Source organism: Chitinophaga sp. 22308, assembly GCF_052045305.1.
GTDB classification, from domain to species: Bacteria; Bacteroidota; Bacteroidia; order Chitinophagales; family Chitinophagaceae; genus Chitinophaga; species Chitinophaga varians_A.
On record NZ_JBQEOP010000004.1, the window covers coordinates 403,701 to 461,371 of the forward strand.

The 57,671-nt window shown below is 50.5% G+C and carries 35 protein-coding genes (2 of these 35 cut by a window edge); 19 read left to right on the forward strand and 16 right to left on the reverse strand.

The window, feature by feature from the left end:
• The 3 genes from ACTJJS_RS17770 to ACTJJS_RS17780 all read right to left on the reverse strand — a co-directional run.
• Positions 1-391 carry the start of a RagB/SusD family nutrient uptake outer membrane protein gene (locus ACTJJS_RS17770; RefSeq protein WP_440664682.1) on the reverse strand. Its footprint begins 1,109 nt before the window's first position, so only the first 391 of its 1,500 coding nucleotides appear in the window; its start codon is at positions 389-391; the stop codon falls past the left edge of the window.
• A gap of 30 nt (positions 392-421) precedes the next feature.
• On the reverse strand, positions 422-3,382 hold the full coding sequence (locus ACTJJS_RS17775; protein WP_440664683.1) for a SusC/RagA family TonB-linked outer membrane protein: 2,961 nt from the start codon (positions 3,380-3,382) through the stop codon (positions 422-424).
• Between the two features lie 603 nt (positions 3,383-3,985).
• On the reverse strand, positions 3,986-4,870 hold the full coding sequence (locus tag ACTJJS_RS17780) for a LysR family transcriptional regulator (RefSeq protein WP_440664684.1): 885 nt from the start codon (positions 4,868-4,870) through the stop codon (positions 3,986-3,988).
• A 90-nt stretch (positions 4,871-4,960) separates the two neighbouring features.
• Here ACTJJS_RS17780 and ACTJJS_RS17785 point away from each other — a divergent pair, with 90 nt between their 5' ends.
• Positions 4,961-5,896 (forward strand): alpha/beta hydrolase, encoded by a 936-nt coding sequence (locus ACTJJS_RS17785; protein ID WP_440664685.1) that lies wholly within the window; start codon positions 4,961-4,963, stop codon positions 5,894-5,896.
• 11 nt (positions 5,897-5,907) lie between these two features.
• Positions 5,908-7,077, forward strand: a complete 1,170-nt coding sequence (locus ACTJJS_RS17790; RefSeq protein WP_440664686.1) for an MFS transporter — start codon at positions 5,908-5,910, stop codon at positions 7,075-7,077.
• 73 nt (positions 7,078-7,150) lie between these two features.
• On the opposite strand, the gene ACTJJS_RS17795 is transcribed toward ACTJJS_RS17790, so the two are convergent.
• Both ACTJJS_RS17795 and ACTJJS_RS17800 read right to left on the reverse strand, forming a co-directional pair.
• Complete coding sequence (locus ACTJJS_RS17795; protein WP_440664687.1) at positions 7,151-12,751, reverse strand: alpha-2-macroglobulin family protein; 5,601 nt, start codon at positions 12,749-12,751, stop codon at positions 7,151-7,153.
• A gap of 139 nt (positions 12,752-12,890) precedes the next feature.
• Positions 12,891-14,381, reverse strand: coding sequence for an ATP-binding cassette domain-containing protein (locus ACTJJS_RS17800; RefSeq protein ID WP_168870348.1), 1,491 nt, complete (start codon positions 14,379-14,381; stop codon positions 12,891-12,893).
• Between the two features lie 94 nt (positions 14,382-14,475).
• Between ACTJJS_RS17800 and ACTJJS_RS17805 the strand changes: the two genes are divergently transcribed.
• Complete coding sequence (locus ACTJJS_RS17805) at positions 14,476-14,919, forward strand: GNAT family N-acetyltransferase (RefSeq protein WP_440664688.1); 444 nt, start codon at positions 14,476-14,478, stop codon at positions 14,917-14,919.
• Positions 14,920-15,047: 128 nt separating this feature from the next.
• On the opposite strand, the gene ACTJJS_RS17810 is transcribed toward ACTJJS_RS17805, so the two are convergent.
• The 4 genes from ACTJJS_RS17810 to fabF all read right to left on the reverse strand — a co-directional run bounded on the left by ACTJJS_RS17810 (position 15,048) and on the right by fabF (position 20,636).
• The gene (locus tag ACTJJS_RS17810) at positions 15,048-15,857 is read right to left on the reverse strand and encodes a DUF6048 family protein (protein ID WP_440664689.1); all 810 of its coding nucleotides are present in this window, start codon (positions 15,855-15,857) and stop codon (positions 15,048-15,050) included.
• A complete protein-coding gene (locus tag ACTJJS_RS17815; RefSeq protein WP_168870345.1) occupies positions 15,820-16,332 on the reverse strand; it encodes a DUF6452 family protein in 513 nt (170 codons plus the stop codon). The genes ACTJJS_RS17810 and ACTJJS_RS17815 overlap by 38 nt, the downstream gene beginning before the upstream one ends.
• Positions 16,333-16,357: 25 nt before the next feature.
• Positions 16,358-19,237 carry an excinuclease ABC subunit UvrA gene (uvrA, locus tag ACTJJS_RS17820; protein ID WP_168870344.1) on the reverse strand — a complete coding sequence of 960 codons (2,880 nt, stop codon included), beginning with the start codon at positions 19,235-19,237 and terminating at the stop codon, positions 16,358-16,360.
• Between the two features lie 136 nt (positions 19,238-19,373).
• Positions 19,374-20,636, reverse strand: coding sequence for a beta-ketoacyl-ACP synthase II (gene fabF / locus ACTJJS_RS17825; protein WP_440664690.1), 1,263 nt, complete (start codon positions 20,634-20,636; stop codon positions 19,374-19,376).
• A 334-nt stretch (positions 20,637-20,970) separates the two neighbouring features.
• Between fabF and ACTJJS_RS17830 the strand changes: the two genes are divergently transcribed.
• From ACTJJS_RS17830 to ACTJJS_RS17845, 4 genes are all read left to right on the forward strand, one after another.
• The gene (locus tag ACTJJS_RS17830) at positions 20,971-21,531 is read left to right on the forward strand and encodes an RNA polymerase sigma factor (RefSeq protein WP_440664691.1); all 561 of its coding nucleotides are present in this window, start codon (positions 20,971-20,973) and stop codon (positions 21,529-21,531) included.
• Positions 21,532-21,595: 64 nt separating this feature from the next.
• On the forward strand, positions 21,596-22,729 hold the full coding sequence (locus tag ACTJJS_RS17835) for a FecR domain-containing protein (RefSeq protein ID WP_440664692.1): 1,134 nt from the start codon (positions 21,596-21,598) through the stop codon (positions 22,727-22,729).
• A 210-nt stretch (positions 22,730-22,939) separates the two neighbouring features.
• Positions 22,940-26,527 (forward strand): TonB-dependent receptor, encoded by a 3,588-nt coding sequence (locus ACTJJS_RS17840; protein WP_440664693.1) that lies wholly within the window; start codon positions 22,940-22,942, stop codon positions 26,525-26,527.
• 17 nt (positions 26,528-26,544) lie between these two features.
• Positions 26,545-28,314, forward strand: coding sequence for a RagB/SusD family nutrient uptake outer membrane protein (locus tag ACTJJS_RS17845; protein WP_440664694.1), 1,770 nt, complete (start codon positions 26,545-26,547; stop codon positions 28,312-28,314).
• A gap of 71 nt (positions 28,315-28,385) precedes the next feature.
• On the opposite strand, the gene ACTJJS_RS17850 is transcribed toward ACTJJS_RS17845, so the two are convergent.
• On the reverse strand, positions 28,386-29,459 hold the full coding sequence (locus tag ACTJJS_RS17850; protein WP_440664695.1) for a fatty acid desaturase family protein: 1,074 nt from the start codon (positions 29,457-29,459) through the stop codon (positions 28,386-28,388).
• 276 nt (positions 29,460-29,735) lie between these two features.
• On the opposite strand from ACTJJS_RS17850, the gene ACTJJS_RS17855 reads away from it, so the two are divergent.
• From ACTJJS_RS17855 to ACTJJS_RS17865, 3 genes are all read left to right on the forward strand, one after another.
• On the forward strand, positions 29,736-30,752 hold the full coding sequence (locus tag ACTJJS_RS17855) for a LacI family DNA-binding transcriptional regulator (protein WP_168870337.1): 1,017 nt from the start codon (positions 29,736-29,738) through the stop codon (positions 30,750-30,752).
• 308 nt (positions 30,753-31,060) lie between these two features.
• Positions 31,061-33,352, forward strand: coding sequence for a GH92 family glycosyl hydrolase (locus tag ACTJJS_RS17860; RefSeq protein WP_440664696.1), 2,292 nt, complete (start codon positions 31,061-31,063; stop codon positions 33,350-33,352).
• A gap of 96 nt (positions 33,353-33,448) precedes the next feature.
• Positions 33,449-35,737 carry a GH92 family glycosyl hydrolase gene (locus ACTJJS_RS17865; protein WP_440664697.1) on the forward strand — a complete coding sequence of 763 codons (2,289 nt, stop codon included), beginning with the start codon at positions 33,449-33,451 and terminating at the stop codon, positions 35,735-35,737.
• A 113-nt stretch (positions 35,738-35,850) separates the two neighbouring features.
• On the opposite strand, the gene ACTJJS_RS17870 is transcribed toward ACTJJS_RS17865, so the two are convergent.
• The 6 genes from ACTJJS_RS17870 to ACTJJS_RS17895 form a co-directional block, all read right to left on the reverse strand.
• Positions 35,851-39,258 (reverse strand): ThuA domain-containing protein, encoded by a 3,408-nt coding sequence (locus ACTJJS_RS17870; protein WP_440664698.1) that lies wholly within the window; start codon positions 39,256-39,258, stop codon positions 35,851-35,853.
• Between the two features lie 9 nt (positions 39,259-39,267).
• Positions 39,268-40,005 (reverse strand): ThuA domain-containing protein, encoded by a 738-nt coding sequence (locus tag ACTJJS_RS17875; RefSeq protein WP_343744364.1) that lies wholly within the window; start codon positions 40,003-40,005, stop codon positions 39,268-39,270.
• Positions 40,006-40,110: 105 nt separating this feature from the next.
• On the reverse strand, positions 40,111-40,833 hold the full coding sequence (locus ACTJJS_RS17880) for a 3-keto-disaccharide hydrolase (RefSeq protein WP_343744363.1): 723 nt from the start codon (positions 40,831-40,833) through the stop codon (positions 40,111-40,113).
• A 31-nt stretch (positions 40,834-40,864) separates the two neighbouring features.
• Complete coding sequence (locus ACTJJS_RS17885) at positions 40,865-41,278, reverse strand: c-type cytochrome (protein WP_168870331.1); 414 nt, start codon at positions 41,276-41,278, stop codon at positions 40,865-40,867.
• Between the two features lie 181 nt (positions 41,279-41,459).
• Positions 41,460-42,515 carry a sugar phosphate isomerase/epimerase family protein gene (locus ACTJJS_RS17890; RefSeq protein WP_168870330.1) on the reverse strand — a complete coding sequence of 352 codons (1,056 nt, stop codon included), beginning with the start codon at positions 42,513-42,515 and terminating at the stop codon, positions 41,460-41,462.
• Between the two features lie 27 nt (positions 42,516-42,542).
• Complete coding sequence (locus ACTJJS_RS17895) at positions 42,543-43,706, reverse strand: Gfo/Idh/MocA family protein (RefSeq protein ID WP_168870329.1); 1,164 nt, start codon at positions 43,704-43,706, stop codon at positions 42,543-42,545.
• 480 nt (positions 43,707-44,186) lie between these two features.
• Between ACTJJS_RS17895 and ACTJJS_RS17900 the strand changes: the two genes are divergently transcribed.
• The 9 genes from ACTJJS_RS17900 to deoC form a co-directional block, all read left to right on the forward strand.
• Entirely contained in the window at positions 44,187-44,786 is a 600-nt protein-coding gene (locus tag ACTJJS_RS17900; protein WP_168870328.1) for an RNA polymerase sigma-70 factor, read from the forward strand.
• Between the two features lie 93 nt (positions 44,787-44,879).
• Complete coding sequence (locus ACTJJS_RS17905; RefSeq protein ID WP_440664699.1) at positions 44,880-45,872, forward strand: FecR family protein; 993 nt, start codon at positions 44,880-44,882, stop codon at positions 45,870-45,872.
• 59 nt (positions 45,873-45,931) lie between these two features.
• Complete coding sequence (locus ACTJJS_RS17910) at positions 45,932-49,327, forward strand: SusC/RagA family TonB-linked outer membrane protein (protein ID WP_440664700.1); 3,396 nt, start codon at positions 45,932-45,934, stop codon at positions 49,325-49,327.
• 19 nt (positions 49,328-49,346) lie between these two features.
• The gene (locus ACTJJS_RS17915) at positions 49,347-50,780 is read left to right on the forward strand and encodes a RagB/SusD family nutrient uptake outer membrane protein (RefSeq protein ID WP_440664701.1); all 1,434 of its coding nucleotides are present in this window, start codon (positions 49,347-49,349) and stop codon (positions 50,778-50,780) included.
• A 14-nt stretch (positions 50,781-50,794) separates the two neighbouring features.
• Entirely contained in the window at positions 50,795-51,559 is a 765-nt protein-coding gene (locus tag ACTJJS_RS17920; RefSeq protein WP_440664702.1) for a DUF4843 domain-containing protein, read from the forward strand.
• Between the two features lie 11 nt (positions 51,560-51,570).
• Positions 51,571-53,082, forward strand: coding sequence for a PKD-like family lipoprotein (locus ACTJJS_RS17925; protein ID WP_440664703.1), 1,512 nt, complete (start codon positions 51,571-51,573; stop codon positions 53,080-53,082).
• Between the two features lie 340 nt (positions 53,083-53,422).
• Positions 53,423-56,743, forward strand: a complete 3,321-nt coding sequence (gene secA / locus ACTJJS_RS17930) for a preprotein translocase subunit SecA (protein WP_440664704.1) — start codon at positions 53,423-53,425, stop codon at positions 56,741-56,743.
• 149 nt (positions 56,744-56,892) lie between these two features.
• Entirely contained in the window at positions 56,893-57,267 is a 375-nt protein-coding gene (locus ACTJJS_RS17935) for a four helix bundle protein (RefSeq protein WP_440664705.1), read from the forward strand.
• A 31-nt stretch (positions 57,268-57,298) separates the two neighbouring features.
• Positions 57,299-57,671, forward strand: partial view of a deoxyribose-phosphate aldolase gene (gene deoC / locus ACTJJS_RS17940; protein WP_168870321.1) — the 5' portion only. It continues 305 nt past the right edge of the window; the window shows 373 of its 678 coding nt (coding positions 1-373); it begins with the start codon at positions 57,299-57,301; its stop codon lies off the right edge, out of view.

The window sequence follows — 57,671 nt, forward strand, 5'->3', positions numbered from 1 at the left end:
GCACGGGTACTTTATCGATGTTGGCAAGAAACACATTACAGCGGTGCAGGGCCGGATAAATGGTCCCCCACAGGTTTCCGGTTTCGTAGGTACCGGAGTGAATGGTCCAACGGTGAATTTCATTGTACACGTTGTTGGCCCAGGCGGAGAGGATCATGTTATCTGCTGCCAGGTCCGGAATCACCACATAGGCGCGGGCATAGTATTCAGCTTTATAGAACGTGCTGTATACACCGTTGTAAGCGATTTCGGCGCCAGCGATGCTGGTATATATCTCATCGGTAGATACGCTGGTGTTAGGAAGCTGGTCCAGCTTCTTATTGCAGGCAGACATCAGCATGGTTGCTCCCAGTGCCGCGGTCAGAAATATTTTTTTATTGATAGCTATCATTTTTTCTGTTTTAGGAAGTTCGGTAATGGATTAGAAGGTCAGGTCCAAACCAACGGTATAGGAACGGGAAACAGGATAGATGCCCAGCTCCAGGTTGTTGAAATATTCCGGATCATAACCGCTCCATTTGGTAAAGGTGAGCAGGTTGTTACCGCGGGCATATACCCGTGCACTACGGAATGCTTTAGTAGCACTCAGCAGGTTCTTAGGCAGATTGTAATAAACAGTCAGGTCCCTTAATCTCAGGAAAGACGCGTTTTCCAGGTATCTGTCGTCGAAAGCGGTGGATGAACCATATTTAGGGTATTTAGCGATATCACCTGGTTTTTTCCACATATTCTGATAGAGGTCGGCAGCGCGGTTGGTATTATACCAGGCGTCGTTGTTCCATACCAGCCAAGCACGGGTATTGTTTACGCTGTATTTATCGAGCATGTAGTTCCACTGCATGAAGATACCGATGCCTTTGTAGTTGAAGTCAAAGGTGGCGCCACCATAGTAAGGTGCGTACATGTTTTTACCATCGAGGATGGCTGCATCGCCAGCATCAAAGTTGGTGGTTTCTTTACCGTTTTTATCCAGCCAGATTTCTGTACCGTCGTCAGGATTAACCCTGGAGAAACGGTTGTATTTGAACTGTCCGCGAGGGTAGCCTACTTTTACGAGGATACCGGTACCTGTACCGAGCAGTTCGTCGCGGAAGCCATACAGCTCCGTAACCTTGTTTTTGTTGTAGGTGAAGTTACCGCTTACATTAAACGTGATGTCTTTAGTGCTGATAACGGTTGATTTGACAGAGAATTCAATACCGTTGTTCTGCATTTTGCCCATGTTGGCTTTGATGGAGCTATAACCGGTGAGGTAGGACACCGGTACGTCCAGCACCATGTCATAAGTCAGCTCACGGTAGTAATCGAGGGTAAAGGTCAGGCGGTTGTCCCACAGGCCGAGGTCTGCGCCCACGTTGAACTTACGTTTCTTTTCCCAACCCAGGTCCGGGTTGGCAGCCTGGGTAGGCACCATACCTGCCTTGCTTTCGTAACCTGCTTTGGTGGTCGTGGTGTTAGGGCTGCTGTTATTAACAGAGTTGATGCTATAGGAAGGATAAAAGCCAATATCATCGTTACCGGTCAGACCAACGCTGGCACGTACACGAAGATCGCTGATCAGCAGGTTGTCTTTCAGGAAGTCTTCATTTTTAGCGTTCCACAACAGGCCGACAGCCCAGAAGTTACCCCATTTGTTGTTGGCGCCGAATTTGGAAGAACCATCACGACGGATGGAGAGATCCGCATAATAACGGTCTTTGTAGCCATAGTTCACTGAGGCCAGTGTCGAGAACATTCTGTATTTGCTCAGGCTTCCGCTGGAAGTGCTGGGAACTGACATGGCACCGAACTCATACAACGTAGGAAATGCTGTGTTCCGTGCTGTAGTGGAGAAGTCGTAGTCGGTCAGTGCATTGTATTCGGTACCGGCTACCGCATTGATAGAGTGGTCGCCGAAGGTTTTGCGGTAGTTCAGGAGGTTGGTCCAGATAGCGTTAGACCAGCGGGAGAAACGTCTGGTGGCGTTGCCATTATCTGTGGCAGCCAGTTCAGGGGCGTTCCATGCTTTAGTAACATAATCGGAGAGGTTCATACCAAAGCGGCTGGTGAATTTCAGCTCTTTGGTAATGTTAGCTTCTGCATAGGCATTACCGATGAATTTCAGGTGGTCGTTGCTGTTGCCGGTCAGGCCCTGGCTGCGGGTCCACAGCTGGCTTCTGGCGCCGTTGTAAGCCTGGTATTGCAGGAATTTTCTCCAGCTGCCGTCAGGGTTTTTCAGGTCCTCGTAAGGCATCAGCATGTAGGCCAGCATACCCGGGTTCTGAAGGGAGTTACGGGTTTCGTTCGGGGTGGTTTCGTCCATATAACCGAGGTACATGGAAACACCGGTTTTAAGCCATTTGGTGGTCTGGTTGTCGATGGCCAGGCGGCTGGAGTAACGTTTGAAGGTATTATCAAAGTAGATACCGTCCATCTGGAAATACTCACCGGAGAAATAGATGGAAGTAGTTTCATTACCGCTTTTTACAGACAACACATGAGATTGTGTCTGGGAGGGCTTGAACACCACTTTTGACTGATTGAAGTCATTTTTCATCAGTTCAGGAATAGCCGGATCATCTGCTGCTCTTTTTCCAATGAAAACTTCATAGTCCAGGCGGTCTTTGGTGTTCATCATTTTGAACTTGGAGCGGTTGATGTCCGCATAGCCATAGAAGCCGCGATAGTCAACCTGCGGGCGGGAATTCCGGACGCCTTTTTTCATGGTCACCAGGATTACGCCGTTTGCGCCACGGGAACCGTAGATAGAAGTAGCAGAGGCATCTTTTAAGATATTGATGTTTTCAATATCGTCCGGAGCAATCAGGGCAAAGTCACTGCCGCTTACCGGTTGACCGTCTACGATGTAGAGCGGAGCAGTGCCGGAGTTGATGGAACCTACGCCTCTGAGCAAAATAACCGGAGCCACACCAGGACGTCCGCCATTCGCCATTACGTATGTACCTGCTGATTGTCCCTGCAGGTTGTGCAGCACGTTGCCCTGAGGCCTTGATTCCACTTGTTTGCCGTCTACCGTTGTGATAGCGCCGGTAATAGCGCCTCTTCTTTTGGAAGTATAACCAGTGCTGATTTCCACCTGGTTCAGTGTTTTGGAATCCGGTCCCATTTTTACGATTACATGGCTCTTTTCGCCAATGGCCATAGTAATCGTTTCGTATCCCACGAAGCTGAAAGCGAGCGTGGCGTCACCGTTCACATTGATTTTAAAATTACCGTCAACATCGGTAGCGGTGCCGGCTTTGGAGCCTTTAACGGTTACGGTTACACCGAGTAAAGGCGTACCGTCGCGTGTGTCAGTCACTTTTCCGGTCACCTGTCGTTGCTGCGCCATCATTGGCACAGCTACCAGGACCCAAAGAAAAAATAGTAGTGCTTTCTTCATAATCGGTCGATTTAGATGAAATGATAAATAGAGAAGTAGAGTATACATTTTAGACAAAGAACTTTCGCCCGGCAATCCAGTAGTGGTGCCAGTTCCTGTCGGTCACGACAATATTATAGCTTAACGAAGCCAGGTTAGACTAATAGTTGGTCATCCCATGTTCACGGTTAAATTTTAATCGTTGCACAATGATTCCGGTTGTTTTTAAACATTATATAAATGACTCAGTAAATAGTAGGAGCAAGAAAATCCCATTAACGATACAGCGGGATCTGGTGGACTGTATCATTGCAAAAACTTGGTATACCAAAGGCTGGTATCAAAGGACCCTTCTACTCATAAGCTGCTGCGTACTATTTCCGAGATTCTTTCTTAGAATATAGGCATCTGCGATTTAGAATTAGATTTTGTTTTGACTGTTGGTTGACTTTAAAAGTGACAGATTCAGAACGTGAAAATAATAAGTTATCATGATAAATGAAAGTGCAGAAATATTTTTCTTGATGAATGGTCAGTTTTTTTGTTGGGCAGCAGGTGGCTTGTTCTGCTGAGATGCAGCGTTGACGAGTGTTTGAGAGGAAACGATGAGAAGGCGATAATTTATCAAATAAATAAAAACTTGATAAGTTCTACCTGCCTGGCGGTGGTCTTCGTTTTATCATAAGCGAGATAAATAACATTGGTGGTGGCAGTTTCCCCCTTCCATATCATCTTTATTTTGCCTTCTTTCTGAAGCCCCCTTACCAGGTAATCGGCGGCAACCGTAAGCCCATCAATGGTTTCAAGCGCCTGCAGGATGGTGTTCATGTCGGGGATGACAAAGCGGGGATGGATAGCTGCCCGCTTCTTAAAATTGGTCAGCCAGAAGCGGCGAATAATGGCAAGGTCAGTACTGTAGGCCAACCAGGGCTGTTGCAGCAGCCATTCCTCTGCTTTTTCCAGTTCCTTCTTTTGGACCAGGGAATGGAATTTTTTGGTGTTCAGCGAAGTGCTTCCGGCTATGACAAAGGACTCTGTCAGTATAGGTTCAAAGACGATATCTTTCCTTTCTGTGCGTTGTGTGGCAATGACAAAATCAAGTTCACCGTTCCCCAGCTTAATCAGCAAGTCTTTAGTCAACCCAAATGACGTTATGATGTTTGCCGGAAAGGCTTTCAAACGCGGCAGCAAAACGGAATGAAATATTTCTTTCACGGTGCCCAGCCGGATGGTCGGAAGCTGCTGCTCATGGCACATTGCGGAGAAATTCGTTTCGAGCTGTTCCAGCTTTTCCAACGGCTCCACTAGTTGCGTATAAAACAATTTGCCGTGATCGGTGGGCACCAGCCTGGGCTTTCGTTCAAACAACTGCTTTCCCACATGCGCCTCCAGGGCCGATAGGTGCTGGCTCACGTTAGGTTGTGAGATAAACAGCACTTTGGACGCTGCTGTCAGCGACCCTGTCTGGTATACCGCTTTAAATGTTCTGTACCATTCCAGATTTACCATACAGTGAAGGTATAAATAATTTTATGAGGTTGATAAATCATGCTATTTTATTTTATGGCCTTCCGGAGGCCAATTTTGTAATAAAAAAAGATGAACGATCAACTAATGTTATCGCCCGAAGTGCTGGCAGCCCTGGAATTCATACAGGCTATTCCTGTTCCTGACGAAGAAGACGCCGTGCTGGCCGGCAGGAAGTTTTACGAAGGGTTTATTCCCATGGCGGGTGAACCGGAAGCATTGTTTCACATAGAAGACCGTGATGTGCCGTCAGCAGCGGGTGATATACGTATCCGCATTTACCGGCCGTCTGACGGGCCGTCATTGCCGGCGGTGCTATATTTTCACGGGGGATGGTTTAACGCAGGCAGCCTTGAAACCCACGACCGTCCGGTACGGGCGTTGGCAAAGCAATCCAACGCAGTGTTTATAGCGGTGGATTACCGGCTGGCGCCGGAGTTTCCCTTCCCGCATGGATTAAACGATTGCCGCCATGTATTGAAATGGGTAAACGAACATGCGGGCGAACTGAAGATTGACGGGGCCCGTATTGCTGTGGCGGGAGACAGCGCCGGTGGCGCGCTCGCAGCGGCAGCGGCCAGCCATGCGTTGAAAACGGCAGGTGTCCGTATCCGTTGTCAGGCATTGATTTACCCTGTTACAGATGCGTCGCTGAGCTCACCATCATGGAAGGAGTTTGCTGACGGGCCTAATCTCACTCTGGAGGGCGCCCGGTTGGCATGGGACCTGTATACGCCTTCTCCTGCAAACAGAAACCATCCTGATGCGTCTCCGGTAATGGCCGAAGAATTCACAACGGTGCCGCCTACACTGATTATTACTGCACAATATGATCCTTTGCGGGATGAAGCAGTATTATATGCGCAGAAGCTACAGGCAGCCGGTGTGGACATAAAGTTGACCGAATACACCGGTATGATACACGGCTTTTTCCAGATGGGTGGTATGATCAGCAGTGGAAAACAGGCCATTGCGGAAGTAGCCGGTTTCCTACGTCTTCATTTGTAATAGAAGGGGTGATGAAACAGATTGCATATATAGGATGCCTGGGAATGATAGGCGTTATCACCACAGAATTCGGCGTAATTGGCATCCTGCCGCAAATTGCGCGGTACTACGGCGTAGGTATTGAGACAGCCGGATTGTTGTTGAGCGGGTTTGCTATGGTCATTGCTCTGGCGGGGCCTTTCATGATGCTGCTCATGTCCCGGTTCAACCGTAAAACAGTGATGGCGGTCAGCCTGTTGCTGTTTCTGGTCTCCGGGATTGTTTCGGTATTGTCTCCCCCATTCTGGCTGCTGCTGGCAGCCAGAATGCTGCCGGCCTTTCTGCAGCCGGTTTATATCGCTACGGCGATAGCGGTGGCTACAGGTACAGCGAATAAAAAAGACCAGCATAAAATGATGGCCATCGTATTAGGCGGAATAGGTATTGCTACCATTACGACAGTGCCGTTCTCCACGTATATCGCAGATATATTCAACAGCTGGCAGGCATCGTTTGTGGTGCAAGGCATAATCAGCCTGACGGCATTATGTTGTATATGGTTTGCGTTGCCAGCGATGCCGGCGAAAGAAAAACAATCTGTCGGCCAACATCTTATTATTCTTCGGAAGCCTGCTTTTCTTATCAGTTCGGTCATGGTGTTTTTGATGAACGCGGCCATGTTTACCACGTACGCTTATTTCGCGGATTACCTGGAAAAGGTGACCGGCATGGGCCCTGGTCTTATCAGTGGCATGTTGTTGCTGTTTGGCGTGATGGGCGTGGCGGGCAACTTTGTGGCGGGAAGGTTATTGAGCAATAGCCTTACAGGGACAACAGCCACCTTCCTCGCGGGCCTGACGGCCATAGCTGCAGGTATATATTATGCAGGACCGTTTTCAGCAATGACGCTGCTACTGATAGCGGCATGGGGGTTTCTGCATACGCCCTGCTTTCTGACCGGGCAGGCGTATATGATTAGCTATGCTCCTGAAGCCCCGGAGTTTGCCAACAGCCTGTCTATCTCCTTTGGCAACCTGGGGATAGCTGTTGGCAGCTTGTCGGGCGGATGGATTATCCGCGAATATGGAGTGCAGCATACCCCCTGGGGAATGGGATTGTTTGGTGTGGCGGCTTTGAGCCTGGTGTTGCTTCAATGGTATAAGGGAGAAGAGCCTGCGGAGCAAATGATGCTTGAGAAATGACAGCTTGTTTTCTGAAAACAAAATGGCCATCTCTTTGGGGAGATGGCCATTCGTATGTCGAAATATATCGGTCCTATTTCACTACCTCTACCCATTTGCCTGGTGAAAAAGCGTGGATGGTATTGTCATACATCGCCTCGCAGGAAACCGCCGGGAGATAATACCGGCCCAGGTAAGAAGCATTGAGCAACACATTGTACGTGTGTGTTTTGGTTTCTTCCAGGTTGAAGTAAGTATATACCCTGTCATCACGTATATCCATATACGTAGCTGGCGACGAGTGGAAGGAGCTGTCGTTGTCCATGAGGCGGGTGTTAAGGATTTCCCATCCTGACGGGAATATTTGTGACAGGGCCATCTGTTCGTAGTAGCCGCGTTTGCCCGGATTTTTGATGGTCACGGTGGCCATGAAATCGCTGCCTTGTTTCAGTGTCGCAGGGTCCAGCGGTTTGCCGTCACGGGTACTATAGCGCACCTGAAGGTCCAGTATTTCAGGGTTGTTGCTGGCCACCGGTTCCTGTCCGGCTTCCGGCTGGCCGCGCAGAATGAGGCGTACATAGAGTACGTTTTGTCCGTTGTTCTGAAGGCTGATATTACCCTGTGAGCCGTTGAAGGTGACAGGTACCTGTGCTACGTATGATTGACCGTTTATAGTCCCTTTGGCGCCATTGAGCGTGTAACTGAGATTGATTTTGCTGCTGCCTTTGTTGCTGCCGCAGAATTTAGCGATCGAGATCAGTGCATATGCCGTGGTTTGTGTGCTGTACCACTGGTCGTTTTGGGACAGATTGAAAGCGATATGTTTCACCAGTTCATTGGCGCGGTTGCGCTGGCCCAGGATGGTGAGTGTTTCCAGGATCATCGCTTTGTCGCGCAGATCAGAGCCGAAGGTGCCGCCCAGCTGGTTGTATGGTTTTACTTCAATGCTCAGTTTTTGTACCAGTGAGTTGGCCACTTCTGGTTGACCGGCCAGTTTGTAGGCTGCTGCCAGTCTCCATTTGGCGGCCGTGGACAGGAACTGGAATTCCTTCAGCCTGTTCATGGCGCCTACTTCCGGTACTTTGGCGAGTGCCAGCAGGTATAGGCGGTACGCCTGTGTAAGATCGCCGCCATAGAAGTTCTGGGTGTTGGGCGCCCAGGTGGTGGCTTTGTTACGCTGGTATTTTTTCCATTGGTCCAGCAGGCCTGGCGGCAGTGTATAGCCTTTGGCTTGTGCTTCGAGCAGGAAGTGACCGGCATAGTTGGTGCCCCATTCATCGGACTGTGCCTGGCCCGGCCAGTAAGAGAGGCCGCCGTCGGAAGTCTGGAAGCCTTTGAGCCTGTTGACACCGGCTTTTACGTTGCGGTCTATTTCTGCCAGCTGGCTTTCTTTCAGGTCCATCAGCTGGTTCAGCACCAGTTGCGGGAACACGCCGGAAGTGGTTTGTTCGATACAGCCATGCGGGTAATCTATCAGGAATTGCAGGCGTTTGCCGAGGTTAAGCGACGGAATAGTAGATACTTCCAGCACGCCGGAGTTGGTGCCGGCCATGCCTACAGGACTAAACGGTGTGCTCCAGCTTTTGCCGGCTTCCAGCGTATAGTCTGCCACGTTAGTGATCACCGGGTTGGGGTTGCGCACGTTCATTTCAATGGCCTCTTCCGCCCTTTCTGCGCCACTGCTGGCGGTTACCTTGATTTTCGCGACACCGGTCTGCGGTTTCACTTTCACATCGAAGTACACCATCTGTTCGCCCGGTTGCGGGAAGGTCACGGTCTTGGTACTTTCCCCTACCACTTCCAGCAGCGGACTGGTGCTGATGGTCACATTGGCAGAACGTACCGTAGGCTCAAGACCGAAGACGGTAACCGGCACCTGTATGGTTTCTGACGGGCCTAATACACGTGGTGCGGTGGTCAGCAGCATCAGCGGCTTCTTCACGGCCACGGCTTTTTCGGCAAAGCCGTAGGCGCCGTCCTGTCCGGCTACCACCATCGCTTTGACGGAGCCGATGTACGGCGGCAGCTTGAATTTGTGAGTTTGTTTCTGGCCTCCTTTAAGATAGAAAGGCCCCATGTATTTCACGACCGGTTTAAAGCGGTTGGCTTTAGCGGCGCCGGCGTTTTTATTCAGGCCTTCGTCACCACCGATGCTGAGGATACGTTCCAGGTCGGAGCCATATGCGCCGACTACGTAGTCGAACAGGTCCCATGTTTTTACGCCGAGTGCTTCACGGGCATAGAAGGCGCTGTGCGGGTCCGGTGTTTTGAAACGTGTCAGGTCCAGCAGGCCCTCATCAACGATGGCGATGGTATATGTCATGGGTTTACCGTTGCTTTCGCTGACGGTAATATTGGCTTCTGATTCAGGCTTCAGTTTATCGGCCATGCTGATCACCGGTTTCAGGATAGTGCCCGGGTCTTCCACGGTGATGGGGATAGTGCCATACATGCGGATCGGCAGGTCGTTGACAGTTTGTGCATGCGGTTGCAGCAGGGTAACGTTGACGTATATATTGGGCGTCATGTTCTTTTCCGCCTTGAAACGGAAAGTTGTTTGTCCCTGCTGGGTGTTGATCCAGAAGGTTTTGAGCACCTTGCTGCCGGACTCGATACTGATCAGGCCTCTGCCGCCGGCACTGCTGGGTATGGTAAGGTTGATGTCCTCTCCTGCCTTGTAGTGCTGTTTGTCGGAGGTGAACACGAGCATGGCCGCTTCTGCGGGGTTTTCTTTCTGCATGCGCTGTGCCCATCCCGGCCAGTCGATATATACGGACTTACCGGAGGTATGGCCGCTCTGCAGGTCTTTAACCCGTACGAGGTAACGGCCCCAATCAGGCTGGTTGATACGCAGCGGCCATTGGCCTTTACCATTGGTAACGGTAACGGTTTCTTTGGTCAGCAGCTGATTGTAGCTGTCCTGTGTGAAGTTGGAGTATTCGTCTTCTCCTCCGTCCCACCACCATCTCCAGCGTACTTTGTATACTTCTACCTGTACTTCGCGGGAGCCGGCGATGAGGTTGCCTTTATCGTCTACATCTACGATTTCCACGTTATGTGTCTGGTCGGTGAGCAGCATGCCGGTGGTGCGGTCGCCCTCTGGCAGCCGCAGTCCCACGTAGGAGGTGAACGGATTGTATGGCATGGAGAAGTGGTCGATGCTGAAATCGCCACCTGGCTCAAATACTTTTACTTCGAAGTTGGCTTTTAACTGTCCCGGTGCCAGTTTACCGAGTTGGATATCGGCTTTCACGGGTGCCGTGCCGGTTTCGCTCAGCGGGCCTTCGAAGATGGTTTTGTTTTCAGTTTCAAAATGTGTTACCGGGTCATCAAATGTAAAGCCGGAGTAGTTTTTGAAGCTGGTGGATGCCTGTACCAGCGATACGTCCACTTTGGCTTTCAGGTGCTGGGCGGTGGCGCCGAACATCCACATGGCCGACAGGGTGCCGGTGGTACCGGATTTAGACAGGGCGGTGTTGGCGCCGAAGTCCATTTTTATTTTCAGCCTGTTGGGCTTCACGGTTTCTATGCGCACATTTTTCTGGAAGGTGGCGCCACCTACTTTCACTTTCGCTACCCAGCTGCCGGTTGGATCTTCGGGTTGGGTGGCGGTGGCGAAGCTATAGAAGCCGTTCAGGTTTTCGTGCTGGTTGATGCGTTTGTACAGCTGGCCTTTAGGGTTGTACAGTTCCAGTGTTACCGGGTGGTCTGCGGGAAGCTTGTCATCTTTGTCTTCCAGCATAAAAGTCAGGTAGATGGAATCGCCGGGGCGCCATACGCCTCTTTCTCCATAGAGGAAGCCTTTGATGCCGCTCTGTACTTCTTCGCCCTGTACATCGAAACGGCTCAGGGGCAGGGAACTTCCGTCATCCAGTTTCAGGTAGCCTCTTTCGTTGTCTTTCTTCGCGATCAGCAGGTAAGGCTTGCGTTTCAGATCGAACGTAGCCAACCCTTCACCATCACTTTTGGTTTTGAAGATCACCTGGTTTTGATAGTCGAGCAGTTCCAACTCTACGCCGGTGAGCGGTTTGGTATCGCGTATGTCCGTTACCGCTACCAGCATGCTGTTGTTATTGCCTCTTTTGGCGATCAGGCCCAGGTTGGAGCAGATCACGTTACGGGATGCCCATTTGTCTTTGTTATAGTAGGAATTGGAGCAGGCGTCGTTGCGGCGGGTCCAGTTGTAACCATAAGGATAGTAGCTATCGTAACGGTTCCAGAAGTCATCGTCGTCATCCAGCTTTTGGCCGCTGCCGTAATATTCACTTTCATCCATTTCACCTTCTTCTTCACCCTCTCCGCTGCTGGTACTGGTGCTGTCGGATTTTTTCACTTCCGTGCAGGCCGTAAGCGAATAGGCTTTACGGAAACCAATGGTGATACGGTAAATGGCGCCTGGTTCGGTGCGGAGCAATTTATCAAGGTCCAGGAAGAAGCGGTTTTTCTTGTGGAGGTTAACGGATTTGTCGGTATCGAGGCGAATGGTTTTTTCGACGACAGGCTTGCCTACACGGCGCAGCTCCACGTCGCCGTTAAGGTTGTTCTGTTGCAGGTATTGCGGAACGTTGTTTTCGTATATTTTGATGATGGTGACGTCTACCGCGTTGAGGTTGACCGCTTCAAACGGCATCACCAGTTTATTGCTTTCGGGGAGGATCACACCTTTGCCCGGAATCGTTACGGCGGGCAGGGTGTTTTCGAAATTCACATTGGCGCTGTAGGACTGGCCGAGGCGTTTGTCGGTGATATTGATCACGCCTTCGTTGATCACTACATTATAGCTGCCTTCCAGGCGAACGGGCACATATACCTTTACTTCGCTGCCATCGATGGTATAGCGGAGATCGCCCTGGCCGCTGATGCCGATAAGGCCTTCCAGGCTTTGGGCTACGCTGACTGGGTCGGAGAACTGTACCAGCAGGTGCTGTTCGGGGTCAGACATCGCTTTTACGTCGAGCACTTTGAAATCGCCTACGGCGGGAACTTCCACTGTTTTTTTGCCACTGTTGTCCACTTTAAGGGCGGAGCCGTCCCAGCTGATTTCAAGGTTGCGGGCTATGTTGCCGCGTTCTATGTTCGCGATCGTGAATTTCGACGTACGGTCGGCAGCGTTATGCTGCCAGGTAACGGGCAGCGTTTTGCCGCCATAGCGTGCGGTGAGCAGTTTTTCGATGGACTGTGGGCTTTCCACATCGGCGGTATATACGGCGCCGGTATAGGTCATCTTGTCCAGTGTGGTATTGGTACTGGCTTTCAAACCTAACATGTCAATCGAGAAAGATGGTTTGATGACTTTGAACTCGAAATCGAAGGATTTCAGGTCAGAAGGCACATCCATGATTTTGCCCAGTTTAAAATTGACCTGGTAGGTTTTACCTGGCTGCAGATTCTCATCGGGCCGGAATTCGATAGTGGTGGCGTCTACCCAATAAGACTTCCCTTTGATGGAAGGGGAAAAATCGAACACCTCTTTATCGAGTTGTTCATTCTGGGTATGCGTTACGTTTACCTGCCCTGCCAGTTGAACACGGATAGGGCTTTGTTTGGAGATAATACCGGCGGTATAGGCGTCAATATACTTCGCGAATCCGGGGTTCATCTCTTTTTTTGTGGTCCGGCAGCCGCTTATCAGCGACAATGCCACCAGGGAAACAAATAATGCTACTACAGCAAATAGCCGTTTTGTTGGGTGCATCAGGAATGGATTATGGTGATTAACGATTCCCGACGAAGATCGAACTATTTTTTTAATTTATGTATTGAAATATTTGGTTATTTGAAATACCGGCAAGGTTTTCAAATAACCAAACAGTCTTCTTTTTAGTAATTAAAAACTATATCATTTTGCCGTTGGCAAGACGCATAAACTTATCTACACAGTCAGGTAATTCTTCTTCATAATGCGTTACATAGATCAGCGTGACAGGCATATGGTCGCACAGCATCTCGATCACTTTTTTGAAGTGTTGTTTCTGTTGCTGGTCCAGGCCCTGGCATGGCTCGTCGAAGATCAGCAGGGGTGGATTTTTAACGAGGGCCCTGGCCAGCAGGCAAAGGCGCTGGGCGCTTTCAGGCACCTGTTTGAATGGAGATTGCTGGTGTTCCTCGATCTCCAGTATTTCCATCCATGCTTTGGCGATATCGGCCTGTTCGGGAGTAGGTTGCCTGGTGTTACCGATAATATCGGAGAAGCCGGAGCATACCACGCGCAGACAGTTATCACGGGAAGTAAAGTACTGGTGCAGTTCCGGAGATACGAAGCCGGTTTTTTTCTTGATGTCCCAGATGCTCTCACCACTGCCGCGGCGGCGGTCAAACAACCATAGTTTGTTGGCATATGCCTGTGGATTGTCACCATTGATGAGGCTTAGCAGGGTGGATTTACCGGCGCCGTTATGCCCGAGCAGCGCCCATTTTTCATTCGGTTTTATCGTCCAGTTGATCTGGTCGAGGATCACGTTTTCCCCATATTTCACCCGGACGTCCTCCATGCGCACGATGGTTTCGAAGCGGGGCGGCTGATGCCGTTGCAGGATATCGGCTATTTTCTGTGCTTCCATGGCCGGTAGCGGCAGATCAGGCACTTCGGGCAGCGGCAGCTGCACAAACTCACTACGTGTATACTTGCCCGTGATGGCGCCGTTTTCCAGCGTCAGCACATGGGTAATGTGTTCCGGTATTTCAGTCGGCGTGGTGGCCAGCAGCACCGTTGTGCCATTGCGGATGATCTCATTGATCATTTCGGAAAAATCTTTCCGGGTTTGCACGTCCAGCCCGATGTAGGGATTGTCGAGCATAAGCAGCTGCGGTTTTTGCAGCAGTGCCCGCGCGATCATGACGCGGCGTGTTTCTCCGTTGGACAGCTTAATGAGCCTTTTTTCCATCAACGGCGCTATTTTCAGCGGTTTTACCAGGTCGGGCACTTCCGTAAGCCCGAGGTATTCGGTAACAGTGGGGGAATTGTCGGCGTCCATACTGTTGAACCGCTGCTGATAGTAGAAATCGGTGGTGGTATTGGAGAGGTTCCGGAAAGTATGGTGATGCCCTACCAGCGCTATCAGGTTGCGATAGTTGAAGTATGGGTCGGTAACGGTGTTTTCCTTTCTCCAGTCCTCATAAAAGTGATGGTGGATACCGCCGTTGATAACATTGAATTTACCGAGAATGGTATTGAGAAGGGCAGTCTTGCCGGAGCCACTGGGGCCTGTAATGGCCCATTGTTCGTGCTGTTGTATTTCCCAGTTGAGGGTGTTGAAAAGTGTTTTGTCGAGATATCTTACAGTGATATGTTCCAGTGAGAGGAAAGGGTGTTTTGTTTCTTCCATGATTTCCTGATTGGGCTAAGAGGCATTAATATCACTTATAAAAATAACAGGAATATTGAAAGCTTCCGTTATTTTTATGATAAACCGGCATACGATGAACTGGAAAATTAAAGCATTTGACGAACTGACCGTACAGGAACTGTATGATGTGCTGCAATTACGCAGTGAGATATTTATAGTAGAGCAGAATTGCGCTTATCAGGACCTGGACAACGCTGACCAGAAAGCGTTGCACCTCATGGGGCGTAACGAAGATGGCCGGTTGGTGGCATATACCCGGTTGTTTGCACCGGGGATCAAATATACGGAGGCTTCCATTGGAAGGGTGATCACGTCATCGCTGGTGAGAGGCTCCGGTGCGGGCCGCCTGCTGATGGAAAAATCCATTGCTGCGGTGGAAGAGGCGTACGGGAAAGGACCGATTAAGATTGGCGCGCAACAATACCTGCACCGCTTTTATACATCACTGGGTTTTGAACAGACCAGCGATACGTATATGGAAGATGGTATACCGCACATCGAAATGGTGCGACCCTGAAAATCAATTACAAATTACGAATTACGAATTACGAATTGAGGGCTGCTTTACAAAACGGTTACTTACTAACCTTTCTATAGAGCAGCCCTCAATTCGTAATTCGTAATTTGTAATTCGTAATTAATTTATTATTTCTTCTTTTTGTTTTTATCGTTCGCCGGCAACTTTACATGTTGGGTTATCTTGTAGAGCGGGAACAGGTATGATACCGTGTACTGCATATCGAACACGGATTTTTTGGAGCCGCTGCCGAAGCCGGGAATGACCAGCGGTGTAAACTCATCAGACTTAACATTATTGATCATAATGCGTTCGTGCAGGCTCCAGCTCAGGAAGAAGTTTTTCAGCACTTCCGCTTTGAGTCCCAGCACCAGTTCCACCCAATGGGCATTGACGCTGGTTTTGGGTATGGAACCGGTAAGGTCGTTGCCCCAGTAGCTGCTGGTGATCTTATAGGTGGGCACTTCGTAGGTGAGGTGTGAAAATCCGTACCGGATACCGCCGAAGAACATATTTTTCTCTGACGGGTACAGTCTTTTCATGAAGTTATAATCTATCCCGAGGGTGATAAAGGCGCCGCTGCCCTTATAGGTGTAGTTGGCGTCACTGTAGGGCGTATTGGTATATCCTACTTCCGCCGCTGCGTACAGATCGCTGTTGAGGCGCAGGTCGGCCACGGCTGTCCCTTCCTTGCGGTAGGGATAGTAGATAGACGTCACGATGCGGCTCAGGTCCAGCCCCACGCGGAGGCCACCCTGCATATGTACGACACTGTCCTTCACGGGCATAATGACCGTGGTGTCCTTCGCCGGTTTACGGGTAGTATCTGTTTTGGCAGCGGTTTTGGCGGCTGCCGGTTTGGCCGGTGTCTGTGCCTTTGCGGCGAGGCCAATCAGGATACTACTGATTAAAGAAAAACAAAGTAAGGTGCGTATCATTACTGCTGGTGACTGCCTTTGAGTTAATAACTACAGAATCGATGGTGTTTTTGGTAGCGATAACGGTATCCAGTGTAAAGGTGGTGCCGAATCCGCAGCCCGGGGATATAAATTTTTTAGTACGGGTGTACTTAAATTTAAGCGTGTCCGGTGTCAGGGTGGAATCTACCCGCAGAAAGAAGGTGCAGCTGTCCGATACGGGAGAAAAGGGCAGGAAGATTTCCTTCAGCGGTTTTATTTTGTAGATAGAGTCCCTGTTAACGCCATTATCGATGGCATACACGGTCACTTTGGGCATGATGGTGTCGCGCACGTTGTGCAGGATGGTATCGCCTACCCTTAGGAGGGAGTCACGCTGAAAACGCACGTGAAAATCCGCCCGGAGCGTTTGGTCGCACACCTTGGTTTCATTCTCACAGGCGAGCATGCCGATTAGCACGGAGCAGGTGAGTAATATCTGGTATAACGTTCTCATTACTTGATTTACGGTTGGCAAGATATTAAATTCCCAGCTCCTTTTTGAGGAATCGGGCGGTATGGCTGTCTTTACAGGTGCTCACCTGTTCGGGCGTACCGGTACAGAGGATAGTGCCGCCGCCGGCGCCGCCTTCGGGGCCGAGGTCCACAATGTGATCGGCCATTTTGATCACATCGAGGTTGTGTTCTATCACCAGTACGGTATTGCCGCGGTCCACCAGCTTGTTCAGCACTTTGAGCAACAGCACGATATCCTGGAAATGCAGTCCTGTGGTAGGCTCGTCAAGGATATAAATGGTTTTGCCGGTATCCTTTTTGGAAAGCTCCGTTGCCAGTTTTACCCGCTGCGCTTCGCCACCGGAGAGGGTTACGGCCGACTGGCCGAGGGTGATATAACCCAGGCCTACATCCTGCAGCGTTTTAATTTTGCGGTGTATCCATGGAACGGCCTGGAAGAATTCCACTGCTTCGTCTACTGTCATGTCCAGCACGTCGGAGATGGATTTGCCTTTGTAGCGTATCTCCAGTGTTTCACGGTTGTAACGGCGGCCGTTACATTTTTCGCAGTGCACATATACGTCCGGCAGGAAGTTCATTTCAATCACGCGCATGCCACCGCCTTCACAAACATCGCAGCGGCCTGTTTTCACGTTAAAAGAGAAACGGCCGGCGTTGTACCCGCGGATTTTGGCTTCAGGCACAGAGGCAAAGAGGGTGCGGATATCGGTAAAGAAACCGCAGTAGGTGGCCGGGTTGCTGCGTGGCGTACGGCCAATGGGCGACTGGTCTATCTCGATCACTTTGTCGATATGCTCCAGGCCTTTGATGCTTTTATACGGCATGGGCACCGCTTTGGAATCATAGGCGTGTTTGGAGAGTATCGGGTACAGTGTTTCGTTGATCAGGGTGGATTTGCCACTACCGGAAACGCCTGTCACGCAGATGAAAGTGCCGAGCGGCAGCTTCACGCTGACATTTTTGAGGTTGTTGCCGGTGGCGCCTTTCAGTTCAAGGCTGTTGCCGTTGCCTTTGCGGCGTTCGGCGGGTATTTCCATGGCACGTTTACCATTGAGGTAACCGGCGGTGGGCGTATTAAGTTTCAGTATCTGGTTGGGAGTGCCCTGTGCAATGATCTGGCCGCCGTGTTTTCCGGCGCCGGGGCCGATGTCCACCAGGTGATCGGCGTGCAGCATGATGTCTTTGTCATGTTCCACCACGATCACGGTGTTACCCATTTCGCGCAGGTTGCGGAGGGCGTCGATCAGTTGCATATTGTCGCGCTGGTGCAGGCCGATACTGGGCTCATCGAGGATATAGGTGATGCCCATCAGCTGGGAGCCTATCTGCGTGGCGAGGCGGATACGTTGTGATTCGCCGCCGCTGAGCGTGCGCGTGGGCCTGTTAAGCGTCAGGTAATTGAGGCCAACGTTGAGCAGGAACCCAAGGCGTTCCCGTATTTCTTTCAGGATGTCTTTGGCGATGGCGTTTTGTTTTTTCTCCAGCCGCTCTTCGATGTTCCGGAACCAGTTCAGCAGGTGGTCGAGGTCCATGTTGCCCAGTTCGGAAATATTTTTCTCGTCTATTTTGAAGAAGAGGCTTTCCTTTTTGAGGCGGGTGCCGTTACATTCCGGGCAGGTGCTGAGGGCCATAAAACTTTCGGCCCAGGCGCGCACGTGGTCGGAGCTGCTGTCATTGAAATAGCGGCGCACGGTATTCACCACTCCTTCAAATTCTGTGGAGTATTTGGTGGTGTCCGAACTTTCGTCGAAAGAGAGGTCTACTTCCAGTTTCCCGTTTTCGTCGCCAAACAGCAGCACGTTACGGGCTTTGTCGGGGATAGCGGAGATAGGTCCGGTGAGGGAGAATTTATATTTTTTGGCCAGCTGCTGCACCTGTTTGTAAGTGAAGGTGTCCCTGGCTTCGCCCAGTGGTTTGAGTCCGCCGCTTTCGATGGAGGCGCTTTCATCGGGGATGATGGCGTCCATATCGATCTGGTAGATGGTGCCGAGCCCTTTACAGCGTGGGCAGGCGCCATAGGGCGAGTTAAAGGAGAAGGTGTTGGGCGATGGTTCCTCATAGGAGATGCCGGTATCTTCACACATCAGTTGTTTGCTGTACTGGCTTACCTTGTTGGTATCGTTGTCCATGACAAACAGCAGGCCTTTGCCCATGGTAAGGGCTTTCTGCACGCTCTGGCTGATGCGGGTGCGGGCGTCGTCCTGAACCTGTACGCGGTCTATCACCAGTTCGATGTCGTGGATTTTGTAGCGGTCCACCTGCATTCTTTCTTTCAGGTCGAGTATTTCGCCGTCTACCCTTACTTTGAGATAGCCCTGTTTACGTACCTGTTCAAACAGTTCCCGGTAGTGTCCTTTACGGCCGCGCACCATGGGAGCGAGGATGACAAGTTTCTTTTTAGGATAGTGTTTGAAGATATGTTCGAGTATCTCTTCTTCCGAGAAGCGCGTCATGCGCTTGTTGGTATTGTAGGAGTATGCCTGTCCTGCGCGGGCGAAGAGCAGTCGCAGAAAGTCATAGATTTCTGTGATAGTGCCTACCGTTGAGCGCGGGTTTTTATTCGTCGTTTTTTGTTCTATGGAGATAACGGGAGACAGACCGGTGATTTTGTCCACATCGGGTCTTTCCATGTCGCCGATAAACTGGCGGGCATAAGCGGAAAAACTTTCCATGTATCGGCGTTGTCCTTCAGCGTAAATAGTATCAAAAGCCAGGGAGGATTTTCCACTTCCGCTGATGCCGGTGATGACAACCAGCTTATTTTTGGGCAACTGCAGGTCGAGGTTTTTCAGGTTATGCTCCCGTGCGCCAAATACTTCAATCTGGTCATCTGCCGTGATTTCCGGAGCGGGGGCAGCGGTTACATTCTCTTTTTTCTTTGCCATAATATTAAACTACTAAGCTACGCCATAATTACGAATAACGGATTACGAATTCCGAAATGAAGGGGGCATAAAAAAGAGCAGCGAAGACCTTTTTGGGAAGATCTTCGCTGACAGCTATTTTCGGGCAGTTACCTGCTTATTTGGTATATTTTTTAAATACCACGATGGCGTTGTGGCCTCCGAATCCGAAGGTATTGCTCATAGCGATATTTACCGGACGGCTTTGTGCTTTGCCGAGGGTGAGGTTCAGGTTGGTCGGGATGCCTTCGCCCAGCACGGTAGTGTTGATGGTTGGCGGCACGATATCTTCCTGGGTGGCCTTGATACAGGCAATTGCCTCGATAGCGCCGGCAGCACCCAGCAGGTGGCCTGTCATGGATTTGGTGGCGCTGATGTTAACTTTTTCAACGTGTTCGCCGAAGGCGGTCACGATAGCTTTCAGTTCGCTCACATCGCCTACCGGAGTGGAGGTGGTGTGGGAGTTGATGTAGTCAACGTCGGCGGTAGTGATACCAGCGTCTTCCAGTGCCTGTTCCATGCCCAGTCTGGCGCCGAGGCCTTCAGGGTGGGTGGCGGTGAGGTGGTAGGCGTCGCAGGTCATGGCGCCGCCGATCATTTCACCATAGATGGTAGCACCTCTGGCGATGGCGTGTTCATATTCTTCGAGGATGATGGCGCCGGCGCCTTCACCCATCACAAAGCCGTCACGTTCTGTATCGAAAGGGCGGGAAGCATGCTGCGGGTCTTCATTGCGGGTAGACAGCGCTTTGAGGGCGTTAAAGCCGGCGATGCCTGCGCGGGTGACCGGTGCTTCGGAACCGCCGGTAACGATCACATTGGCCTTACCGAGGCGGATATAGTTAAATGCGTCTACGAGAGCGCTGGTAGAAGAGGCGCAGGCAGACACGGTGCAGAAGTTGATGCCCATGAAACCGTATTTCATGGCAATCTGTCCTGCCGCGATATCACAAATCAGTTTGGGAATAAAGAACGGGTTGAACTTAGGCACAAAGTTGGCCTGTGTAAATTCAACGATCTGTTCCTCGAACGTGAGCATGCCGCCGTTACCGGAAGCCCAGATCACGCCTATTTTGGTTTTGTCAATGCCTTCCTTGTTGAGACCTGCGTCTGCTACCGCTTCATGTGCAGCTGCCATGGCGTACTGCGTGAAGTTGTCCATCTTGCGGGCTTCCTTTTTGTCCATATATTTTTCCACATCAAAACCTTTGACTTCACAGGCAAATTTGGTTTTGAACTCTGTGGTGTCAAATTTAGTGATGGGACCGGCGCCGCTTACGCCTGCCTTCAGATTGCTCCAAAAAGTATTTACATCATTCCCGATAGGTGTTAGTGCTCCCAAGCCGGTAACCACAACCCTTTTCAGTGTAACAGTACGCATATTTTTTACTTTAATAAAAAAAGTTAGAGCGCAAATTTAGTTACTTATTGTTATAGATAAGCATATTCATTAAGATTATATGACATAACTTTCTCTTTTTAGGGTGAAGGTCAATGTGGTGGCGGATTTAAGGGCTTTGAGAAGGGTGTCCGGAAAAACGCTACTGTTATAAAGTGTTAACTTTCCCGCCCGGGCAACGGAAAAAAGACCGGTCGGGCAGTCTTCATCAGGGCATTTTGTATCTCGCCCCGCTTTAGCGAAAGATTTTGTGATAAATATATGAAACGACGAAAATAATCTCTAATATCGCATATACTACTTGTACAATAGAGGAATGACTGGTCAACCAAATACAGATACCTTATGGATGGAGCGTCTGCGGGAGGATGATGAAACCGCATTTGCCGAAATTTACGGGACCTATCGCGAAAAATTGCTGGCAGTGGCCTTTAACAGGCTGTCAGACATCCAGGCGGCAGAAGATATTGTACAGGATGTATTTGTCAGCCTGTGGAACCAACGGCATAACCACCAGATCAGCAACGCCGGCGCCTACCTGGCCACGGCCGTAAAATATAAAGTGCTGGACCGCTTCCGTCGTGAACAACTGTTACGCCAATACCAGGAAGTATACCAAACCACGATACCGGTCAGTGTGCCGGAACCCGAAACGGCGCTCCAGCAAAAACATATCCTGCAGCTGCTGCAGCAGGAAGTGAACAAACTCCCCGAAAAATGCCAGTTAATATTCCGCTACAGCCGTGAACAGGGCATGCCGGTAAAAGAAATCGCCCGGGTCCTCAATATCTCCAGCAAAACGGTGGAAAACCAGCTCACAAAGGCTTTGCGCCAGCTTAAGGGAAGCATCCGGCATATATTTTCCATTTTTTTTTAATTTTTTTTCGGGCAGCGTAGGGGATTCGTTCCGGTTGTTCGACTAATGACTGTAATTATCCGTTATGAAAGAAAACCAGGATCTGTTAAGCGCTGTCGAAAAATATTTGCGGGGAGAAGCCTCCCCGGAAGAATGCGCGCAGGTAAATCAGTGGTATCACTCTTTCGATGACGGGCAGGTGGAAGTAACACCGGAAGAAGGCTTCAGCAAGGAAGAAATTTTCAGCAGAATGGATGCAAAGCTGGCAGCGCTGATGCAGCCGGCCCCCACCCGCGGTAAAATATTGCCGCTGTGGCTGAAACGCACCGCCGTTGCGGTCGGTATCACGCTGGTGCTGGACGCCGGGCTGTGGTCCCTTTCCGGCCGTAAAAATACACGTCTTGCTTCCGGAGGGGTGGCAACGAAAACTTCCGCGCCTGTGATGCCGGGAAGCAACAAAGCCATACTGCTGCTGGATGATGGCAGTGCCATAACGCTGAACGACAGCACCCGGCAAACAGCCGGCGCAGCACGGGTACAAGGCGAAACGCTGGTATATGACCAGGCCGGCAATCAGGAAGGCGTGAAATACAATACCCTGAAGACCCCGCAGGGCGGCCAGTTTGCGGTAGTGCTGCCGGATGGCAGTAAAGTGTGGCTCAACGCGGCCAGTTCATTGAAATACCCCGTGAGCTTTAACAGCCGGCACCGGACAGTGGAGTTGACAGGGGAAGCTTATTTCGACATCACGCCGGATAAAAACAAACCTTTCACCGTCCGGGTCAATAACATGGAAGTACAGGTACTGGGAACCTCCTTTAATGTGACGGCCTATCCCGAAGAAAAAAACATCAAAACAACCCTGATAACCGGGGCGGTAAACGTAAATGCCGATAACTCAACCAAACATCTGTTACCAGGGCAACAGGCCGTATGGGACGATGCGCGGCAATTCACCATCAACAATGCGGACATCAATTCCGTGCTGGCCTGGAAAAATGGGAAGTTCGAGTTTGCGGGAGAGGAAGTGGGAGTAGCCTTAAGGCAGCTGGCCAGATGGTACGACCTGGAGCTGCAATTTGAAGCAGGGGTGCCGGACGAACATCTTACGGCGTCTTTTCCCAGAAACACCAGCCTGGACAATATTATCAGGATGCTGGAGCTGAGCGGTGTCCACTGTAAGCTGGATAATCGCAGGCTCACTGTTCATCATCAATAATCATCGTCTAAATCTAAATCATATAAATCTAAGTCTAGTCTAAATCGAAAAAAATCCAATCTAAATCGAAGTAAAAATCTAAGTCGAAAAAAGCAATCAGAACAATGAACATTTCATCTTAAAGCCAGATGTAACATCTGCGTTATGGCCTTCTGTTGTCCATAACTAAACTATTCCGGTACCAATAACCTTTACCAAACACTGCGATGTATGAGTAATCCTCAGTACAAGGGGGCTTCGTATGCCCCCGGGTTCCACTTCTTTAAAACCATCCGGGTCATTAAGCTGACAGCTTTTCTGTTGGTGTTGATCTCCCTGCAGGCAATCGCTTCAGCCTATGCCCAGACATTGACATTGCATCAGCGCAATGCGGCGCTGGCCGATATTTTCAAAAGTATTACCCAACAAACCGGATACAGTTTTATGTACCGGAATGAAATGCTGGCCCGGGCACAGCGTGTAACCATCTCTGTTACCGATGTGGACCTGAAAGCGGCACTGGATATCTGCTTCCACGGGCAACCACTTACTTATTCCATTGTGGATAAAGTGATTGTGGTAGATGCCAAAAAAGAAAAGACACTGCTGGCAGCACCACAGGAAGACCTGCGCGGACGCGTGGTAAACGACAAAGGAGAGAGCCTGCCGGGAGCGTCTATCGTATTAAAAGGTACTGCCAAACGGGTGGTGACAGACGAGAAAGGCGAATTCCTCATTAAAGATGCGGACGCCGCCAATGCGGTCCTGGTAGTGGACTACATCGGCTTTGAAAGACAGGAGATCAATTTGCAGGGACGTACAACCGTTACCGTTACCCTGAAACAAAAGAACGCTGACCTGGTGGATGTGGTAGTGGTAGGATACGCCACCCAGAAAAGAGTAAACCTCACCGGGGCCGTCGCCACGGTGACCAGCAAAAGCCTGGAAAACAGACCGGTCACCAATGTGTCCAGCGCATTGGCCGGCCTCAGCCCCGGTTTGCAGGTGCGCCAGAGCTCCGGTAAGCCAGGCTCCGACGGCGCCACCATCCGGGTACGTGGCGTAGGCACGCTCAACAACAGCGATCCGCTGGTAGTGATCGATGGTATCATCGGCAGCATGGACGCAGTTAACCCCACCGATATTGAAAGTATTTCCGTACTGAAAGACGCTGCCTCGTCCTCTATATATGGTACGCTGGCAGCCAACGGCGTAATCCTCATTACCACCAAAAAAGGCAACCGTAATCGTACTACCGTTACGTATAGCGGTACCCTGTCTTCCATACAGCCCGCCAATATGCCGAAGTTCGTGAATGACTATGTACGTTATATGAAACTGTATAACGAAAGCGCCCGCAACCTCGGCCAGTCAGAGTTGTTCAAACAACAAACCATCGATACCTGGGTGAATGCCAATGCTCATCCCAATGACCTCAACGCAGCAGGGATACCTAACTCAGTGGTATACGCCAATACCGACTGGGCCAACACCGTGTTTAAACACAGCATTCTGCAACAGCATAATATATCAGTTTCCGGTGGCGGCGAAAAATCCACTTTCCTGGTGTCCGGCGGCTTTCAGAACAACCCCGGCACCATGGAACATACTGAGGCCAAACGCTACCAGATACGCCTGAACCTCGACAGTAAAATCAACCGGTATATCACCGTCGGTACCCAGACATTTGCCTCCCAGGAACTTTTCGGCATGGGAAATACAGACAATGCCTTTAACTACCTCCGCCAGACAACGCCCGGCGTTCCGGCGAGATATGAAGGCAAATACGGCTTCCCTACCGCTATAGAAGAATCCCAGACAGCCAATAACATCCTGCTGTACCTGAACAACGTTGCCGGCAAAAATGTGCAGAACCGTTTCAACTCCACCGTGTATGCCAACCTCTCCCTGCTGCGCGGACTGACATTTGAAACCAAATTCAACTATCAGACACGGTTCCGGGACATGCAATACCACGACGTACCTTTTGCCAAATGGGACCTGGCCAACAACGTAGCCCGGCAACCGGCCGCCACGCCCGACCAGCTCACCACGAGCGTAGAGCATAACAAAGACTTTACCACCACGTTTGACAACGTATTACGTTACCATACACAGTTTAAGGGCGGGCACGATTTTGCCGCCCTGGCAGGTTATAACCAGACCTACTACTATTATAACCGCGATTTTACCAGCAGGAAAGGCCTGGTATCGGAAGAAGTCACAAACATCAATGTGGCTGGTAACACCAACAACGTATTTGACGGAACAGAATATGACAATGCGCTCCGCAGCTGGTTTGGGCGTCTGAACTATGCCTACCGTGATAAATACCTGTTTGAAGCCAATCTCCGGTATGATGGTTCCTCCCGTTTTGCACCTGCCTCCCGCTGGGGTTACTACCCCTCTTTTTCAGCAGGCTGGCGCCTGACAGAGGAATCATTCCTGAAAGAATCACTGCGCAATTTCCAACAGTTGAAACTGCGCGGCTCCTGGGGTAAATTAGGCAACAACGGCGGCGGCGACAGGTCTCAGGGCAACTATGACTACCAGACCCTCTATAACCCGGTGTATTATTCTTATAACAACACCGCAGTGAATGCCCTGGCAGTCACCAAATTCGGAAACCCCGGCCTGCTCTGGGAAGCTACGGCCATTGCGGATATCGGACTGGACGCAACCCTGCTGAACAATGCACTGAATATCTCCGTAGACTATTACAGCAAAACGACCGACGGCATCATTACCACGCCGCCGATACCGCTGACTGTAGGCAATGCCGCGCCTCCTACCGTTAATACGGCCACTGTTTCCAATAAAGGGATTGAAGTAGTAGCCAGCTATAACCGCAAATTTGGCGAAGTGGACATTACCGTCGGCGGTAACTTCTCCTATAATAAAAACGTGATCACCAGCTACCGCGGCGCCTTCCAGGAAGGTTATACCACCGATGCCGGCGGTAACAAAGTATGGTCTTCCAATATCGGGAAAGTAGCTGCCAACAACGGTAACAGGTACCGCGTGGAAGGCCATCAGATCGATGAATATTATCTCCAGAAACTGTATCAGGGCAATGGCAGCCACTTCAATGCCGATGGCAGCGTGAATATTAATGGCGGCCCTAAAGACGGCATGATCCGCACGCCGCAGGATATGGACTGGCTGAAAGCCATGATGGCCGCAGGTTACACTTTCCTGCCTGCACAGGGCGTGGACAAGGGAAAAATCTGGTACGGTGATTTCATCTACGCAGATACCAACGGTGATGGTATTTATGGCAATAACTACGACAGGACCTTTTCCGGTTCCAGCGGTACGCCCAAATACAACTATGGCTTTAATATCAGCGCCTCCTGGAAAGGGCTCTATCTTAATATGATATGGGCCGGCAGCGCAGGACTTCAGTACTACTACAATGACCGCGGATACCTGAGCTCCGTTACGTCTAATGGTAATGCCATAGGACTGGATGTTGCCAACGATCACTATTATTATAATGATGCCAACCCATCTGATCCTGCTAATAATATCAATGGTAAATATCCCCGCCTGAAACTCAATACAGATCCGCAGAATAGCCAGGACAACTATTTCTACCTCTACAATGCGTCTTATCTGAAACTGAAGAACCTGCAGATCGGCTACCAGATTCCGGAACGCCTCACCAAACGGGCTGCCATCAGCCGCGCGGTGGTATATGTAAGCGGGGAGAACCTGCTGACCATCACCCGGTATCCCGGCCTTGACCCTGAAATTGGCGCCAGTGTAGGGTATCCGACCATGAAACAGTATGCATTGGGTCTTAATGTTACATTCTAGGTTCTAAAAATTAACGTATGAAAAAGTTCAGAATATTAATATACGGTACCGCACTGCTGTCATTAGCCGCCTGTAAGAAAAACCTGCTGGACACCGTGTCCTATACGCAGGAAAGTGACGCCCAGATGTGGACCACAGACAATCTCACCGATCAGGGCATGGCCGGCGTATATGCTGCCCTCCGATTGAATATTGACCAGGGCAGTGCTTCAGGTAATGAATTATACCAGTTCGACCGTTACGGCGTTGGCGGCATGGTGCGTGATGCGGATGCCCTACAGGTAGGTACCATTACGCCCAGCAACGGGATGTTCAGCAGCAACTGGAAACAGTTCTACGACGGTATTCAGCGTGCTAACAATGCTATTTTCAATATACCGCTGAAATCCCCTTCAGCAGCGGACAAAAAGGCTAAATACATAGCAGAGTCCAAATTCCTGCGCGCTTATTTTTATTCCCGTCTGAACCAGCTGTGGCATGGCGTACCGGTGTATCTCACGCCATTTACTGCGGACGATGCAACAAAAGGCCGTGAAACAGAAGACAGCGTTTGGAAAGTAGTGGTAAATGATCTGACGGACTGTATCAACGAGCCAAATTTGCCGCTTAAATATGGAAAAGGCAATGCGAGTTATGGCCATATCACCAAAGGCGCTGCCTATGCCCTGAGAGGTAAAGCATACCTGTATACCCGCAACTGGGCTGCTGCTGCGGCCGATTTCGCCAAAGTACAGGAAGCGGGGTACACGCTCTTTACGGGTGATTATAAAGCGCTCTTCAAAGAAGCGAATGAGCAAAGCGACGAAATGATTTTCTCTATCCAGAATATTGCGGTGAACAACTACGGTTCCACTACGCAGTTTTTCTGTGGAAACAGAAGCTCTTTTGGTTCCTGCTGGAATACCTACCTGGTTTCACCGGTAGTGGTAGATATGTATGAGAAGGCCGATGGCAGCAAGTTTGACTGGAATACGGTTATCCCCGGGTTTACTTCACTACCGGCGTCACAAAGAGAGGTGTACTTCTTCAGGGACGGGCTTACCGCTGCTGAAATTGCTGCCGCCAGCAGCCGCGGACTGGATATGAGCAAATACCTGCCTGCTGGCAATGAAGCCAGGATCAAGGCAGCGTACGCCAATCGCGATCCTCGTTTAACCGCTAACGTTATCACGCCCTATTCAGAGTACATGGGCGTAAATGGCAGCGCCAACCAGCTGTATGTTTCCAGGTGGCCTTTCCGGTCCAATAACACGCCTGTGTGGGACCTGGCCACTGATACCAAAGCATATTTCTATTACCTGCACCGGAAGTTCGTGTATGAAGGCGCTACCGAAACGATCAACCGTGCTTATGGCCCTACCGATTTTCCGGTGATCCGTTTTGCGGATGTGTTGCTGATGTGGGCGGAAGCGCTGAATGAACAGGGCTTTAGCCAGCAGTCGCTGGACCTGGTCAACAGGGTGCGGGCAAGAGTAGGCATGCCTGCATTGCAGAGTGCCGATGTTACCAAGCCGACTTATGTGGGTGATCAAACGGCGATGCGTGAACGTATCCGTAACGAGCGCAGGGTGGAATTTGTGAATGAGGGCATCAACTATTTCGATGAGCTGCGCTGGAAAACATGGAGAGAAAAGACGTTTGCCGCCGGCGCCGGTATTCAGCAGATCTGGGGCGGCAATGTGGTCAACTATTCCTGGAAAGGAGATTATATCTACTACTGGGCCATCCCTCAAAGTGAGATTGAACGTAATTCCAATCTGGTACAGAACCCGGGCTGGATCAACTAGGGGTCATTTACATGCATAAAAAAAGCGCTACCGGTTTACCGGTAGCGCTTTTTAATGATATCTCAGTTATGTCAGGCAGCGGCCGCGGCGGCAGCATGCTGTACGGTATTAATGCGAAGCGTACGTTGTTTCAGGAAAGAAATGATTTCCGCGTCTGACTGGAAACGGTCGCCGATATTGACGAAGTGTTTGGCCAGCAGGTCATAGCGTTTGGTCATCAGCCATAACCATACATGCAGGAAGTGAATGCCATCAAATACGATCGCATCGTTAGAGATGTATTCGTCCAGCGTTTTACGGAAATATACCGGATGTTCTGTCCAGTGCATGCTGGGTTTAATATGATGGCTGATATGATAGCCATCGTTCCAGCATTTGTGGTTGTATTTGGTATTGATGCAGGTGATGCTGTTTTTGTAGGAGTTGTCCGGGTCTTCTGCATCGATGAACGCGTGCTGCGCCCAGTTGCCCACCATCATAATAATACGGGAGATGATAAACGGCAGAATGAACACCACGAAGGTCGCCGGGAAATTGATGAAAGAGAGGCCTACGCAGGCGCCGATGAAAAAGAGTTCGCCACGGACCAGCTTTACCATCAGCTTATTTCTTTTTTTGCGGATATGGTACTTGGCTGTATCGTACACGCCAAAAGTCACGAAAGACCAGAGGTAGTGGAGGAATCCCCGGAAAGAATCGCGCTGGTACATCATGGTACAGCTGTCATCGTCCGGCATATTATTTTCCGGGTGGTGCATCCCGATGTGGTGGGAATAGTAGGACTCCGGTGTTTGTCCAAACAGTGGGCCTATCGCCCAGGGGAGGTAATTATTCAGGAAACCATATTTTTTTTCAAAGAAGGCGCGGTGGCTGGTGCAATGCAGCATCAGGCCAAAAGGCCCTTTGAAGGTGATATTATTGAAAAACTGGTAGGCAATAGCGGCGGTCCACCAAAGCCAGTTGTTGACACCCGGCCAGTACATCAGGATGGCCAGCGGCCAGAGGGTGAAGGTAATCTTCAGTGTTAGGTATACAAAGGGAAGATCGCGCTCGTCACGGATCATTGACTTGAAAAGCCTGTCAAAGACAGTCTCCCGGGTGGGTTTAACGTAAACCGGGTCTGTAAGATGGGTGAGTTGCTTCATATTGCGTGTTAAAAAATGTCAAGTTGGCTACAATATCAGTTGTAATTGCTTGATTGGCCGGTACTTATTTTGTTTTATCCAATAACGCATTTTACAGGCTGATAGTATCCACATGTCCGGCCGCGTTGCTGTAAGATAGCCATTTTACGGAGAGTTTGTATTGTTTTAACAGTTTTTTGTAATTTCCGGCCCCGTGCATTCCCGCATACCCGGCTACTAAACCTGTAATTATCAGCGGTGGTGCAATGGCCAAACCAATCAAACTAACAAGCAAGAATGAAGAGACTTACGCTTAAGGATGTCGCTAAAATGGCCGGTGTGGCACCTTCTACGGTATCGTTTGTACTCAACGGTAAAGGGAAACAGATGCGGATACGCGATGAAGTCGCGGCCAAAATCATACAGGTAGTGGAGAAGTCCGGTTACGAGCCCCACCGGGTGGCGGTCAACCTGCGTACCGGCCAATCCAAAACGCTGGGCCTGATCGTGGAAACCATTTCCGGCAGTTTCTTTGCCAGTCTTGCCAAAACAATCGAAACGGAAGCGGAGCTGATGGGCTATAATGTGGTGTATTGCAGCACGGAAAACAATGCCCAGAAAGGAGGTGAACTGATACGGATGCTGGGCCGCCAGATGGTGGACGGCTACCTGATTACCCCTGCGCCCGGTATGGAAAAGGAGATACAGCAGCTGGTACAGCATCATAAGCCGGTAGTGCTGATGGACAGTTACTTTCCTTCTATCAAGGCGCCTTATGTGCTGATCGATAATTTCGGTGGCGTGCAGCAGGGGATGAAACACCTGATAGAAAAGGGTTTTACCCGTATCGCCTTTGTGACGGTGGACGTGAAGCTGATCCAGCTGGAAGAGCGTCTGCGCGGCTATGTGACCGCGCTGAAAGAACACAAGCTTCCCCTGCGTAAGAAACATGTGCTGCACCTGAAATACCACAAGCTCCGGGAAGATGCCCTCCGGGAGATGCAGGAGTTCATCGGCAACAATCCTGATATAGAAGCCATATTTTTTGCTACCAATTACCTGGGTATCCTCGGTCTGGAAGCTATTGCCCGTCTCGGTCTCCGTATGCCCGATGACGTGTCTGTGATCTGTTTCGATGACCATGATATCTTCCGCCTGTACCCGCCAGGCATCTCTGTGATAGAGCAGCCGATAGAAGGCATCGCTAAAACGGCGATCGCCATGCTGATGCAGCAGCTGGGCAAAAAACCGGTGCCTATTAAAAACCCTGCAGTAGAGCTGCCGGGCCGGTTTATTGTGCGAGGCTCCGCATAGGCGCACCTGGCGTTACCGCACCGTTTATCCATTTTCCGGCAAAAAAATGGTCAATACCTGCGATAGATCCAAAAATATGTATACATTTAAAAACTGTTTCCGGAGAAATAAAGGAGTTTAAAAACTCCGGAAACAGGAAGAGGATTCGATGAATCTTTTTTTTCTGTATTGATGCTAAATCGATTTTTCTAATAATTGCACGTAATGAAATACCGGCCGGTGAAAGTGGGGAAATTTTGGCCCCTGCCTGATCATCCTCCCTGCGCCTTTACCGCTGGTACCGAATTACCAAGAAACAACACTACAACATGAAAAAAGTTGGAATGCTGGCAGCTGCTTTATTATGCCTGCATGGCGCACAAAGCCAGACAGTATACAAAGTGGCTGAACCGGTGGAATGGGTCAACACCCTCATGGGCACCGATTCTAAAGTAAGCCTGTCAAACGGCAACACCTATCCTGCCATCGCCCTGCCATGGGGGATGAACTTCTGGATGCCCCAGACAAACGTCATGGGCAACGGATGGGCCTATCAGTACACTGCCGATAAAATCAGGGGCTTTAAACAAACACACCAGCCCTCTCCCTGGATCAACGACTATGGCCAGTTTGCGGTGATGCCCGTTACCGGTAGCCTGAAATTTGACCAGAACAAAAGGGCCAGCTGGTTCTCCCATAAAACGGAAGTGGCCAAACCCTACTACTACAGCGTATACCTGGCAGATGCGGACGTGACCACCGAAATCACCCCCACAGAACGCGCTGCCCAGCTGCGTTTTACCTTCCCAACCACAGACAGCGCCTTCGTAGTGGTAGACGCATTTGATAAGGGCTCCTATATTAAAATATTACCCAAAGAACAGAAGATCATCGGTTATACCACCAAAAACAGCGGTGGTGTACCGTCCAACTTCAAAAACTATTTTGTTATCTATTTTGATAAACCATTTACCGTTGCCTCGGCCTGGCGCGACTCCACCCTGCTGAAAGACCAGCTGGAGCTGCAAGCCGACCATGCCGGTGCGGTAGTGGGCTTCAAAACAAAAAGAGGAGAACAGGTGGTGGCCAGAACGGCATCATCCTTCATCAGCTTTGAACAGGCGGAACTGAACCTCCAGCGTGAAGTAGGCAAAGACGCGTTCGATGTTACCCGCCAGAAAGCAAAAGACACCTGGAACAAAGAACTGGGCCGGCTGTCAGTGGAAGGCGGCACTTCCGATCAGGTAAGCACCTTCTACTCTTCCCTGTACCGGACCATGCTGTTCCCCCGCAAATTTTATGAAATCAACGCGAAAAACGAAGTGGTGCATTACAGCCCGTTCAACGGTCAGGTATTGCCCGGTTATATGTTTACTGACAACGGTTTCTGGGATACCTTCCGCGCGGTACACCCATTCTTTACGCTGATGTACCCTTCGCTCAGTTCCCATATCATGGAAGGCCTGGCCAACGCCTATAAGGAAAGCGGCTGGCTGCCTGAATGGGCCAGTCCCGGTCACCGCGATTGTATGATCGGCTCCAACTCCGCTTCCCTCATCGCTGACGCCTACCTGAAAGGTATCCGCGGCTATGACATCAACACCCTGTATGAAGCGATCCTGAAAAATACTGAGAACGAAGGCCCGCTGACTTCTGTTGGCCGCAAAGGCGTGAAATACTACAATGAACTGGGTTACGTGCCCTACGATGTGGACGTGAACGAAAACGCCGCCCGCACACTGGAATATGCCTACGATGACTTCACCATCTACCAGCTGGCAAAAGCGCTCAACAGGCCTAAAGAAGAGATCGCCCGTTTCGCCAAACGCTCCCAGAATTACCGGAACCTCTTTGACCCGGAAACAAAACTGATGCGTGGTAAAAATAAAGACGGCCGTTTCCAGTCACCATTCAATCCTTTCAAATGGGGCGATGCCTTTACGGAAGGTAACAGCTGGCACTACACCTGGTCCGTATTCCACGATGTGCAGGGCCTGGCGGGCCTGATGGGCGGCCGCGAATCCTTCGCCAATATGTTGGACTCTGTTTTTAAAATGGCGCCGGTATATGATGAAAGCTACTATGGCACCGTGATCCACGAAATCCGTGAAATGCAGATCATGAACATGGGACAATACGCCCACGGCAACCAGCCTATCCAGCATATGATCTACCTCTATAACTATGCCGGCCAGCCGTGGAAAACACAGTACTGGATCCGCCAGGTGATGGAGCGCCTTTACAAAGCTACGCCCGATGGCTATTGCGGCGATGAAGACAACGGGCAAACTTCCGCCTGGTATGTATTCTCTGCCATGGGCTTCTACCCGGTATGCCCCGGCACCCAACAGTACGTGTTAGGCACTCCCCTGTTCGCCAAACTCACCATGACACTGGAAGACGGTAAGAAAATGGTGATCGAAGCACCAAACAACAGCGCCAAAAACCTGTATGTACAACAGGCTTCACTGAACGGTCAGCCCTATACGAAAAACTGGATCAGCCACCAGGACCTGCAAAAGGGCGGTAAGCTGACATTCCGTATGGGCGCCACTCCCGAGAAATCAAGAGGTACACAGCCTGCTGCGTTCCCTTATTCCTATTCAACAGACAATAAATAAAACGATATAGAAGAATTTCATTGTTCACTGTAAATAATTCATCCCGATTCTTCGGGATGTAGCATTTTTCCAGACACGTTTTAAAAACTAATACCGATGACCAACAGGTTTGTTTTCTTATCGATACTCTGCTGTATCTGTACATCGCTCCGGGCGCAGGAGAATGTGTTGTCCTACGTAAAGCCGATCACGGGCACACAACGTATGGGACACACCTATCCCGGCGCCACCGTACCTTTCGGCGCGGTGCAGCTCAGTCCCGAAACGGACACGCTCTCCTATGAGATGAACGGCAAATACAACAAGGACGTATACAAATACTGCGCAGGCTATCAATATGAGGATAAAACCATCGTGGGTTTTAGTCATACGCACTTCAGCGGCACAGGCCATTCCGACCTTGGCGATTTCCTGATCATGCCCACTACCGGCGCGCTGCAGCTGAACCCCGGAACGGCAGACCATCCGGAAAGCGGCTATCGCAGCAGGTTTTCGCACAGCACTGAGGTGGCGGAACCGGCTTATTATAAAGTAAAACTGGAAGATGACAATATCCTCGCCGAGCTCACTGCCAGCAACCGTGTGGGCTTTCATCAGTATACTTTTCCCGCTTCAAATCAGTCGCACATCATCCTCGACCTGATGTCCGGCATCTACAACTATCCCAACAAAAACGTGTGGACTTTTGTACGTGTGGAAAACGATACGCTGATTACAGGCTACCGGCAAACCAGCGGGTGGGCGCGTACCCGGACCGTCTATTTCGCCATGACGTTTTCAAAGCCTTTTAAAGAATACGGTCATCGTAACTACGCCAACGACGTATATAAAGGCTTCTACCGCAAGTTTGACCAGTCAAAAAATTTCCCTGAAATGGCCGGTCGGCAGATAAGGGCTTACTTCGATTTCAATACTACCGAAGGCGAAAAAATAAAAATCAAATTTGCTATCTCCCCGGTAAGCACCGCAGGTGCGCTCAAAAACCTGGAAACAGAAATACCCGGCTGGGATTTTGAACAGGTAAAAAGAGAAGGACAGGCGCTGTGGACAAAAGAACTGAACAAAATACAAATCGCTTCCGGCAGCCGCGAAGAGAAAGAAAATTTCTACACCGCCATGTACCACGCGTTTATTAATCCAACTACCTATATGGACGTAGACGGACAATACCGCGGACTGGACCAGAACAATTATACCGCTAACGGGTATACGAATTATACCACTTTCTCGCTGTGGGACACCTACCGCGCGCTGCACCCGCTTTTTAACGTGGTACAGCCTAAACGCAACGCCGACATGGTACAGTCTATGTTGCACCATTACGAGCAGAGCGTGCAGAAAATGCTGCCGGTATGGTCGCACTATGCCAATGAAAACTGGTGTATGATCGGCTACCACAGCGTGTCCGTGATTGCAGACGCCATCATGAAAGGCAACGCCCCTTTTGACGTGAACAAAGCGTTGGAAGCCTGTGTGACCACTGCCCGCCACCGCACTTACGACGGGCTGGGATACTATATGGACATGGGGTATGTGCCGGAAGACAAAAACGGCTCATCTGTTTCCAAAACACTGGAATATGCCTATGATGACTGGTGTATTGCGCAGATCGCCCAGAAACTGGGTAAAACAGACATCTACAATGAATTTATCAAACGGGCGGCCAACTATAAAAATGTTTACGATAAAGCCTCCGGCTTTATGCGTCCCCGCCTGAACGACGGCACTTTCAAAGCCGCCTTTGACCCGCTGCAAACCCATGACCAGGGCTTCATTGAAGGCAATGCCTGGAATTACAGCCTCTATGTGCCGCACAACCCGGACGATATGATTGCCATGATGGGTGGCAAAAAACAATTCACACAACACCTCGATTCGTTGTTCACGATGGAGCTGCCGGATAAATATTTTGCCGAAACAGAAGACATCACCCGCGATGGCATCATCGGCAACTATGTACACGGCAACGAACCTTCTCACCACGTGGCCTACCTCTATAACTGGACCGGCTATCCGTGGAAGACACAGGAGCGCATACGCATGATCCTGAAGAAAATGTACCACCCCGGCCCTGATGGCCTCGGCGGCAACGACGACTGCGGACAAATGAGCGCCTGGTATATTTTCAGCTCCCTTGGATTTTACCCCGTGTGCCCCGGCTCCGACCAGTACGCGTTAGGCAGTCCTGCGGTAGACAAGGCCACCCTGCAACTGGAAAACGGTAAAACGTTTGTGATCGATGTGAGAAATCAGGGAGATAAGAATGTATATGTGCAGAAAGTTTTACTGAATGGAGAACCTTTAGACCGCCTTTATATTACGCACCGTGAGATCATGGACGGCGGAAATATCACGTTCTTTATGAGCAACAAACCGAAAAAGTGACCCGTTCGAATGCATACATGCAAAGGCCCTGCGTTGACTGCAGGGCCTTTTATTTTTGAGGAGGTACATTAAAAAAAGAAGGGAGACCGGTAAGGTCTCCTTTCTTTTTAATACTAACCCCGAAGTGTAAACGAAGCGATGCCCAGGGGCACCTGTTTACCCGGATCGGTAGGTCTGATTTTGAGATAGAGATGATGTTTTTTGCCATCGGTAACCGGTGCAAAACTGATGCTGGCCTTATTTGGCACTTTCGGTTGAGCGCCTGGTCCTATCGTGGTTTCACCCAAACGGGTACCATTGGCGTTATCGAGGAATGCTTCCACTACAAAGCCCTGTTGTTGCTGGTCCTGTACCATATAGGTAACATCGATACCGTTGACGCCTGTCAGGTCGAGATCGTTGTATACCACCCAGCCGTTGGCCGTGGCAGGGATCAACAGTTTCATACCATTGACTTCAAAAGTAGAAACGCCGTCTGCTTTGCTGAAGCCTGCTGCAGGCAGTTTGGGGTTCAGCAGTTGCGCAGCGGCGGTACCGGTAATTGGTTTAATGCCCGGTGCTCCCTTATCGGTGTAGCTGGCCAGGATCAACAGTGCGCCGTTGTCTTTCAGCTCGTTGCCCAGTGTAGGGTCCAGGCTGCCGGTGGTAGGCAGTGACGCCACTTTAGGCGCGTTGCCGCCCAGGGAGAAGATGTATTCCACCAGCTGGTGTGCTTCTCCATTGGAAAGGCCCGGGTGGGCAGACATGGCCGTTTCGCCCCATACGCCGCCGCCGCCGTTGATGATCTTTTTCGCAAGCGCGTCCGGTGCGGCAGGATCGTTTTTGTATTTCTCGGTGATCTGTTTGAAAGATGGCCCGATAGATTTTTCATCCGGCTTGTGACAGGTCTTACAGTCAGACACCTCCATGATGTTTTTACCTGCGATGGCGCCGGTAATGATCTGGTGGCCCTGTGGCATAGCGGCTTTATCGCTGCCCTGCACATAGTCCGCTTTCACGAAGATATTGCCGGCGTCGAGTTTTCCGCTGGCGCTGGTGCCGTCTTCCTTGTCACTAACGCTAACGGTATAGTGTACCTGTTTACCGGGGAAATAGAACATCTGGTTGCCTTGCAGCGCAATGGTGACCTGTGGTGTTTCATTGCCGGCATACAGCGCGATCTCCTTACTTTTTGTTTTACCACCTTTGCCGTCCTGTACTTCTACATACACATTGTATTCGCCGGCAGTGGTGTAGGTCATTTCCACAGATGGTTCGGTGGTTTCCTTTTTGCTGCCGTTACCGAAATACCAGAGGTAGGTGAGCTTGTCGCCGTCAGGATCTACAGAGCCTTCAGCAGACAGTTTCACTTTAAACGGCAGGGCGCCGGTGAGCTGTGTGGTATGAATTTCAGCCTGCGGTGCGCGGTTGCCGCCGTTATAATCAATACGGGAGAGCGCCGCGTCCGGGTTTTTGCTGAACCAGCCATTGCCATATTCCAGTACGTACAAACGGCCATCAGGGCCCATTTCCATATCGATGGGAGCATTCAGTTTGGTACCGGGCATAAATTTCTCCATTTTGGAGAAATCACCGTTTTTATCCATGGTAACGGCCATGATCCAGCCACGGATCCAGTCGTAGATAAACAGTTTACCATTGTAGTAATCCGGGAAACGGGTTTCTTTCGGATAGAATTCGCTGTAGTATACTGGGCCGGCTTCGGCATTGCGGCCGCCGCTGCCCACGATGGGGAATTCATCTGACTTGCCGTAAGGGTACCAGATAAAGGCGGGAACTGCCGGTGGCAGCTCTTTCAGACCGGTATTGTTACGGGAGTTGTTGATCGGTTTTTTAGGATCAAACGCCGGACCGGCTTCGCCTGTTTCGTAATTATAGGCGTGGTACGGTTTGTTGTCGGCGATGAACATGGGATAGCCATAGTTGCCGGGCTTTTTGGCCTGGTTCACTTCATCGTATCCGCGGGGGCCGCGGTTAGGATCGTCGTTATTGGCGTCGGGACCTACTTCGCCCCAATAGACGTAACTGGTTTTTCTGTCTACGGAGATGCGGTAAGGGTTGCGGGTGCCCATGGCATATATTTCCGGACGGGTGTTAGGCGTGCCTTTGGGGAAGAGGTTCCCTTCCGGTATGCTGTAGGAGCCGTCAGCTGCCACTTTGATGCGCAGGATTTTACCCCGCAGGTCATTGGTATTGGCGGAAGAGCGACGGCCATCGTATTGCAGGTGCCCGGGACGATCGTCCGTAGGGCCGTAACCGTTACTGGCGTATTTCTGGCCTGGTTCATCGAATGGCGTGGTATTATCGCCGGTAGACAGGTACAGCAGTTTATCCGGTCCGAAGGCGATGGAGCCACCGGTATGGCAGCAGATGTCGCGCTGGGAATAGAACTGCAGGACCACTTTTTCGGAAGCCATGTCCAGCTGGTTGTTTTCAAACTTAAAGCGGGACAGGCGGTTGACGGAAGTATCTACGGGAGAGTACATCACATAGATAAAGTGGTTGTCTTTAAAGTCCGGGTCAGCGGCGAGGCCGAGGAAGCCTTCTTCTGCGTTGACGTGGGGCACTTCCGTTTTGTAGTACACTTTCAGGAAGCCTGCCTGGGTGAGTGTTTTATCTGCCTGTTTGTACAGCATCAGTTCGCCGCGGCGTTGTGCCACGAGAATGTCGAGGTTAGGCAGGATGGTCATCTCCGTAGGTTCAAAGAACTGGCCGGAGGTGAGCACGTTTTTGGTGAAGCGGTTTTCATCCGGTGTGCGCAGGGTGGTGGCTTTGCTGTAGTCGAGCACCAGGTTTTTGCCAACAGCGTACTGGATGCCGCCGAGCACATGTTTCAGGAACAGGCTGTCGGTATAGCACTCATCAGTATGACCGAGGGCGGTATAGAAAGCGCGGCCGCCGTCGTATTCATGATACCAGCTCACGGGATGGTCGTTGTTCATGGTGCCGCCTTCGTAGGTTTTTTCATCTACTTTCAACAGTACAGTGGTGGTGGTGTCCCTCTTTTTAAAGTTGTACCATTCGTCTGTATGTTGGAATTTATCGGGCAGTCCGGCCGTAGCGGGAAATGATTTGTTGACCACTTCCACGGTCGCCTTGTGGGTGCCGGGAGGATGGCTGAGAAAATAGGCGCCGGCCAGGTGGTTGTACCAGCCCCATTCATATTCGGTGTCGGTAGCGGCGTGAATGCCTACATATCCGCCGCCGGCCTGTATGTATCTTTCGAAGTCCGCTTCCTGTGCGGTATTGAGCACATCGCCGGTGGTGTTCAGGAAGATCACCGCCGCATATTGTTGCAGGGAGTCTTCATTGAAGCGGTTGGCATTTTCGGTAGTGTCTACCTCGAAACCGTTTTCCTTGCCGAGCTTCTGAAGGGCTGCTATGCCCGCTGGTATGGAAGCGTGGCGGAAAGCGGTGGTTTTGGTGAATACCAGCACCCGCGGTTGTCCGGGACGCGATTTGTTACAGCCTGCTGTGGCCACCAACGCCAGCAGCAGCAAGAGCTTAATGGTTTGCTTCATCGGGATTATTTAGTTAGCATTTTTAATGCCCATGGTATACTGAATGCCACCCAGCAGGTGTTGCAGGTATACAGGGTCCTGATATGATTCTTTGGTATGGCCCATTTCGGTATAGAAAGCACGGCCGCCTTCAAAGTCGTGGTACCAGCACATGGGGTGATTATCCCCGTTTTTGCCGCCTTCATAGGTGGATTCATCTATTTTGACCAGCACGTGCACGTCCGGGTTAAGGTCTTTGAAGTTATACCATTCGTCTTTGCGGACCCATTCATCCGGCAGATGGCGGGTGGCGGGATGGTTGTGGTCTGTTACGCGGAGGGTGGCCTGTTGTTGTTTCGGGTGACTGAGAAACCAGGCGCCGGCCAGTTTGTTATACCATGGCCAGTCGTATTCCGTATCCGTGGCTGCGTGGATGCCCATCCAGCCGCCGCCTTTGTGGATATACTGCTGGAAGGCCACCTGCTGGGCACTGTCCAGTACGTCGCCGGTGGTGCAACTGAAGATCACGGCGGCATATTTTTTCAGGTTAGCGGCAGTGAAGGCTGAGGCGTCTTCGGTGGTGTCCACATCGAAACCGTTGTCTTTGCCCAGTTGCATGATAGCGGCTTTGGCAACGGGGATACAGTCGTGGCGGAAGCCTTTTGTTTTTGAAAAGACCAGTACTTTCCTGGCCTTGTGTTTTTTACCGGCCTGCGCACAAAGGGAGGCAGCCAGCAATAGCGCAATAAAAGCGGTGAATGTTCTCATGTTCGTGGTAATTGTAGCATCCAAAAGCAAAAGACGCAGGGCAGGGAAAAAGGAACTTCTTCTTTGCTGCCTTGCGCCTTTGTCAAAAAAAATATCTGAAAAAGATTACAGCGCCTTGAGTTTGATATTACGGTACCATACTTTGTTGCCGTGGTCCTGGAGAGCGATGTGACCTTTGGCGTATTTGCCAAAGCCTTTCCAGTCTTTAAATTTACTGTTGGCCACCAGCGCGTCCCATTCAGGAGTGCCCATGGTTGTTTCCACGGTTTTTACGCCGTTGAGCCAGAGGCTCAGATGACCATCTTTTTTCACAATTTTGGCGGTGTTCCACTGACCTACGGGTTTAACCGCTTTCTGTGAGGATTTCACGAGGTCGTAGAGGTCGCCGGCGTTGTGTTTGTTGATTTTGCCATCCGGGTGTTTATCATCGTCGAGCACCTGCATTTCAGGGCCGGTGAGATAAGTAGCTTTGAATTCAGGATCTTCATGTACGCTGAAGATGACGCCGCTGTTGCCGCCTTCTGAAATTTTCCAGTCGATGCTCAGCTCGTAGTTTTCGTATTCGCCGTTGGTAACGAGGTCACCACCGGGGGCGCCGTTTTTCTTGGCGTCCACATCAAATTCGAGTGCGCCGTCCACCACTTTCCAGGCGGGGCTGGCTGCATCTTGCAGGTAGGTATGCCATCCGTTGGTGGTTTTACCATCAAACAGCAGTTGCCATCCTTCCTTTTTCTCTTTGGCAGAGAGGCTATTTACTTTCTGTGCCTTTACCGCTGTGGCGCCGGTGATAGCACCCAGCATAAAGGCTCCGATGATGATTTTTTTCATTTACTATGATTGAATGATGATGGAAAAGCCATTATTTTCCGATGGACAGGATGTACTGTACCATTTCTTTCGCATCTTCTTTTGAAACGTTAGGATGTGGGAGCATGGCTACTTCACCCCAGTTGCCGGAACCGCCTTTGATGATTTTGTCAGCCAGTTTATCCACATTTTCAGGAGTGTTGGGATATTTGCCGGCGATGTCTTTCAGTGCGGGCCCGATCACTTTGATTTCTTCTTTGTGGCAGGTTTTGCAATCGCTTTGTGCCATCAGTTGCTCTCCTTTGCTGGCTGGTTTGTCTGCACCCGGAGACACCATGGAGTTGTCCACGGCATTGTTTTCCTGGGTGGTTTTAGTAGTTTCTTGTTCCGCTTTTTTATCACCTCCGCCGCAAGCTGCAAAAAACAGCGCGCTGAATACAAACGGTGCCAGATACCTCTTTTTCATTGTGTGATTTTTTTATTTTGTTATTTGTTTATTTGATCGGTGTTTGTTGTTTGTTTTTTCCGTCTGTGTGTTATTTTTTCGGTGGATGAATATGTTTTGTTTATTCATCCGATAGCTTTCCCTATTGATCTTGACCTGTCTCACCAAGTCAAAATATCTAAATAACTAAATTCGAAAATTACTAAATGCCTAATACCCTTTTGTTGAACGCGTCATCGGTAGCGGCACCGGCGAAGTCGTCGAACGCTTTTTCGGTCACGCGGATGATGTGGTCCTTGATAAACGGCGCGCCTTCGCGGGCACCGTCTTCCGGGTGTTTCATGCAGCATTCCCATTCCATAACGGCCCAACCGGCAAAATCGTATTGGGTGAGCTTACTGAACACGGATTTAAAGTCCACCTGTCCGTCGCCGAGGGAGCGGAACCTGCCGGGACGGTCTATCCAGGCCTGGTAGCCGCCGTATACGCCGGAGCGGCCGGTAGGATTAAATTCCGCGTCTTTCACGTGGAAGGCTTTTATTCTCTCGTGGTAAATATCGATATATTCCAGATAGTTGAGGCATTGCAGCACGAAGTGGCTGGGATCGTACAGGAGGCATGCCCGGGCATGGTTGCCGGTAGCTTCGAGGAAACGTTCGTAGCTGGCGCCGTCGTGGAGGTCTTCGCCGGGATGTATTTCGTAGCATACGTCCACGCCGTTGGCGTCGAATTCGTTGAGGATCGGCAGCCAGCGTTTGGCCAGTTCAGCGAAACCGGCTTCCACCAGTCCTGCCGGCCGTTGTGGCCAGGGGTACATGGCGGGCGCCCACAGCAGTGCGCCGCTGAAAGTGGCGTGCGCATTGAGGCCGAGGTTGCGGCTGGCTTTGGCAGCGTATTTCAGCTGGTTTACGGCCCACTCGGTGCGGGCCTGTATATTGTTGTGGTACTGTGCCGGCGCGAAACCGTCGAACATCTCCGTGAAAGCGGGGTTAACGGCTACCAGCTGGCCCTGCAGGTGGGTGCTCAGCTCTGTGATTTCCAGGCCTGCGGCGTTGACAATACCTTTTATTTCGTCTGCGTAGGTTTTGCTTTCGGCGGCCTTTTGCAGGTCTATCAGGCGTGGGTCCCAGCTGGGGATCTGTACGCCTTTGAAGCCGATGGAGGCAGCCCATTCGCAGATGGATTTCAGACTGTTGAACGGCGCTGCGTCTCCCATGAACTGCGCCAGGAATATACCAGGACCTTTGATCGTTTTCATATAGTCGTACTTGTTAGCGGTGGTATATTAAATGTCAAAATTTGTCCATTTGGCATCGCTTTGTGAAGAGCGTACCACATTATCGATGAACGCCATGCCACGCACGCCGTCTGCCACGCTGGGGAAGTCGAGCGACTCCGGTGACGGCTGTACGCCGTCGATTTTGGCAGAGAGGGTCTGTGCGAAGTTGCGGTACAGGTTACCGAATGCTTCGAGGTATCCTTCCGGATGACCGCCCGGCGTGCGGGTATTGTGGGTCATGTAGCTGGATTGGAAGGTGTAACCACCGCCGGCACGATAAATTTCTGTCGGCTTATCGAGCCATTTCACCAGCAGGGTGTTGGGTTCGTGTTGAGCCCATTCGAGGCCGCCTTTTTCTCCGTATATGCGGATTTTCAGGGCGTTTTCCTCACCGGCAGCTACCTGGGAGGCCATCAGCACGCCCGCAGCGCCATTATCGAAGCGCAGCAGCACGGCCCCGTCATCATCGAGGGCGCGGCCTGGTACCATAATGTTCAGGTCGGCGCACAGTTTTTCAATTTTAGCGCCGCTGATATATTCAGCCAGGTTAGCGGCGTGAGTGCCGATATCGCCCATGGCGCCAGCCTTACCGGATTTTTTGGGATCTGTTCTCCAGGCTGCCTGTGCATTGCCTTCCCGCTCGCTCATTTTGCTGAGCCATCCCTGCGGGTATTCTACCCATACCTTGCGGATTTTGCCCAGTGCGCCGTCTTTCACCATCTGGCGTGCCTGTTTTACCATCGGATAGCCGGTGTAGGTGTGAGTGAGCAGCAGGGTGAGACCGGTGGCTTCTACCTTGGCCTGCAGTTGTTTGGCTTCTTCCAGGGAGAAAGTGATCGGTTTTTCGATCACCACGTTGAAGCCCAGGTCCAGCGCCATCATGGCGGGTTCAAAGTGAGCGAAGTTTGGGGTGACGATGGTCACAAAATCGAGACGCTTGTCGGCCGGCATAGCGGCTTCTTTCTGAAGCATGGTCTTGAAATCCAGGTAGGTGCGTTCCGGATCGAGGAACAGCATTTTGCCGGATTCTACGGCCACTTCATTGTTGATGCTGAGCGCACCGGCTACCAGCTCTATAAGGCCGTCCATATTGGCGGCAATACGGTGAATAGCGCCGATAAAGGCATCCTTTCCACCGCCGATCATTCCCATTCTTAACTTACGGTTCATCTTCAAAATATTATTTAGGTTTCGTGGTTTTAGTTTTTAAATCGCGTTGTGCCTGGGCCGTGCCGGATCAAAAGGCAAGATAGCAGCCATAGACAATATTCGGTTACCGTCCATAACATTTAATCTGCGTGCATGTTTTCCGGAACAGCCTATAGCGGAGAAAATCATAACAACCGGCTGAAGCAGCGGTCATCGTGGCATTCCCGGCTATCCCTGGTCGGAGTGGAAAACGGCAGTGCTCCGGAGGAGAGCCCTGACATTGCAATCACGGGCAAACAGCGCTCAGGCTGTATCTTGTTCGTCATAACGTGGAAATTTATAATTTAATAATAACGGCTTAAAAGCCACTAAATTTATAAAAAGTATTTGCATATTTTTATCTTTTGGCCGTCAGAACGTCAATTTTTTTGAAAATTTCCTTTTCGCCCTGTAATGGGTTATCTTAGCTCCCACTTATGCCTTTCTGACGTTTATTTTTTTATGATTAGCGGGTTATACAGCGAAGAGGTGTTGCAGGGCTTGCAAGCCAGAGACCGTGCGGTATTTGCCCGGGTATATGAACATTTTTATCCTCTCCTCTTTGCAACGGCCCGGAAATACCTGGGAGAACGGGAACAGGCGGAGGAAGCGGTCCAGGATGTATTTCTCCGTTTATGGGAGAAGGATTTTGCCCTGGAACATGCAGCTGCGCTGAAAAGTTATCTTTTCCGCGCTGTTATCAATCAGTGTATCAATCACCTGCAGCGTAACCGGCTGCTGGAAACACACCACAATACCATCAGGCATTTACAGGAAGAAAGTTATCTCTGCACTTTCCTGGAAGAACAGGAACTGCGGGAACGGATACACGCTGCCGTGGAACGTTTGCCGGAACAATGCCGGCGTATCTTCAAACTAAGCCGCTACCAGGGGCTGAAGAACGCGGAAATCGCCCATGAACTGCAATTGTCTGTCAAAACAGTGGAAAACCAGATGACCATCGCGCTCCGGCAGCTCAAAGCCGCCTTACTGGACCCGCCAGACAGGCCCATACTGGCCGCGGACCGCTTAAAGCTGCTACTGTGGCTGCTGCCGGTCTGAAAAATCTCAAAATTCCGAAATTTTTAAATTCTTTTTAGGGGTAGGCTTTTGCTGATTTGTCTCAGCTTAAAAGCGCATTCTTTTTTTCGTAAGATGACCAAACCAACCGATCATTATTCTTTTATCCTTTTGTGCCTGCAATCGCCGGAAGACGAAGCATTACAGGCACAACTGGAATCGTGGCTGTCGGCCGGTGCCACTCACCGGGAACTGTACGCACAGGTCCGCCTGTTGTGGGAACAGGCGCCACATGCCGCTTTTTTTGAAGAGGCAGATGCACCTGCCGCCACCGCCAGGTTCCTGCAGCTGCTGGACCAGGCGAAGGCCGCTGCCCCGGTAGTGACACTTAACACGGTCCGCCGCCGGCGCTGGTGGCCTGCCGCTGCCGCAGTACTGCTGATCGCCGTGGCTGCCGGATGGTGGCAGTATTCACGCACCCGCATACAGTGGATCGCCAAAACCACCACCAACCGTCCCGATTCCGTGTTGCTGGCAGACGGCTCTAAAATCTACCTGAACAAACAGGCCTCCATCAGATACCCCGCTGCATTCAAAGGCCGGGAAAGACAAGTGGAGCTGACAGCAGGAGAAGCCTTTTTTGATATCGTCACTAATCCTGTGCATCCCTTTACTGTAGTGAGCGGCCCGGCACAGATCCATGTGCTGGGTACCTCCTTCAATGTAAAGGCCGCCAATACCACCATACAGGTATATGTGCTCACCGGCAGCGTGGCCGTGGCACATCAGCAACATTCCCTCCGTTTGCAGGCCGGTCAGGGCGCCTCCTGCAATACCCGCACCGGGGAAATAAAAGTGGACTCCTCTGCCGGTAACAACCAGCTGGCATGGCGTACCCGGGAGCTGCAGTTTACAGACACCTCCCTGCAGGCTGTCTGCGAATCCCTGTCCAATGCCTACGGCGTTACCATCGTACTCGACCCGGGCATCAGCAAAGAGCGTAAGCTCAATGCCAATTTCAGCAACAAAACTTTACCGGAGATATTACAAACACTGACTGCTTTATATGATTATCATTTTGAACAACTGAACGACACGATATATGTGCACTTGCCCGTAAAGAAATAGCGCATAGAACCATCATTACCAACCAAAATGCTTTAGCCACAAGCTAAAACGCCTTAGCCATGAGTAAAAATTATCTACGGTACATCACCCGTTGCGGCACCCGTATGTACTGCCCCCTGGCAATGGCTGCCATTCTCCTGTCGGCCTCGCCGGCAAGAGCACAGGATACTTCCCCGCTGAACCGGAAAGTGACCGTGAAAGCCAATAACCAACCTATAGCTGTTGTACTGTCAGAAATCGAAAAACAAACCAATCTGAACTTTGTGTACGATGGCAGCCAGATCAACAGGGCCCAGGCTGTCACCATCCGGGCCAGCGACGCGGCCTTAAAGCAGGTACTGCACGATATTTTTAATGACGACGTACAATATACGGTCGTTGGTAACCAGGTGATCGTGAAAAGCGCGCCTGCCCGTGTAGCCGCCGCCGTGATCATAAGCCATGCCGGTCAGCAAGACCAGAGCATCCGCATCCGCGGCTCCGTGTCGCTGCGCGACAGCAAAGGACACCTGCAACAGATACCCGGCGTCACCATCCGGGTGAAAGGCAAAGCACACGGTACGCATACCGATGCTGCCGGGAAATTTGACATCACTGTCAGTCCCAGAGACATACTGGTAGTCAGCTTCGTAGGTTACAAAACCGTGGAGATGCCGGTGAACGGCGCTTCCAATATCATTCTTGACGAAGATGCGTCAAAGATCAAAGAGGTAGTGGTAACGGGCATCTATGAACGAACAAAAGAAAGTTTCACCGGCTCTGCGTCTACCTATACGGCCAAAGAACTGAAACAAATCGGTAACCAGAACATTGTGCAGAGCCTCCGCTCCCTCGATCCTTCTTTTACCGTATTCGAAAATAACCTGATGGGCTCCAACCCCAACGTGATGCCCAACCTGGAGATACGTGGCAAAACCAGCGTACTCGGACTAAAAGAGCAGTTTGGTACCGATCCTAACCAACCACTGTTTATCCTCGATGGCTTCGAAACGAGTCTGCGTACCATTGTAGACCTGGACATCAACCGCGTGGAAAGCGTGACCATCCTGAAAGATGCGGCATCTACCGCTATCTATGGTTCCAAAGCGGCCAACGGCGTCATCGTTATCGAAACCAAAAAACCAAAACCTGGTGAGCTGCGGGTATACTATACCACTGACAACAGCGTCACCATTCCCGACCTGCATGATTATAACCTGATGAACGCTGCTGAAAAGCTCGAGTTTGAACGGGTGTCCGGGAGGTTTAAAGTGCTGCAGGGCTGGGATAATGACCAAATATTGCAGAAAGAGCTGGAACAGGCCTACAGCGACCGGCTGGCAGAAATTCAGCGTGGCGTGAACACCTACTGGCTCAGTGAACCGCTGCGCACCGGCTTTACTACCGGGCATTCCCTGTACGTGGAAGGTGGCGACAACCAGATGCGGTACAGCGCCGGTGCCAACTACAAAAAAATCGCCGGTGCCATGAAAGGCTCCGGCCGCGATATCGGGGGCGCTAATGTGAAGCTGGTATACCGCAAGCATAAATTCAGCTTTAACAATAACCTCAGCATTAACTTTTTCACCGCGAAAGAATCGCCTTATGGATCTTTCCAGGCGTTTGCACAGGCCAGTCCGTACTATCGCAAACGTGATCAGGACGGTACCCTGCAACCTTACCTGGAGAGAAGGACCAAAGCCGCCGGTGGTGTGGACACAACCACCAATCCGCTGTGGAACGCTTCCCTGGGCAATTTTGACGTAACACGCAATTTCAGTGTGGTGAACAATTTTATGGCGGAATGGGAAATGGACCAGGACCTCAGGGTGAGAGGCCGCCTGGGGATCACCAGGGAGGATGGTAAACAGGAAATATTTACCGATGCCCGTCATACTACCTTTGCTAAAAGGGTGCCTACCGAAAGGGGCAGCTATACCGGCAACCAGACAGCTGTCTTCAATTACGATGGTGAACTGACCGCTATCTACGGTAAACTGATCAATAACCGCCATCAGATCAATGCTGTGGGCGGCTGGAAATTCCAGCAGTTCCGTAATACCGGTGAAGGCTATACGGTGATTGGCCTGCCGCCAGGCGTTTCTTCACCTGCCTTCGCGGCCGGTTATCCGCCCAACGGTAAATCTTCTTCTTCAGAATCCACTACCCGCAGCACCAGCGCTTATCTCAACGCCGGCTATATGCTGGACGAGAAATACATGGTGGACGTGAATTACCGCCTCGACGGCTCTTCCGTATTCGGTTCCAACAACTTCTTTACCACTTCCTGGTCGGTCGGTCTTTCCTGGAACCTGCACAAGGAAGCCGCGCTGCGGGAAATCAGCTGGATCACCTTCCTAAAATTACGCGGCTCCGTTGGTACGCCGGGCAATCAGAACTTTTCCACCTACCAGTCATTTACTACTTACAGATACAACACCTATACCGTGAATGATTTCGGGGTAGGCGCCGTGATCGACGCATTTGGCAACCCGGACCTTTTGTGGCAGAAAACCATGGACAAAAATATAGGCGCCGACGTTATCCTTTTTAACAACCGCCTGCGGTTCAACGCCGATGTGTATAACCGTATTACCGACCCACTGGTAGCGCAAATCAGCCTGCCCACGTCTGTAGGTACTAAAACTTACCTGACCAATCTGGGTAAGCAGGTGGGTAACGGTTATAACTTCATGTTCAGCGTATCGCCCTGGTACAAGCCGCAGGAGCGCATTAACTGGAGCATCAACTTCTCCGCCAAACATGAAAATGCCCGTTATGATAATATGGCCAACCGGCTGGACGTGCTGAATAAGGAGAACCGCACTAAAAACCTGGAGCGCTACTATGACGGTGGCAGTCCCACTGCTATATGGGCCGTACGTTCCGCCGGTATTGATCCTGGGACGGGAAGAGAAGTGCTGATCAAAAAAGATGGTTCACTGACTTTCAATTATGACGCAGCAGATGAAGTGGTGGTAGGCGATGCCCGCCCTGAACTGGAAGGAATTATCGGTACCAACCTCGCGTATAAAGGGTTTACAGTAGGTGTTTACCTGCGTTACCGCACGGGGGCCGATGTATTCAACGAGGCGTTGTACAACAAAGTGGAAAATATCAACTCCAGGGATATTTTGCTGAACCAGGACCGCCGCGCTTTGTACGACCGCTGGAGACAGCCAGGCGACATTGCCAAATTCAGAAGTATTTCGCTGACACAGAACAATGATGCCATCGCAGCCAACATTCCGCCAATGACTTCCCGCTTTGTGCAACGGGAAAACACACTGGCGGGAGAGTCTATCAATTTGGGATATGAATTGCCCAACCGGGTGGTGAAAAACTGGCGGATGTCCTACCTGCGGCTAAATGCCTATATGAACGATATCTTCCGCTTATCTACCATCAAAAGGGAGCGCGGTATAGATTATCCATTTGCCAATACGGTTTCTTTCTCGGTAAGTGCCGGATTTTAATCATTAAAACGAAAGAAAAATGAAAAAGCGTGTATTCCTCAGCGTTATCATACTCGTCATCGTTACCGGTACTTCCTGCAAAAAATGGCTGGATGTGAAACCCCGGGACAAAGTTATTGAAAACGTATTGCTCGAAAGTGAACCTGGTTTCCTGACGGCGCTCAATGGCATATACCTGGAACTGGCGTCTGATGAGACTTATGGCGGTCAGATGACCATGCAGATGACAGAGGTGCTCGGGCAACGATATAACATCGCCGGTGGACATAACCTCTATAAGCTGGCCACCTATCAATACACAGATCCCCAGATACAAACCCTGTTTAGCGCTAACTGGTCGTCTATGTACAAGGTAGTGGCAAACATCAACAAAATTCTGTCGGTCATCGACCAGAAAAAAGAGGTGTTCAACGGTAAACATTATGCATGGATAAAAGGAGAAGCACTGGCGTTGCGGGCACTGGTCCATTTCGACCTGTTTCGCCTGTACGGTCCGGTATACCTGCAGGACTCTATGGCCCTCAGTTTGCCCTACTACACTGCTTTTACCACCAGCTATGAACCTTATGCCAAAGGCAATGCGTTCATTGGAAAAGTACTGGCCGATCTGGACGCAGCAGAATCACTGCTTGCAGATGATCCGGTATCGCAGGGCTATACGGTGCTAAAGGATGAGAATCCGGAGGGCACAGCCTGGAGCTTCCGTAACATACGCATGAACTACTACGCTGTAAAAGGATTAAAAGCACGGGTGAGCCTATACCGGAATGATAAAATCAGCGCGCTGAAATACGCCACGGATGTGATTAACGGTGGCGGAGCCATATTTCCGTTTGTAAGACTGAACGATGCTATCGGTGATCCCCGTAATCCTGACCGTGTCTTCGCCAGTGAGTTGCTGTTCAGTATACAGGACAGCCGTCGTACTGACAGGTACAGGCGTTACTTTGATCCGTCACTGGACGATAAAGCCATCCTCACGGCGGTCCAGGGCCGCCTGACTACTGAGTTCGAAAGCAATACCAATGATATCCGCTATGGTAATACCTGGCTGGTGCCTGGTTCCAACCAGAAAAGTTATCGCTGTTTTTTTAAATACGCTGATGTGGAAAAAAGCGACCCCCGTTTCCGTAACCTGATACCTGTAATACGGCTTTCCGAAATGTATTTTATCGCAGCAGAGTGCGCGCCGGCGCCGGCGGCAGGTATCGGATATCTGAACACAGTACGCCGCAACCGCGGTATTGTTGATTTGGGCGGCAATGCCAATCTCACCACTGAATTACTGAAAGAGTATAAACGTGAGTTCTATGGAGAAGGACAAATGTTTTTCTACTACAAACGTACAGTTACTGCCAGTGTGCCTGGTGGTACCGGTAGCGGCACGGTGGCCATGACGAAAGAAAAATATGTGCTGCCTGTTCCACTGGACGAATCCCAATTCAGAAACTAATTATCGTATTTGTTATGAACACTCATCTTCGATATATAACCGCGGCGGCTACATTGATGCTGTCAATGTCTGCCTGCCGGAAGGCGGAAATACCGTCCTATGCTACAGATAACGATATCTATTTTTCCGTTGTAAGAGATTACGTCACCTACGATACAACGGTTGTCACGTTTGCCTACACGCCTGCTACCACAGATACCGTGGTGAAGTTGCGGATAAGCGCCCTGGGCATGCCGGCAGGACGTGAACGCAGCGTGAGCTACCGGGTGATTGATACCGCAGCCAATGCCGCCCAGGCCCGGACTCAGTTTGAGCTGCCTGCCAGTATTGCCATACCGGCCGACAGTGTGAATGCCTATATCCCGGTGGTGATGCATAAAACACCGGACATGACTACACGTACTTTTTCCATTACCCTGCAGCTGGAGCCTAATAATGATTTCCAGACCCGGTTACAGGTGCTGGTGAAGGATAAGAATAACAATCGCTTTACCTCCCTGGTACGGCATGTCATCCTGGTAGACAACAGGCTGAATAAGCCTGACCGGTGGTATGACGATTTTTATGGCCCCTTTAGCGGTAAAAAACTAACGCTGATGAGCAAGTTGCTGGAAATACCGATACAGGAACTGTATACGAAGATTACCAATGCAGACCCCGGCACCACCAGTTTTTACGCCAATTACCTGAAGACCTATCTCAAAGAGATGGAAGATGCCGGCACTCCTGTATTGGAAGACGATGGCACACCTATGAAACTCGGTAAATACATGCAATAAAAATGAAACGTATGACAACAAAGTATATTTGGTTATTGCTGAGCGGATGCCTTATCAGTATGGCTTTTACGGCTTGTTATAAGGACCGGGGCAATTACGATTACCATGACATCAACCAGGTGGACAGTATTGGCGGTATAGCTAAAAACTATACTGTTTTGTATGGCGATAGTATACGCATTACCCCGACGGTATTGGCTACGCAGGAGAGCGGTGACACCGCCCGTTATACTTATCGCTGGGAGGCATTGATAGACGGCCTTTCCCGGATGCCGGGAGAATCTCCGAACGTATTGGTCAGCAGTAGCAGGAACCTGGCTATCGCTGTTAAGTTAAGGCCTTCCGGCTACGACTGTTTTTTCCGTATAAAAGACAAACAAACCGGTGTGGAATGGTTTAAGCGTTTTAAGTTGACCGTGCAGTCGGCTGTATATCAGGGCTGGGTGGCGCTGTGCGACGTCAATGGCGTTGCCCGCCTGGACATGGTGGCACGGTTAGGAGAAGAAGACCGGCTTATTACTGATCTGATGTCCTTTGTGAACGGCGGTTTGCCGGTGCGCCATCAGCCGAAGCAGTTGGTGTTTGCTTACCGGTCCACCAATATCAACCCGTTCTATCTGCGGACTGGCGATGGTTTGGAGCGGATTGACGGGGATAATTTTACCTGGAAGAGCACCTATGGCATCCGGTATGAAATGCTGATGCCGGTAGGAGCAGATTTTGCGCCCGACTATTTTTTCAATTCACCGGCTTTGGCTGGTGTTGATTATGTGCTGGCGGGCAACCGGGTTTTTCACCGGAATGCGATGATGGGGGCTTCTGCTTTTGGTTCACCTGTCAATTATGTGGACGAGGAAAAGACGGCGTTCAGGCCTGCTCCCTTTGTGGCCAGTGGTTATGGTGGAGCTTTGTTGTATGACCAGGACCGGCAGCGGTTTGTGTTCCATGATCCGATGTTTGGCACCAAATGCAACAGCCTGAGAGATGGTACGTTGTTCTCTTACAATACCGGAAGGGATATGGTGTATATGGCGTATACCAACTATAACCGGGGTGATGTGTATGCCATTTTGAAAGACAAGGCTGGAAAATACTATGCCTATTGCATCAATGTCAGCTATTCCGGTGTAAAACAAAGCTATTATACCGAGATGATCAATGCGCCGGAACTGGACAAGGCGACTGCCTTTGCTGTCAGCAATCAGCTGGGGTACGTGTTTTATGCCGCCGGCGGCCGTGTGTACGAGTACGATGTATTTACCAATAAGGCGGTGCTGATGGCCGATTTGGGTGGAGAACGGGTGAGTGTGCTGAAATGTCCGTTGTTCAGCTCTTATGGAAAGGACTTTTATACCAATCTGACTAATTCGCTGGTAGTGGGCAGTTACGACCCTGCCCGTCCGGACGCCGGAAACGGCTCCATCCGTGTTTACAGTATACCTGCCAGAAATGAGCCCTTGCAGCTCACCTGGAGTTATGGCGGCCTTGGTAAAATTGTGGACCTCGCCTACAGAGAAAGATAAAACCCTATATGTGACGGATTTGCAGGGAGTTTTGTTATATACTTCCTGTAAGTCCGTTATTCTCAATTATCGATGGAATTCCCGCTTAATTCCCTTCATTTCCCCAAATTTATTCCTAATTTTACCCTCCTTGATAAAGCGGCTACAACAAAACTGACAGCTTGACAGTTCTGCTTTCCAAGCATAATATTTGAGTAACTGGTAATCTCCGTCTATCCAACACTTCGCCCGCAGCTTCCGTGCCACAGGCCTGGTAGAAAGGAAAAACCAACTGACATAGCTTCAGGGACGGGGAGATGTTACAGAAACTAAAATTGTAATTCGTAATTAAACATTCAACATGTTAGGTTTTTTAACAAAACTTTTTGGAGGGAATAAATCAGACAGAGACATTAAATCTGTCACTCCAATAGTGCAGCAGATCAACGATGAGTACGGAAAGCTGCAATCCCTGCCTATCGACGACCTGCGTCATAAAACCCGGGAATTCCGCGAACGTATCGCTACCCACCTGGCTGCCATCGATAAAGAAATTGCTGAGAAAAAAGAAGCGGCTGAAGCCGTAGAAGATATAACCGAAAAAGACGCTATCTATCAGGAAATCGATACCCTGAAAAAAGACCGCGACAAACAACTGGAAGTGGTGCTCAAGGCCATTCTGCCGGAAGCATTTGCTGTTGTAAAAGAAACTGCCCGCCGTTTTTCCACCAATCCTACCCTCACTGTTACTGCTACAGACATGGACCGTCAACTGGCCGTGCTGAAAGACTATGTGACCATTGACGGTGACAAGGCTTCCTGGAAAAACAGCTGGAAAGCCGCTGGCAACGAAGTGACCTGGAACATGGTACACTACGATGTACAGCTGATCGGTGGTACCGTGCTGCACCAGGGTAAAATTGCCGAAATGGCGACCGGTGAAGGTAAAACACTGGTATCTACCCTCCCCGCATACCTCAATGCCCTCGCCGGCGAAGGGGTGCACATTGTAACCGTGAACGATTACCTGGCACGCCGTGACTCCGAATGGAACGGCCCCCTGTTTGAATTCCTCGGTATCACTGTAGACTGTATCGATAAACACCAACCCAATACACCCGAACGCCGTAATGCCTACCTGGCAGACATCACCTACGGTACCAACAACGAATTCGGCTTCGACTACCTCCGTGATAACATGGTGCACAGCCCGGACGAAATGGTGCAACGCAAACACCACTTCGCCATGGTGGATGAGGTGGACAGCGTGTTGATTGACGATGCGCGTACGCCGCTCATCATCTCCGGTCCTATCCCCCGCGGTGAAGAACAGGAGTTCCATGCGCTGAAACCACGTATCCAGTACCTGGTAGACATGCAGAAAAAAGCGGCCAACCAGTACCTGCTCGAAGCTAAAAAGCTGATCGCTGAAGGTAAAGACGACCCTAAAACCGGTGGTCTGGCCCTGATGCGCGCCTGGAGAGGTTTGCCGAAAAACAGCGCGCTGATCAAATACCTCAGCGAGCCCGGTATCAAAGTATTATTACAGAAAGCTGAAAACTACTATCTGGCTGACCAGCAACGCGAAATGCCGAAAGTAGATGAAGGCCTGTATTTCGCGATAGAAGAAAAACAAAACAGCGTAGACCTGACTGAAAAAGGTATCGCACTTATCACACAAGGCGGTGAAGACCCTAACTTCTTCGTGATGCCGGACGTAGGTTCCGAACTGGCCGAGATTGAAAAAATGGCAGTCTCTCCGGAAGAGAAACTGCAGCGCAAAGAAATGATGCTGCAGGACTACGCCCAGAAGTCAGACCGTATCCACTCCGTACAGCAGCTGCTGAAAGCATATACCCTGTTTGACAAAGACGTGGAATATGTGGTAATGGACGGTAAAGTGAAGATCGTGGACGAACAAACCGGTCGTATTCTCGATGGCCGCCGCTACTCCGACGGCCTGCACCAGGCGATCGAAGCGAAAGAAAACGTGAAAGTGGAAGCTGCCACCCAGACTTTCGCCACTATCACCCTGCAGAACTACTTCCGTATGTATCACAAGCTGGCCGGTATGACCGGTACGGCTTCCACTGAAGCGGGCGAGTTCTGGGAAATCTACAAGCTGGACGTGGTGACCATCCCCACCAACCTGCCTATTTCCCGTGGCGACGCGGAAGACCTGGTATACAAAACCAAAAGAGACAAGTATAAAGCTGTTATCGAAGAAATCAAGCAGATGCAGTCCAAAGGCCGCCCGGTGCTGGTAGGTACTACCTCCGTGGAAGTGTCTGAGCTGCTGAGCAAAATGCTGACCTTCGAGAAAGTGCCACATAACGTACTGAACGCCAAACAGCACGCCCGCGAAGCCCAGATCGTGGCTGAAGCCGGTCTGGCCAGTGCTGTGACCATCGCCACTAACATGGCCGGTCGTGGTACGGACATCAAACTGGGCCCCGGCGTAAAAGAAGCAGGCGGTCTGGCCATCATCGGTACGGAAAGACACGAAAGCCGCCGCGTAGACAGACAGCTGCGTGGTCGTGCCGGTCGTCAGGGTGATCCGGGATCTTCCCAGTTCTTCGTATCCCTGGAAGATGACCTGATGCGTATGTTCGGCTCCGACCGTATCGCCGGCCTGATGGACCGCATGGGCTACAAAGAAGGAGAAGTGATCCAGCACAGCATGATCACCCGCTCCATCGAAAGGGCTCAGAAGAAAGTAGAAGAAAACAACTTCGGCATCCGTAAGCGCCTCCTCGAATACGATGACGTGATGAATAAACAGCGTACCGTTATCTATGCCAAACGTAACCACGCCCTGTTCGGCGAACGCCTGGCCATCGATATCGACAACGCTTTCTTCGACGTAGCGGAAAATATGGTGACCTCCGGTAAAGAAACGGGCGACTACGAATCGTTCAAAATGGACGCCATCATTAACTTCGGCATCGATACCAATATCACCCAGGAAGAACTGCTCCGTACTGACGTGTCCACACTGTCCTCCAAACTGTACCACCAGGCGATGGACAACTACCACCGCAAAGTACAGGACATCACCAGCAACACCCTGCCGGTGATCGAGCGCATCTACCAGGAACAGGGACACCACATCGAGAACATCTCTATTCCGTTTACCGACGGTAAAAAAGGTGTTAACGTGCTGGCCAACCTCAAAAAGGTTGTCGATACCAAAGGACACGAAACCATGAACGCGCTGGAACGCAGCATCACCCTGGCCCTCATCGATGAAGCCTGGAAAGAGCACCTGCGCGCCATGGATGAACTGAAACAATCCGTTCAGGGCGCCGTGTACGAACAGAAAGATCCGTTGCTGATCTATAAACTGGAAGCCTTCAAACTGTTCAAACAGATGGATGGTGAAACCAGCCGCGATATCGTTTCCTTCCTCTGCAAATGCGGTATCCCCGTAAGCCAGGACCAGGGGCCGCAGGAAGAGCAGATCCGCGAAGGCCATGAAGAAAAAACAGACATGAGCCGGCTGCGCGCTTCCCATGAAGATATCGTTGAACAGCAGCATAACGGCCATCAGGCAGCTCCGGAATACGATATGCCTGAAGAAAAGCAGGAGCCGGTGAGAGTAGGCCCCAAAGTAGGACGTAATGACCTCTGTCCCTGTGGTAGTGGCAAGAAATTTAAAAACTGCCACGGCAAAGACCTGTAGTTAATTACAAATTACGAATTACGAATTACGAATTCGGGGTTCGTTTGAAATAATGGCGGATTATGGATTTGGACATTTTTAATGTTGAATTCCATAGTCCGCTTTTTCTTTTTTTGCCTTTTTGTTTGTTAACACTAAACCATTGTTTGATGAAAAGAAATGTTATTCTTGAAAAGAGTTATTTATTCGGAATTAGAACTGTTAAGTTGTTTTTATATTTGAAAAAGTGTGGTGTTGATGAGGTTTTAATAAAACAACTCTTAAAAAGTGGTACTTCTGTAGGAGCGAATGTAGAAGAAGCTGTGGGAGCATCGTCCAGGAGGGATTTTATTCATAAATTGAGTATATCATACAGAGAAGCCAGAGAAACGATTTATTGGATAAAACTTCTTAAAGACGCCCAAATCCTTGAACAAAAAATGGCAGATTCAATGCTCAAAGACAGTGAGGAATTAGCCCGCATTATTGGCTCAATTCAAAAATCAGCTAAAAACCCTCACAATAAAAGCACCCCAAATTCGTAATTCGTAATTCGTAATTCGTAATTTTACTTCTATGAAGGTAAACAGGTACATAGACCATACTATTTTAAAGCCCACCACCACACTCGAAGACATCAAGAAGCTGTGCATGGAATGTGTGGAATACGATTTTGCTGCAGCCTGCGTGCCCCCGCCCTATGTGAAAGTAGCCAAACAGTTCCTGGGCGCCACCAATACCAAAGTGGCCACTGTCATCGGTTTTCCGTTCGGTTATTCCGCCATTGAAGCTAAAGTGGCGGAAACTGTACTGGCCATTGTGGACGGTGCTGATGAACTGGACGTGGTGATCAATATCTCTGCACTCAAAAACAACGACTGGGAATATCTCGAAAAAGAGATCGCCAATCTGATGTATATCATCCGTGAAAAGAAAAAGGTGATCAAAA

What these genes read in the sequence shown, in the direction of transcription:
- ACTJJS_RS17775 (WP_440664683.1), bottom strand. Translation starts at nt 3,382, where the DNA reads ATGAAGAAAGCACTACTATTTTTTCTTTGGGTCCTGGTAGCTGTGCCA.
- ACTJJS_RS17780 (WP_440664684.1), bottom strand. Translation starts at nt 4,870, where the DNA reads ATGGTAAATCTGGAATGGTACAGAACATTTAAAGCGGTATACCAGACA.
- ACTJJS_RS17785 (WP_440664685.1), top strand. Translation starts at nt 4,961, where the DNA reads ATGAACGATCAACTAATGTTATCGCCCGAAGTGCTGGCAGCCCTGGAA.
- ACTJJS_RS17790 (WP_440664686.1), top strand. Translation starts at nt 5,908, where the DNA reads ATGAAACAGATTGCATATATAGGATGCCTGGGAATGATAGGCGTTATC.
- ACTJJS_RS17795 (WP_440664687.1), bottom strand. Translation starts at nt 12,751, where the DNA reads ATGCACCCAACAAAACGGCTATTTGCTGTAGTAGCATTATTTGTTTCC.
- ACTJJS_RS17800 (WP_168870348.1), bottom strand. Translation starts at nt 14,381, where the DNA reads ATGGAAGAAACAAAACACCCTTTCCTCTCACTGGAACATATCACTGTA.
- ACTJJS_RS17805 (WP_440664688.1), top strand. Translation starts at nt 14,476, where the DNA reads ATGAACTGGAAAATTAAAGCATTTGACGAACTGACCGTACAGGAACTG.
- ACTJJS_RS17810 (WP_440664689.1), bottom strand. Translation starts at nt 15,857, where the DNA reads ATGATACGCACCTTACTTTGTTTTTCTTTAATCAGTAGTATCCTGATT.
- ACTJJS_RS17815 (WP_168870345.1), bottom strand. Translation starts at nt 16,332, where the DNA reads ATGAGAACGTTATACCAGATATTACTCACCTGCTCCGTGCTAATCGGC.
- uvrA (WP_168870344.1), bottom strand. Translation starts at nt 19,237, where the DNA reads ATGGCAAAGAAAAAAGAGAATGTAACCGCTGCCCCCGCTCCGGAAATC.
- fabF (WP_440664690.1), bottom strand. Translation starts at nt 20,636, where the DNA reads ATGCGTACTGTTACACTGAAAAGGGTTGTGGTTACCGGCTTGGGAGCA.
- ACTJJS_RS17830 (WP_440664691.1), top strand. Translation starts at nt 20,971, where the DNA reads ATGACTGGTCAACCAAATACAGATACCTTATGGATGGAGCGTCTGCGG.
- ACTJJS_RS17835 (WP_440664692.1), top strand. Translation starts at nt 21,596, where the DNA reads ATGAAAGAAAACCAGGATCTGTTAAGCGCTGTCGAAAAATATTTGCGG.
- ACTJJS_RS17840 (WP_440664693.1), top strand. Translation starts at nt 22,940, where the DNA reads ATGAGTAATCCTCAGTACAAGGGGGCTTCGTATGCCCCCGGGTTCCAC.
- ACTJJS_RS17845 (WP_440664694.1), top strand. Translation starts at nt 26,545, where the DNA reads ATGAAAAAGTTCAGAATATTAATATACGGTACCGCACTGCTGTCATTA.
- ACTJJS_RS17850 (WP_440664695.1), bottom strand. Translation starts at nt 29,459, where the DNA reads ATGAAGCAACTCACCCATCTTACAGACCCGGTTTACGTTAAACCCACC.
- ACTJJS_RS17855 (WP_168870337.1), top strand. Translation starts at nt 29,736, where the DNA reads ATGAAGAGACTTACGCTTAAGGATGTCGCTAAAATGGCCGGTGTGGCA.
- ACTJJS_RS17860 (WP_440664696.1), top strand. Translation starts at nt 31,061, where the DNA reads ATGAAAAAAGTTGGAATGCTGGCAGCTGCTTTATTATGCCTGCATGGC.
- ACTJJS_RS17865 (WP_440664697.1), top strand. Translation starts at nt 33,449, where the DNA reads ATGACCAACAGGTTTGTTTTCTTATCGATACTCTGCTGTATCTGTACA.
- ACTJJS_RS17870 (WP_440664698.1), bottom strand. Translation starts at nt 39,258, where the DNA reads ATGAAGCAAACCATTAAGCTCTTGCTGCTGCTGGCGTTGGTGGCCACA.
- ACTJJS_RS17875 (WP_343744364.1), bottom strand. Translation starts at nt 40,005, where the DNA reads ATGAGAACATTCACCGCTTTTATTGCGCTATTGCTGGCTGCCTCCCTT.
- ACTJJS_RS17880 (WP_343744363.1), bottom strand. Translation starts at nt 40,833, where the DNA reads ATGAAAAAAATCATCATCGGAGCCTTTATGCTGGGTGCTATCACCGGC.
- ACTJJS_RS17885 (WP_168870331.1), bottom strand. Translation starts at nt 41,278, where the DNA reads ATGAAAAAGAGGTATCTGGCACCGTTTGTATTCAGCGCGCTGTTTTTT.
- ACTJJS_RS17890 (WP_168870330.1), bottom strand. Translation starts at nt 42,515, where the DNA reads ATGAAAACGATCAAAGGTCCTGGTATATTCCTGGCGCAGTTCATGGGA.
- ACTJJS_RS17895 (WP_168870329.1), bottom strand. Translation starts at nt 43,706, where the DNA reads ATGAACCGTAAGTTAAGAATGGGAATGATCGGCGGTGGAAAGGATGCC.
- ACTJJS_RS17900 (WP_168870328.1), top strand. Translation starts at nt 44,187, where the DNA reads ATGATTAGCGGGTTATACAGCGAAGAGGTGTTGCAGGGCTTGCAAGCC.
- ACTJJS_RS17905 (WP_440664699.1), top strand. Translation starts at nt 44,880, where the DNA reads ATGACCAAACCAACCGATCATTATTCTTTTATCCTTTTGTGCCTGCAA.
- ACTJJS_RS17910 (WP_440664700.1), top strand. Translation starts at nt 45,932, where the DNA reads ATGAGTAAAAATTATCTACGGTACATCACCCGTTGCGGCACCCGTATG.
- ACTJJS_RS17915 (WP_440664701.1), top strand. Translation starts at nt 49,347, where the DNA reads ATGAAAAAGCGTGTATTCCTCAGCGTTATCATACTCGTCATCGTTACC.
- ACTJJS_RS17920 (WP_440664702.1), top strand. Translation starts at nt 50,795, where the DNA reads ATGAACACTCATCTTCGATATATAACCGCGGCGGCTACATTGATGCTG.
- ACTJJS_RS17925 (WP_440664703.1), top strand. Translation starts at nt 51,571, where the DNA reads ATGACAACAAAGTATATTTGGTTATTGCTGAGCGGATGCCTTATCAGT.
- secA (WP_440664704.1), top strand. Translation starts at nt 53,423, where the DNA reads ATGTTAGGTTTTTTAACAAAACTTTTTGGAGGGAATAAATCAGACAGA.
- ACTJJS_RS17935 (WP_440664705.1), top strand. Translation starts at nt 56,893, where the DNA reads ATGAAAAGAAATGTTATTCTTGAAAAGAGTTATTTATTCGGAATTAGA.